The 57671-nt window shown below is 68.9% G+C and carries 50 protein-coding genes (2 of these 50 cut by a window edge); 38 read left to right on the forward strand and 12 right to left on the reverse strand.

All coding sequences use genetic code 11. From position 1 onward, the window contains the following. The 20 genes from mltG to AC5RUK_RS02695 form a co-directional block, all read left to right on the forward strand. Window positions 1-1554 carry the 3' portion of an endolytic transglycosylase MltG gene (gene mltG / locus AC5RUK_RS02600; RefSeq protein ID WP_494151303.1) on the forward strand. Its footprint begins 54 nt before the window's first position, so the window shows 1554 of its 1608 coding nt (coding positions 55-1608); the start codon falls outside the window, past its left edge; its stop codon occupies window positions 1552-1554. Further along, window positions 1551-2468, forward strand: coding sequence for a shikimate dehydrogenase family protein (locus tag AC5RUK_RS02605; protein WP_494151530.1), 918 nt, complete (start codon window positions 1551-1553; stop codon window positions 2466-2468). The genes mltG and AC5RUK_RS02605 overlap by 4 nt, the downstream gene beginning before the upstream one ends. A 32-nt stretch (window positions 2469-2500) precedes the next feature. Next, window positions 2501-3700 carry a chorismate synthase gene (gene aroC, locus AC5RUK_RS02610; RefSeq protein ID WP_493987126.1) on the forward strand — a complete coding sequence of 400 codons (1200 nt, stop codon included), beginning with the start codon at window positions 2501-2503 and terminating at the stop codon, window positions 3698-3700. Further along, window positions 3700-4242 carry a shikimate kinase gene (locus tag AC5RUK_RS02615; RefSeq protein ID WP_493987127.1) on the forward strand — a complete coding sequence of 181 codons (543 nt, stop codon included), beginning with the start codon at window positions 3700-3702 and terminating at the stop codon, window positions 4240-4242. The genes aroC and AC5RUK_RS02615 overlap by 1 nt, the downstream gene beginning before the upstream one ends. Then, window positions 4239-5336: a 3-dehydroquinate synthase gene (gene aroB / locus AC5RUK_RS02620; protein WP_494151304.1), complete on the forward strand. Its 1098-nt coding sequence runs from the start codon at window positions 4239-4241 to the stop codon at window positions 5334-5336. Before AC5RUK_RS02615 ends, aroB begins: the two co-directional genes overlap by 4 nt. Before the next feature lie 122 nt (window positions 5337-5458). Further along, complete coding sequence (gene efp / locus AC5RUK_RS02625) at window positions 5459-6022, forward strand: elongation factor P (RefSeq protein WP_493987129.1); 564 nt, start codon at window positions 5459-5461, stop codon at window positions 6020-6022. Continuing rightward, window positions 6022-6441, forward strand: coding sequence for a transcription antitermination factor NusB (nusB, locus tag AC5RUK_RS02630; protein WP_493987130.1), 420 nt, complete (start codon window positions 6022-6024; stop codon window positions 6439-6441). Before efp ends, nusB begins: the two co-directional genes overlap by 1 nt. Window positions 6442-6802: 361 nt before the next feature. Beyond that, window positions 6803-7399 carry a bifunctional pyr operon transcriptional regulator/uracil phosphoribosyltransferase PyrR gene (pyrR, locus tag AC5RUK_RS02635; protein WP_493987131.1) on the forward strand — a complete coding sequence of 199 codons (597 nt, stop codon included), beginning with the start codon at window positions 6803-6805 and terminating at the stop codon, window positions 7397-7399. Beyond that, window positions 7396-8400 carry an aspartate carbamoyltransferase catalytic subunit gene (locus AC5RUK_RS02640; RefSeq protein WP_494151305.1) on the forward strand — a complete coding sequence of 335 codons (1005 nt, stop codon included), beginning with the start codon at window positions 7396-7398 and terminating at the stop codon, window positions 8398-8400. Before pyrR ends, AC5RUK_RS02640 begins: the two co-directional genes overlap by 4 nt. Continuing rightward, a complete protein-coding gene (locus AC5RUK_RS02645) occupies window positions 8397-9725 on the forward strand; it encodes a dihydroorotase (RefSeq protein WP_494151306.1) in 1329 nt (442 codons plus the stop codon). The genes AC5RUK_RS02640 and AC5RUK_RS02645 overlap by 4 nt, the downstream gene beginning before the upstream one ends. 1 nt (window position 9726) lies before the next feature. Next, entirely contained in the window at window positions 9727-10227 is a 501-nt protein-coding gene (locus AC5RUK_RS02650) for a PH-like domain-containing protein (RefSeq protein WP_494151307.1), read from the forward strand. An 8-nt stretch (window positions 10228-10235) separates the two neighbouring features. Then, window positions 10236-11441, forward strand: coding sequence for a glutamine-hydrolyzing carbamoyl-phosphate synthase small subunit (gene carA, locus AC5RUK_RS02655; RefSeq protein WP_493987135.1), 1206 nt, complete (start codon window positions 10236-10238; stop codon window positions 11439-11441). After that, window positions 11441-14740, forward strand: coding sequence for a carbamoyl-phosphate synthase large subunit (gene carB, locus AC5RUK_RS02660; RefSeq protein WP_493987136.1), 3300 nt, complete (start codon window positions 11441-11443; stop codon window positions 14738-14740). Before carA ends, carB begins: the two co-directional genes overlap by 1 nt. Further along, entirely contained in the window at window positions 14733-15608 is an 876-nt protein-coding gene (gene pyrF, locus AC5RUK_RS02665) for an orotidine-5'-phosphate decarboxylase (protein ID WP_494151308.1), read from the forward strand. The genes carB and pyrF overlap by 8 nt, the downstream gene beginning before the upstream one ends. Window positions 15609-15762: 154 nt before the next feature. Further along, on the forward strand, window positions 15763-16080 hold the full coding sequence (gene mihF, locus AC5RUK_RS02670) for an integration host factor, actinobacterial type (RefSeq protein ID WP_493987138.1): 318 nt from the start codon (window positions 15763-15765) through the stop codon (window positions 16078-16080). Between the two features lie 12 nt (window positions 16081-16092). Next, the gene (gene gmk, locus AC5RUK_RS02675) at window positions 16093-16665 is read left to right on the forward strand and encodes a guanylate kinase (RefSeq protein ID WP_494108912.1); all 573 of its coding nucleotides are present in this window, start codon (window positions 16093-16095) and stop codon (window positions 16663-16665) included. Window positions 16666-16707: 42 nt separating this feature from the next. After that, the gene (rpoZ, locus tag AC5RUK_RS02680) at window positions 16708-16971 is read left to right on the forward strand and encodes a DNA-directed RNA polymerase subunit omega (protein WP_493977538.1); all 264 of its coding nucleotides are present in this window, start codon (window positions 16708-16710) and stop codon (window positions 16969-16971) included. Between the two features lie 24 nt (window positions 16972-16995). Continuing rightward, window positions 16996-18279, forward strand: a complete 1284-nt coding sequence (locus AC5RUK_RS02685; protein ID WP_494151309.1) for a bifunctional phosphopantothenoylcysteine decarboxylase/phosphopantothenate synthase — start codon at window positions 16996-16998, stop codon at window positions 18277-18279. A 233-nt stretch (window positions 18280-18512) separates the two neighbouring features. Then, window positions 18513-19718 (forward strand): methionine adenosyltransferase, encoded by a 1206-nt coding sequence (gene metK, locus AC5RUK_RS02690; RefSeq protein ID WP_493987141.1) that lies wholly within the window; start codon window positions 18513-18515, stop codon window positions 19716-19718. 5 nt (window positions 19719-19723) lie between these two features. Beyond that, window positions 19724-22030, forward strand: a complete 2307-nt coding sequence (locus AC5RUK_RS02695; protein ID WP_494151310.1) for a primosomal protein N' — start codon at window positions 19724-19726, stop codon at window positions 22028-22030. On the opposite strand, the gene AC5RUK_RS02700 is transcribed toward AC5RUK_RS02695, so the two are convergent. From AC5RUK_RS02700 to AC5RUK_RS02710, 3 genes are all read right to left on the reverse strand, one after another. Continuing rightward, a complete protein-coding gene (locus AC5RUK_RS02700) occupies window positions 21952-23676 on the reverse strand; it encodes an HNH endonuclease (RefSeq protein WP_494151311.1) in 1725 nt (574 codons plus the stop codon). The two genes, AC5RUK_RS02695 and AC5RUK_RS02700, sit on opposite strands and share 79 nt — an antisense overlap. A gap of 522 nt (window positions 23677-24198) precedes the next feature. Next, a complete protein-coding gene (locus AC5RUK_RS02705) occupies window positions 24199-25284 on the reverse strand; it encodes a glycosyltransferase family 4 protein (protein ID WP_494108916.1) in 1086 nt (361 codons plus the stop codon). Next, entirely contained in the window at window positions 25281-26159 is an 879-nt protein-coding gene (locus tag AC5RUK_RS02710) for an alpha/beta fold hydrolase (protein ID WP_494151312.1), read from the reverse strand. The genes AC5RUK_RS02705 and AC5RUK_RS02710 overlap by 4 nt, the downstream gene beginning before the upstream one ends. 280 nt (window positions 26160-26439) lie before the next feature. Here AC5RUK_RS02710 and glpK point away from each other — a divergent pair, with 280 nt between their 5' ends. From glpK to AC5RUK_RS02730, 4 genes are all read left to right on the forward strand, one after another. Continuing rightward, window positions 26440-27954, forward strand: coding sequence for a glycerol kinase GlpK (gene glpK, locus AC5RUK_RS02715; RefSeq protein ID WP_494151313.1), 1515 nt, complete (start codon window positions 26440-26442; stop codon window positions 27952-27954). A 164-nt stretch (window positions 27955-28118) separates the two neighbouring features. Further along, window positions 28119-30608, forward strand: coding sequence for a leucine--tRNA ligase (gene leuS, locus AC5RUK_RS02720; protein WP_494151314.1), 2490 nt, complete (start codon window positions 28119-28121; stop codon window positions 30606-30608). A gap of 17 nt (window positions 30609-30625) precedes the next feature. After that, window positions 30626-31573, forward strand: a complete 948-nt coding sequence (locus AC5RUK_RS02725) for a DegV family protein (RefSeq protein ID WP_494151315.1) — start codon at window positions 30626-30628, stop codon at window positions 31571-31573. 337 nt (window positions 31574-31910) lie between these two features. Then, a complete protein-coding gene (locus tag AC5RUK_RS02730) occupies window positions 31911-32201 on the forward strand; it encodes a hypothetical protein (RefSeq protein ID WP_494151316.1) in 291 nt (96 codons plus the stop codon). Window positions 32202-32559: 358 nt separating this feature from the next. On the opposite strand, the gene AC5RUK_RS02735 is transcribed toward AC5RUK_RS02730, so the two are convergent. Further along, on the reverse strand, window positions 32560-33486 hold the full coding sequence (locus AC5RUK_RS02735; protein ID WP_494151317.1) for an endonuclease NucS domain-containing protein: 927 nt from the start codon (window positions 33484-33486) through the stop codon (window positions 32560-32562). Between the two features lie 265 nt (window positions 33487-33751). On the opposite strand from AC5RUK_RS02735, the gene AC5RUK_RS02740 reads away from it, so the two are divergent. The 3 genes from AC5RUK_RS02740 (at window position 33752) to holA (ending at window position 38436) form a co-directional block, all read left to right on the forward strand. Next, window positions 33752-34567: a ComEA family DNA-binding protein gene (locus AC5RUK_RS02740; RefSeq protein ID WP_494151318.1), complete on the forward strand. Its 816-nt coding sequence runs from the start codon at window positions 33752-33754 to the stop codon at window positions 34565-34567. Window positions 34568-35103: 536 nt separating this feature from the next. Further along, complete coding sequence (locus AC5RUK_RS02745) at window positions 35104-37329, forward strand: ComEC/Rec2 family competence protein (protein ID WP_494151319.1); 2226 nt, start codon at window positions 35104-35106, stop codon at window positions 37327-37329. A 99-nt stretch (window positions 37330-37428) separates the two neighbouring features. Beyond that, window positions 37429-38436: a DNA polymerase III subunit delta gene (holA, locus tag AC5RUK_RS02750; RefSeq protein ID WP_493987152.1), complete on the forward strand. Its 1008-nt coding sequence runs from the start codon at window positions 37429-37431 to the stop codon at window positions 38434-38436. Window positions 38437-38503: 67 nt separating this feature from the next. Here the strand turns inward: holA and AC5RUK_RS02755 are convergent, their stop codons facing one another. The 3 genes from AC5RUK_RS02755 to AC5RUK_RS02765 all read right to left on the reverse strand — a co-directional run bounded on the left by AC5RUK_RS02755 (window position 38504) and on the right by AC5RUK_RS02765 (window position 40148). After that, window positions 38504-38782: a hypothetical protein gene (locus AC5RUK_RS02755; protein WP_493987153.1), complete on the reverse strand. Its 279-nt coding sequence runs from the start codon at window positions 38780-38782 to the stop codon at window positions 38504-38506. Between the two features lie 188 nt (window positions 38783-38970). Next, on the reverse strand, window positions 38971-39231 hold the full coding sequence (gene rpsT, locus AC5RUK_RS02760) for a 30S ribosomal protein S20 (RefSeq protein ID WP_493978395.1): 261 nt from the start codon (window positions 39229-39231) through the stop codon (window positions 38971-38973). A gap of 338 nt (window positions 39232-39569) precedes the next feature. After that, window positions 39570-40148, reverse strand: a complete 579-nt coding sequence (locus tag AC5RUK_RS02765; protein WP_493987154.1) for a type II toxin-antitoxin system PemK/MazF family toxin — start codon at window positions 40146-40148, stop codon at window positions 39570-39572. A 238-nt stretch (window positions 40149-40386) separates the two neighbouring features. On the opposite strand from AC5RUK_RS02765, the gene lepA reads away from it, so the two are divergent. Further along, on the forward strand, window positions 40387-42240 hold the full coding sequence (lepA, locus tag AC5RUK_RS02770) for a translation elongation factor 4 (RefSeq protein ID WP_493987155.1): 1854 nt from the start codon (window positions 40387-40389) through the stop codon (window positions 42238-42240). A gap of 44 nt (window positions 42241-42284) precedes the next feature. Next, a complete protein-coding gene (gene hemW / locus AC5RUK_RS02775) occupies window positions 42285-43514 on the forward strand; it encodes a radical SAM family heme chaperone HemW (RefSeq protein WP_494151320.1) in 1230 nt (409 codons plus the stop codon). Here hemW and AC5RUK_RS02780 read toward each other — a convergent pair. Next, window positions 43462-44088 (reverse strand): TetR-like C-terminal domain-containing protein, encoded by a 627-nt coding sequence (locus AC5RUK_RS02780; protein ID WP_494151321.1) that lies wholly within the window; start codon window positions 44086-44088, stop codon window positions 43462-43464. The genes hemW and AC5RUK_RS02780 overlap by 53 nt on opposite strands. A 55-nt stretch (window positions 44089-44143) precedes the next feature. Between AC5RUK_RS02780 and AC5RUK_RS02785 the strand changes: the two genes are divergently transcribed. After that, window positions 44144-44629, forward strand: a complete 486-nt coding sequence (locus AC5RUK_RS02785) for a DUF4188 domain-containing protein (protein ID WP_494151322.1) — start codon at window positions 44144-44146, stop codon at window positions 44627-44629. A 46-nt stretch (window positions 44630-44675) separates the two neighbouring features. On the opposite strand, the gene AC5RUK_RS02790 is transcribed toward AC5RUK_RS02785, so the two are convergent. Further along, window positions 44676-45098, reverse strand: a complete 423-nt coding sequence (locus AC5RUK_RS02790) for a DUF4870 domain-containing protein (protein ID WP_493987159.1) — start codon at window positions 45096-45098, stop codon at window positions 44676-44678. A gap of 109 nt (window positions 45099-45207) precedes the next feature. Continuing rightward, entirely contained in the window at window positions 45208-46050 is an 843-nt protein-coding gene (locus tag AC5RUK_RS02795; protein WP_494151323.1) for a DUF3097 family protein, read from the reverse strand. 146 nt (window positions 46051-46196) lie between these two features. Here AC5RUK_RS02795 and hrcA point away from each other — a divergent pair, with 146 nt between their 5' ends. The 3 genes from hrcA to AC5RUK_RS02810 all read left to right on the forward strand — a co-directional run bounded on the left by hrcA (window position 46197) and on the right by AC5RUK_RS02810 (window position 49248). Then, on the forward strand, window positions 46197-47210 hold the full coding sequence (gene hrcA / locus AC5RUK_RS02800; RefSeq protein WP_493987161.1) for a heat-inducible transcriptional repressor HrcA: 1014 nt from the start codon (window positions 46197-46199) through the stop codon (window positions 47208-47210). Window positions 47211-47284: 74 nt separating this feature from the next. Next, window positions 47285-48418 (forward strand): molecular chaperone DnaJ, encoded by a 1134-nt coding sequence (gene dnaJ, locus AC5RUK_RS02805; protein WP_493987162.1) that lies wholly within the window; start codon window positions 47285-47287, stop codon window positions 48416-48418. 2 nt (window positions 48419-48420) lie between these two features. Then, window positions 48421-49248: a 16S rRNA (uracil(1498)-N(3))-methyltransferase gene (locus tag AC5RUK_RS02810; RefSeq protein ID WP_494151324.1), complete on the forward strand. Its 828-nt coding sequence runs from the start codon at window positions 48421-48423 to the stop codon at window positions 49246-49248. Window positions 49249-49266: 18 nt separating this feature from the next. Here the strand turns inward: AC5RUK_RS02810 and AC5RUK_RS02815 are convergent, their stop codons facing one another. Beyond that, window positions 49267-50178, reverse strand: coding sequence for a GerMN domain-containing protein (locus tag AC5RUK_RS02815; protein WP_493987164.1), 912 nt, complete (start codon window positions 50176-50178; stop codon window positions 49267-49269). Between the two features lie 369 nt (window positions 50179-50547). Between AC5RUK_RS02815 and AC5RUK_RS02820 the strand changes: the two genes are divergently transcribed. The 5 genes from AC5RUK_RS02820 (at window position 50548) to AC5RUK_RS02840 (ending at window position 56261) form a co-directional block, all read left to right on the forward strand. Next, window positions 50548-51654 (forward strand): PhoH family protein, encoded by a 1107-nt coding sequence (locus tag AC5RUK_RS02820; RefSeq protein WP_494151531.1) that lies wholly within the window; start codon window positions 50548-50550, stop codon window positions 51652-51654. Beyond that, window positions 51651-52124, forward strand: a complete 474-nt coding sequence (gene ybeY / locus AC5RUK_RS02825) for an rRNA maturation RNase YbeY (RefSeq protein ID WP_494151325.1) — start codon at window positions 51651-51653, stop codon at window positions 52122-52124. The genes AC5RUK_RS02820 and ybeY overlap by 4 nt, the downstream gene beginning before the upstream one ends. A 9-nt stretch (window positions 52125-52133) precedes the next feature. After that, the gene (locus tag AC5RUK_RS02830) at window positions 52134-53471 is read left to right on the forward strand and encodes a hemolysin family protein (protein WP_494108940.1); all 1338 of its coding nucleotides are present in this window, start codon (window positions 52134-52136) and stop codon (window positions 53469-53471) included. 44 nt (window positions 53472-53515) lie between these two features. Then, a complete protein-coding gene (era, locus tag AC5RUK_RS02835) occupies window positions 53516-54463 on the forward strand; it encodes a GTPase Era (RefSeq protein WP_493987531.1) in 948 nt (315 codons plus the stop codon). A 244-nt stretch (window positions 54464-54707) separates the two neighbouring features. Then, window positions 54708-56261, forward strand: a complete 1554-nt coding sequence (locus tag AC5RUK_RS02840; protein ID WP_494151326.1) for an LCP family protein — start codon at window positions 54708-54710, stop codon at window positions 56259-56261. Between the two features lie 6 nt (window positions 56262-56267). Here the strand turns inward: AC5RUK_RS02840 and AC5RUK_RS02845 are convergent, their stop codons facing one another. Beyond that, window positions 56268-57671, reverse strand: partial view of a M13 family metallopeptidase gene (locus AC5RUK_RS02845; protein ID WP_494151327.1) — the 3' portion only. Its footprint extends 537 nt past the window's final position; the window shows 1404 of its 1941 coding nt (coding positions 538-1941); its start codon lies beyond the right edge, outside the window — the gene reads right to left on this strand; it ends in the stop codon at window positions 56268-56270.

Genomic DNA, 57671 nt, shown 5'->3' on the forward strand with positions numbered 1-57671 from the left:
GGCCGCCAGGCCGCTGACCCGCGCTTCGATGACACCGTCCCGCCGTACTGGGACGACGACGCTGTGCCCGAATGGGAGGAAGCGCCCGCGGACGAGGCCTGGCCCGAGCCGCCCGCCCGCCCCGCCGCAGCCGCGTCGCCGGTTCCTCCCGGGCGGAACGAGCCTGCCCCCGGCCTCCGGGACGAGCAGGCCGCCGCCGGCTGGGACGAGCCTGCCCCCGGCCTCCGGGACGAACCGGCCGCCGCCGGCTGGGACGAGCCGGCCCCCGGCCTCCGGGACGAACCGGCCGCCGCCTGGCACGACCCGGAGCCGGCCACCGTCGTCCACCAGCAGATCCCTGCCGCGGACGGCGAAGCGGAGCAGGACTGGGACGTGGCCGACGACACCGGCGTGAATCAGGACGACGGACAGATCTACCACGACGGCCGGCTGGACTTTTTCGAGGATGAGCCGGCGCCCGGCCGCAAGGGCAAGCCCCGCAGCAAGCAGAAGGCGCGCCGTCGGCGCAACACGATCATGCTAGTGGTGTTCGCGGTCTTCGCCGCCGGCCTGGTCGGCGTGGTGCTGTTCCTGCAGAACCTGCTCGGCATGGGCGGCGGTCCCGAAGACTATGCCGGCCCCGGGGAGGGGCAGGTGACCTTCACCGTGGAACAAGGGGCCGGTCCGCTGGCCATCGCCGGTTCACTGGTGGAGAAGGACATCGTTTCCAACAGCGAAATCTTCCTGGGCGAGCTGGCCAGCCAGGCGAACGGACGCGAGGTCCAGCCCGGCGACTACCAGATGCAGTACAAGCTGCCGGCCGCGGACGCGGCCGCCATCCTGCTCGCGGACGTGGGGGAGAAGGTTTCCTACGTTGCCATTAACCGCACCTGGCGTCAGGACGAGGTCTTCGACGCCCTGAGCAAGGGCACGAAGATCCCGGCCTCCGAGTTCGCGGAGCTGGCCAAGAATCCGCAGCAGTTCGGGTTGCCGGAGGACGCACGGAACCTGGAGGGGTACCTGTTCCCCGGAGAGTACCGCTGGCCGCTGGACGCCACCGCGGAGGACATCATCGCGGAACTGGTCGCCAACACCAAGGAGCGGCTGACCAGTGACGGCATCACCGACCCGCAGGATCAGTTCCGGGTGCTGACCATCGCCAGCATCATCGAAGCCGAGGCCGGCGAGGCCGACTACGCCAAGGTCGCCGGGGCCATCCAGAACCGGCTGAAGCCTGACAACACCGAAACGAACGGCCTGATCCAGTCCGACGCCACGGTCACGTACGGGCTGGGCCGGAAGGGCTACGACATCACGCCCGAGGAAAAGGCCGACAAGTCGAACCCGTACAACACCTACGCGCACACCGGGCTGCCGGCCGGGCCGATCAACTCGCCCGGCGGACCTGCCATCGACGCGGCCGCCAACCCGGCCGACGTGCCCTACTACTACTGGGTGACGGTCAACCTGGACACCGGCGAGACCAAGTTCGCTGAGACGCTGGCAGAGCACAACGCGTACACCAAGGAATACCAGCAGTGGTGCAGCGAGCAGGAAGAGGGCCGGTGCAGTTGACCGCCCGTCCCGCGGACGGCGGGCCTGCCGGGAGGCAACCCGCTGCCCGGCAGCTCCAGGCGGCGGTGCTTGGCCATCCGATCGGCCACTCGCGGTCGCCTGCCCTGCACCGCGCCGCCTATGAGCTCATCGGCTTCGACTGCAGCTACCGGGCCATCGACGTCACGGCGGACCGCGTGCCGCAGTTCGTGCAGGGGCTGCGCGCGGAACGGGACTGGGCCGGGTTGTCGGTGACCATGCCGCTGAAGGCCGCCATGGTCGGCCAGATGGACCGGGTCAGCGAACTCGTGGACCTGCTGGGAGTGCTCAACACCGTGGTTCCCGAGTACGACGGCGAGGGACGGGTGACGCTCTCCGGTCACAACACCGACGTGGCAGGCATCGTCGGTGCCCTGCGCCACGGCGGTGTCGCAGAGGGCGGCGTGCCGGCAGTGATCCTCGGGGGCGGCGGCACCGCCGCAGCGGCCGCCGCCGCGCTGGCGGACCTGAAACCGTCCGAGGTGATCCTGTGCCTGCGGAACCCGGCCAGCGCCGGGAGCGTGCAAGGCATCGCCCGCCACTTCGGCCTGCCGCTGCGGGTGGCCGGGTGGGACCAGGCCACCACCGTGCTGCGGCGGGCCGGGACAGTGGTCTGCACGCTGCCGCCGCGGGCCGCCGATTCCCTGGCCGCGGAGCTGGCGGCGGAGGCCGGAACGGACCGGAGCGGCCGCGTGTTGCTCGACGTCGCCTACGATCCCTGGCCCAGCGAACTGGCGGCCGTCTGGCATCGCCACGGCGGGTCGGTGGTCCATGGGTTGGAAATGCTGATCTACCAGGCCGTGGAGCAGGTGCGCTTGTTCGCCGGCGATCGCTTCACCAACGCCGCCGAAGTCACAAATGTGATGTGTGACGCGGTAGGTGCACCGCGGCGCTAAACAGCCCGCCGATGCATGGCAGTATTGAATCCATGTTGCGTTGGTTAACCGCCGGTGAATCCCATGGTCCGGCCCTGGTAGGAATTATCGAAGGCGTCCCTGCCGGCGTCGAACTGACCGCAGCCGAGGTCCAGGATGCCCTGGCCCGGCGGCGCCTTGGCTACGGCCGCGGTGCCCGGATGAAGTTCGAAAAGGACGAGGTCACCCTGGTGGGCGGCGTCCGCCACGGCCTGACCCAGGGCGGCCCGGTGGCCATCGAGGTCGCCAACACCGAATGGCCGAAGTGGGAAACCGTCATGTCCGCCGATCCGGTCGATCCGGCCGCACTGGAGGACCTTGCCCGCAACGCCCCCCTTACCCGGCCCCGGCCGGGCCACGCCGACTTCACCGGCATGCAGAAGTACGGCTTCGACGAAGCCCGCCCCGTGCTGGAACGTGCCAGCGCCCGGGAGACGGCGGCGCGGGTGGCCTTGGGAACCGTCGCCGCGAAATTCCTCGCCGCGCTGGGCATCCGACTGGTCAGCCACACCACCGCGGTCGGCCGGGTCTCCGTTCCGGAAGGCCGCCCGGTTCCCGGGCCGGGCGATGTCCTGGCGCTGGACGAAGATCCGCTGCGCTGCTTCGACGCGGAGACATCCGGGGCCATGGTGCTGGAAGTGGACCAGGCGCACAAGGACGGCGAAACCCTGGGCGGCGTGGTGGAGGTACTGGCCTACGGCCTGCCGCCGGGACTGGGCAGCTACGTGCACTGGGACCGCCGGCTGGACTCCCGCCTGGCTGCAGCCTTGATGGGGATCCAGGCGATCAAGGGCGTCGAGGTCGGCGACGGCTTCCTCACCGCCGCCCGCCGCGGATCGGAAGCCCATGACGAAATCGTCCGCGACGAAAAAGGCACTATCGTCCGGGCCAGCAACCGGGCCGGCGGCATCGAGGGCGGCATGAGCATCGGCGAAACGCTGCGCGTCCGCGCGGCCATGAAGCCGATCGCCACGGTGCCCCGCGCGCTGGCCACCATCGATGTCACCACCGGAGAGCCGGCCAAGGCCCATCACCAGCGTTCGGATGTCTGCGCGGTGCCGGCGTCCGGCGTCGTCGCCGAAGCCATGGTGGCCCTGGTGCTGGCCGAGGCCGTGACCGAGAAGTTCGGCGGCGACTCCGTGCGCGAGACGGCACGCAACCTCCAGTCCTACCTGGCAGCGATCCCGGAGTCGCTGGATTCGATCGGCCGCTAGTGGCAGCCGGGCAGCCGATCAAGCTGCGGCGCCACCTGGTCCTGATCGGCCCGATGGCGTCCGGCAAGTCGACGCTGGGCAGCCAGTTCGCCAGCCGGCACGGCCTCGCTTTCGCCGACAGCGACAAGCGGCTCGTCGAACGGCACGGGCCGATTACCGCCATCTTCACCTCGATGGGCGAGCACGCCTTCCGCGAGCTCGAGGCCCGCGAAGTGGCGGCGCTGCTCGCCGCGGGCAAGCCGCCGGCCGTGGTGTCGCTGGGCGGCGGCGCCATCCTGGACACCGGCACGCAGCAGTTGCTGGCCGACTGCACCGTGGTTTTCCTGGACATCGACGTGGACACCGTGCGGCCGCGCATCATCAAGGACACCGGCCGGCCGCTGCTGGCCGGCGACCCCGTGGGCCGCTGGATCGAAACCTTCGGGCAACGCCGGCCGGTCTACGAGCGCCTGGCCGACGTGGTGCTGGACACCCGCGGCAAGACACAGCAGCAATTGCTGGCCGAACTGAGACAACTGCTTGATGAAAGGCACGAACAGTGAGCAACACCGCCGAGGCAACCACCATCCCGGTCACCGGGAACACGCCCCAGGAAGCGTACGACGTCGTCGTCGGCCACGGGCTGCTGGGCCGCCTGCCGCAGGTACTGGGGGAGCGGGTCCGGAAGGTCCTGGTGATCCACCCTCGGGCGCTGCGTGCCACCGGCGACGCGGTGCGCGAGGACCTGGCCTCCAACGGTCTGGAGGCGCTGACCGCCGAAATTCCGGACGCCGAGGAGGGCAAGCACATCCAGGTGGCCTCGTTCTGCTGGCAGGTGCTGGGCCAGAACGACTTCACCCGCTCGGACGCCATCGTGGCCGTGGGCGGCGGTGCGGTCACCGACGTGGCCGGCTTCGTGGCCGCCACCTGGCTGCGCGGCGTCAAGGTGGTGCACATCCCCACCAGCCTGTTGGGCATGGTGGACGCCGCGGTGGGCGGCAAGACCGGCATCAACACCGCCGAGGGCAAGAACCTGGTGGGCGCGTTCCACCCGCCGGCCGCCGTGCTGGCCGACCTGGACGCGCTGCAGACACTGCCGCCCAACGAACTGGTCACCGGCCTGGCCGAAGCCGTCAAGTGCGGGTTCATCGCCGACCCGGCCATCCTGGAGGTGATCGAAGCCGATCCCAAGGCCGCGAGCACCGCCGGCACGCCGCAGCTGCGGGAGATCATCGAACGGTCCATCCGGGTCAAGGCCGCAATAGTCTCCACCGACCTGCGCGAGTCGGGACGCCGCGAATTCCTGAACTACGGGCACACCCTCGGCCACGCCATCGAGCTGGCCGAGCGCTACCAGATGCGCCACGGCGCGGCCGTCTCGATCGGGCTGGCCTTCGCCGCCGAGCTGTCCCGGATGGTGGGCCGGCTGGACGACGCCACCGCCGACCGGCACCAGGCGATCCTGACGTCGCTCGGACTGCCCGTTTCCTACCGCCGCGACCGCTGGGCCGCGCTGCTGGACGGGATGAAGCGGGACAAGAAGGCCCGCGGCGACCTGCTGCGGTTCGTGGTGCTGGACGGCCTGGCCAAGCCCGGGATCCTGGAAGTGCCGGACACCTCGCTGCTGTTCGCCGCCTACCAGGAGATCGCCGAGTAGCCCCGGCCGCCGCCGCCGCCTTCGGGCGGCAACCCGCCAGCAGGTAGAATGTCTGCTGGACTTCGCTCCGGGCCGGGCGGACTTTCCGCCCGCGGCCCGCCATCATCGACGAAAGTGAAACTGTGGCCACAACCAACGACATCAAGAACGGCACCGTGCTGAAGCTGGACGGCCAGCTGTGGAACGTCATTGAGTTCCAGCACGTGAAGCCGGGCAAGGGCGGTGCGTTCGTGCGCACCAAGATCAAGAATGTCGTCAGCGGCAAGATCCAGGACAAGACGTTCAACGCCGGCCTGAAGATCGAAACCGCCACGGTTGACCGCCGCGATTACACCTACCTGTACAAGGACGGCGACGACTTCGTCTTCATGGACGTGCAGGACTACGACCAGGTCACCGTCCCCGGTCCCGTGGTCGGCGACGACGAGAGCTTCCTGCTGGAAAACATCAAGGTCAACATCGCCATGCACGACGGCATCCCGCTTTACATCGAGCTGCCCGCCTCCGTGGTCATGGAGATCACCTACACCGAGCCCGGCCTGCAGGGCGACCGTTCCACCGGCGGCACCAAGCCCGCCACGGTGGAGACCGGCTACCAGATCCAGGTTCCGCTGTTCCTGGAGACCGGCACCAAGGTCAAGGTCGACACCCGCACCGGCGACTACCTGGGACGAGTCAACGACTAGTGAGTGCTCCCACTTCTGCCCGCGGCAAGGCCCGCCGCAGGGCCGTCGACGTCCTCTTTGAAGCCGAGCAGCGCGGCGTGTCCGCCGCCGAGGCGCTGGCCGGGCGGGGCAAGACCGACCAGGTGATCAACCCCTACACCGCGCAGATCGTGGAGGGTGTCGCCGCGCTCCAGCCGACCATCGACGAGTTCCTGGCCACCTACGCCCAGGGCTGGACACTGGAACGGATGCCCGCGGTGGACCGCATTATCCTGCGGGTCGGCTCCTGGGAACTGCTCTACAACGACGACGTCCCCGACGGCGTAGCGGTCAGCGAGGCCGTGGAACTGGCCAAGACGCTGTCGACCGACGAGTCGCCGTCCTTCGTCAACGGACTCCTGGGCCGGCTGCAGCAGCTCAAGCCCACGCTCCTGGCCTGACTCCGGCCTCACAGCCACCATCCCCACGCGCGACGGCGGGTGCCCCCTGCGGCGTCCGCCGTCGCCGCGCGTTGGCCACCACCCCCTGCCTGCGCGGGTGAGTTTGGCGCTGCGCGAGTGGGCTTCGGCCCTGCGCGGGTGAGCTTGGGCCCTGCGCGGGTGAGCTTGGGCCCTGCGCGGGTGAGCTTGGGCCCTGCGCGGGTGAGCTTGGGCCCTGCGCGGGTGAGCTTGCGCACATCGTCCGCGGATCGCCGTCGCATAGCCGTCACGAACGCTCCGTGCCGACCCGGCCGTGGTAATTTTGAGGGCGCAAGCAACCTTTAAATTCCGTCCAGTGAGGCGGGGAAGGAGGCGGCAACAGATGAACACGGACTCCCCGGCGCAGCAGCCGGCATCGTCGCGCGTTGTACTTGCCGAAGCGGACATCAACCGCGCATTGACCCGTATCGCCCACGAGATCCTCGAGGCGAACAAGGGCCCCAAGGACCTTGTCCTGCTGGGCATCCCGCGCCGCGGCTACCCGCTGGCCCGGCGGCTGGCCGCAAAGATTGCCGCCGCCGACCCTTCCGTCGCCGCCGAAGAAATCATCGGCCAGCTCGACGTGACCATGTTCCGCGACGACCTGCGCCGCCATCCCACGCGTTCCCCGCTGCCCACCCAGCTGCCGGCCGACGGCATCGACGACAAGGTCGTGGTGCTGGTCGACGACGTGCTCTATTCCGGGCGCACCATCCGCGCCGCCCTGGACGCCCTGGTGGATCTGGGCCGGCCGAGGATCGTGCGGCTGGCCGTCCTGGTGGACCGCGGGCACCGCGAGCTGCCGATCCGCGCCGACCACGTCGGCAAGAACCTCCCCACCTCCTCCAAGGAGAAGGTCCGGGTCCGGCTGGCGGAGACCGACACCAACAACGGCGCGCCGGCGACCGACGAAGTAGTGATCGAGGACGTCAGCGCATGAAACACCTGCTCTCCACCGCCGACCTGGCCAAGCAGGACGCGGTGCGGATCCTGGACACTGCCGAGGAGATGTCAGCCGTCTCCCAGCGCGAGGTCAAGAAACTGCCCGTGCTGCGCGGCCGCACCGTGGTCAACCTCTTCTTCGAGGACTCCACCCGCACCCGCATTTCCTTCGAGGCGGCCGCCAAGCGGCTCTCGGCCGACGTGATCAACTTCGCCGCCAAGGGGTCGTCCGTCTCCAAGGGCGAATCGCTCAAGGACACCGCCCAGACCCTGGAAGCGATGGGCGCCGACGCCGTCGTCATCCGGCACTGGGCCTCCGGGGCCCCGGCGCGGCTGGCAGGTTCGGGCTGGATCGACGCCGCCGTGGTGAACGCCGGCGACGGCACCCACGAACACCCCACCCAGGCGCTGCTGGACGCGTTCACGCTGCGGCGCACCTGGGCCAGGCTCACGGGCATCCCGTCGACGCGGAGCGACCTGGCCGGCATGAAGGTGGCCATCGTCGGGGACATCCTGCACTCCCGGGTGGCCCGCTCCAACCTGTGGCTGCTGCGCACCCTCGGCGCCGAGGTCACCATGGTCGCCCCGCCGACGCTGCTGCCGGTGGGCAGCCGCCAGTGGCCGTGCACGATCAGCTACGACCTGGACGCCACGCTGGCCGAGGGCACGGACGCCGTCATGATGCTGCGCGTGCAGGGGGAGCGGATGAACGCCGCCTACTTCCCGTCCACGCAGGAGTATTCGCGGCGCTGGGGGTTCGACGACCGCCGCCTGGCGGCGCTGGACGCCTCCGGCCGCGCCGGCACCATCATCATGCACCCCGGCCCGATGAACCGCGGGCTGGAAATCTCATCGGCGGCAGCCGACTCGCCGCGGTCCACCGTGCTGGACCAGGTACGCAACGGTGTCGCCGTGCGGATGGCCGCGCTCTACCTGTTGCTCTCCGGCGGCACCGAATCCGCCGCCCCCGCACCCACCGCCACCCAGGAGGCCAAGTGACCGAGTCCAGCGAAACCACCTACCTGATCCGCGGGGCTTCGCTGACCGGCGGGGAGCGCGCCGACATGCTGCTCCGCGGCGGGAGAATCGTGGAGGCGGGCACCGCCCTGAGCGCGGCCGGCGCCGTCGAAATCGATGCCGACGGGCTGATCGCGTTGCCGGGCATGGTTGACCTGCACACCCATCTGCGCGAACCGGGCCGCGAGGACGCGGAGACGGTGGAGACCGGCACCCGGGCGGCGGCCCTGGGCGGCTTCACCGCGGTGCACGCCATGGCCAACTCGACGCCGGTCGCCGACACCGCCGGCGTGGTCGAACAGGTGTACACCCTGGGCCGGACCGCCGGCTGGGCGGACGTCCGCCCGGTGGGCGCCGTGACCGTGGGCCTGGCCGGCGAACGGCTCGCCGAGCTCGGCGCGATGGCCGACTCCCGCGCCCGGGTCCGGGTCTTCTCCGACGACGGCATCTGCGTTTCGGACCCGGTGCTGATGCGCCGCGCGCTGGAATACGTCAAGGCGTTCGACGGCGTGATCGCCCAGCACGCCCAGGAGCCGCGGCTGACCGACGGTGCACAGATGAACGAGGGAACCGTGTCGGCGGTGCTGGGCATGACCGGATGGCCCGCCGTCGCGGAGGAGAGCATCATAGCCCGCGACGTGCTCCTGGCGCAGCACGTGGACTCCCGCCTGCACGTGTGCCACGTCTCCACGGCCGGATCGGTGGAGCTCATCCGCTGGGCCAAGGCCCGCGGGATCAAGGTCACCGCCGAGGTCACGCCGCACCACCTGTGGCTGACCGACGAACTGGTCCGCAGCTACGACCCGGTCTACAAGGTCAACCCGCCGCTGCGCACGGACGAGGACGTGCAGGCCCTGCGCGCCGGCCTGGCCGACGGGACCATCGACGTCATCGGCACCGACCACGCGCCGCACCCCTCCGAGGCGAAGGAGTGCGAATGGGCCCAGGCGGCCATGGGCATGACCGGGCTGGAGACGGCGCTGTCCGTCGTGCAGCACACCATGATCGAAACCGGCCTGATCGGCTGGGCCGACTTCGCCCGGATCACCTCCGCCATGCCGGCCCGCATCGGCCGGCTGGCCGGCCAGGGCCGACCGCTGGCCGCCGGATCGGCCGCCAACATCACCCTGGTGGACCCCGCGGCCCGCTGGACGGTGGACCCTTCCGCGATGGCCACCAAGGGCAGGAACTCGCCGTTCGCCGGCCGGGAGCTGCCCGGCCGCGTGGTCGCCACGTTCCTCAACGGGCACCCCACCGTGCTGGACGGCGCCCTGAACACCCCGGCACGCCCGGCAGGGGAGGCCTGACATGGACCAGATCCAGGCCGGCCTGGTGATGCTCGCCGTCGCCCTCGGGCTCATGGCGCTGGTGGCCGTCGGCTGGCGCAACCGGCTCAAGCGGCAGCGGGACATCGCGCCGCTGCCGCAGGTCCCGGCGGACACCGCCAACCCGACCGGCTACTACGAAGGCATGTACGTGGTCACGACGACGGCGGGGGACTGGCTGGACCGCGTCGCCGTCCACGGCCTCGGCATCCGGACCAAGGCGGCGCTGCGGACCTATCCGCACGGCGTGCTGATCGAGCGACCCGGCTCCACGGACCTCTACATTCCGGCCGAAAGCATCTCCGATGTCCGGACCGAGAGCGGCATGGTGGGCAAGTTCGTGGAGTCCGAGGGCCTGGCCGTGATCACGTGGAAGCTGGGGGAGCGCGAGGTCGACACGGCCTTCCGCACCCGGCAGGCCGCCGAGAAACAACCGCTGCTGGCGCAGCTGCAGACATACCTACCCGCCGTACAGGAAGACTAGGACACATCGTGAGCGCAGAAACAACTTTCCTCTCCGCACCGGCGCTGCTGGTGCTCGAAGACGGCCGGACTTTCCGCGGCCGCAGCTACGGCGCCCAGGGCACCGCGCTGGGCGAGGCGGTCTTTTCCACCGGCATGACCGGCTACCAGGAGACCATCACCGACCCGTCCTACGCCCGCCAGCTGGTGGTGCAGACCGCGCCCCACATCGGCAACACCGGGGTGAACGACGACGACGCGGAATCCCGCAAGATCTGGGTGGCCGGCTACGTGGTCCGCGACCCGGCCCGCCGGCCCTCCAACTGGCGCTCCGAGCGCAGCCTGGACGACGAACTGGTCAACCAGGGCATCGTGGGCATCCAGGGCGTGGACACCCGCGCGCTGACCCGCCACCTGCGCGAGCGCGGCGCGATGAAGGCCGGCATTTTCTCCGGCGACGCGGCCGCCCGCCCCGCGGCGGAGCTGCTGGCCGAGGTCGCCGCGCAGCCGGCGATGGAAGGCGCCCGGCTCGCCGAAGAGGTCAGCGTCACGGAAGCCTACGTCGTCGAACCGGCCGACCACGGCTGGGAAGGTGAGCCGCGGTTCACCGTCGCCGCCCTCGACCTGGGCATCAAGGCCATGACCCCCGTCCGGTTCGCCGAGCGCGGGATCCGGGTGCACGTGCTGCCCGCCACCGCCAGCTTCGAAGACATCCAGGCCGTCTCGCCCGACGGCATGTTCATGTCCAACGGGCCCGGCGACCCGGCCACGGCCGACCGCCAGGTGCTGCTGCTGCGCAAGGTGCTCGACGCCGGCCTGCCGTTCTTCGGCATCTGCTTCGGCAACCAGATCCTGGGCCGCGCCCTGGGCTTCGGCACCTACAAACTGCGCTACGGCCATCGCGGCATCAACGTGCCGGTGATGGACCGGCGCACCGGAAAGGTCGAGATCACCTCGCAGAACCACGGCTTCGCCGTCGACGCCCCGCTGGACGGGCCCACGCTGGCCCCGGAGGAGCGCTTCGGCCGGGTCGAAGTCAGCCACGTCTGCCTGAACGACGACGTCGTCGAGGGCCTGAACTGCCTGGACATCCCCGCCTTCTCCGTCCAGTACCACCCGGAGGCCGCCGCCGGGCCACACGATGCGGCGCCCCTGTTCGACCGTTTTACCGACCTGATGAACTCCCGCCGAACCCAGACCGGAACCGCTTCCGAGACGACGAAGGAAAGCAAGTAATGCCCAAGAGAGAAGATCTGAAGTCCGTCCTGGTCATCGGTTCCGGTCCCATCGTGATCGGACAGGCGGCCGAGTTCGACTATTCCGGCACGCAGGCGCTGCGGGTGCTGAAGGAGGAGGGCCTGCGGGTCATCCTGGTCAACTCGAATCCGGCCACCATCATGACGGACCCCGAGTTCGCCGATGCCACCTACGTGGAGCCGATCACCCCGGAGGTGGTCGAAAAGATCATCGCCAAGGAGCGCCCGGACGCCCTGCTGCCCACCCTGGGCGGCCAGACGGCCCTGAACACCGCGATAGCGCTGGACAAGAACGGCGTGCTGGACAAGTACAACGTGGAGCTGATCGGCGCCAACATCGCCGCCATCGAACTCGGCGAAGACCGGGAGAAGTTCAAGGGCGTGGTGGAGCGCTGCGGCGCCGAATCCGCCAAGTCCGTGATCGTGCACTCGATGGACGAAGCCTTTGCCGCGGCCGAGGAGCTGGGCTACCCGATGGTGGTGCGCCCGTCCTTCACCATGGGCGGGCTCGGCTCCGGCATGGCCTACAACGCGGAGGACCTGCGCCGGATCGCCGGCGCCGGCATCCAGTACAGCCCCACCAGCGAGGTGCTGCTCGAAGAGAGCATCCTGGGCTGGAAGGAATACGAGCTCGAGATGATGCGCGACAAGAACGACAACGTCGTGGTCGTGTGCTCGATCGAGAACTTCGATCCGGTGGGCGTGCACACCGGCGACTCCATCACCGTGGCCCCGGCCATGACGCTGACCGACCGCGAGTTCCAGAAGCTGCGCGACATCTCCATCGCGGTGATCCGGGAAGTCGGCGTCGACACCGGCGGCTGCAACATCCAGTTCGCCATCGAACCGGACACCGGCCGCGTCGTGGTGATCGAAATGAACCCGCGCGTGTCCCGGTCCTCGGCGCTGGCTTCCAAGGCCACCGGATTCGCGATCGCCAAGATCGCCACCAAGCTGTCGCTCGGGTACACGCTGGACGAGATCCCGAACGACATCACCCAGCAGACCCCGGCCGCCTTCGAACCGGCGCTGGACTACGTCGTCGTCAAGGTTCCGCGTTTCGCGTTCGAGAAGTTCCCGGCCGCCGACCCGACGCTGACCACCACCATGAAGTCGGTCGGCGAGGCGATGGCCATCGGGCGCAACTTCACCGAGGCGCTGCAGAAGGCGCTGCGGTCGCTGGAGCAGAAGGGGTCGCAGCTCGAGTTCGACCCGGTCAACGACTATGACGTGCCCGAACTGCTGGCCAAGTCCAGGGTCGGGTCCACCGAGCGGCTCTCGATGGTGCAGCGGGCGCTGCTCGGCGGTGCCACGGTCGAGCAGGTCTTCGAAGCCACGGCGATCGACCCGTGGTTCCTGGACCAGCTGCAGCTGATCAACGAAGTGGCCACCGAAATCCGCCGCGCACCGGCGCTGACCGAGGACATCCTGCGGCTGGCCAAGCGGCACGGCTTCTCCGATGAACAGATCGGCAAGCTCAGCCACACCAGCGAGGCAGTGGTCCGCGGGGTCCGCCACGCGCTGGGCATCCGCCCGGTGTTCAAGACGGTGGACACCTGCGCCGCCGAATTCGCCGCCTACACCCCGTACCACTACTCGTCCTACGACGAGGAGGACGAGGTCGAGCTGCACGCGAAGCCGTCCGTGATCATCCTCGGCTCCGGCCCGAACCGGATCGGCCAGGGCATCGAGTTCGACTACTCCTGCGTCCACGCCACCATGGCGCTGCGCAAGGCCGGGCACGAGACGGTCATGATCAACTGCAACCCGGAGACCGTCTCCACCGACTACGACATCTCCAACCGCCTGTACTTCGAGCCCCTCACGCTCGAGGACGTGCTGGAGGTCATCGCGGCGGAGGAGCGCACCGGCGGCGTGCTCGGCGTGTTCGTGCAGCTGGGCGGCCAGACGCCGCTGAAGCTGGCGCAGGCGCTGGCCGACGCAGGCATCCCCATCCTCGGCACCTCGCCGGAAGCCATCGACCTGGCCGAGCACCGCGGCGCCTTCCAGCGGGTGCTGGATTCGGCCGGCCTGATAGCCCCGAAGAACGGCACCGCCGTGTCCTTCGAGGAAGCGAAGAAGATCGCCGACGAGATCGGCTACCCCGTGCTGGTCCGCCCGTCGTACGTGCTGGGCGGGCGCGGCATGGAGATCGTCTACGACGAGGCCAACCTGTCGCGCTACATCGCCAACGCCACCGAGATCACGCCGGACCACCCGGTGCTGGTGGACCGCTTCCTGGAAGACGCGATCGAGATCGACGTCGATGCCCTCTACGACGGCAAGGACCTCTACGTCGGCGGCATCATGGAGCACATCGAGGAGGCCGGAATCCACTCCGGCGACTCCGCCTGTGTGCTGCCGCCGATCACCCTGGGCGCCGACGTCCTGGACCGGGTGCGCAAGGCCACCGCCGCCATCGCCGAGGGCGTGGGGGTGCGCGGCCTGATCAACATCCAGTTCGCGCTGGCCGCGGACGTGCTCTATGTGATCGAGGCCAACCCGCGCGCTTCCCGCACCGTCCCGTTCGTGTCCAAGGCCACCGGCGTGCAGCTGGCCAAGGCCGCGGCACTGATCGGTACCGGCGTTGACATCGCCATGCTGCGCAGCGTCTACAAGGTGCTGCCGGAGACCGGCGACGGTTCCCGGCTGCCGCTGGAGGCGCCGGTGGCGGTGAAGGAGGCGGTGCTTCCGTTCAGCCGCTTCCGCACGCCGGAGGGCACCGTCGTCGACTCGCTGCTCGGCCCGGAGATGCGCTCCACCGGCGAGGTCATGGGCATCGACAAGTACTTCGACACGGCCTTCGCCAAGAGCCAGGCCGCGGCCGGCAGCGCCCTGCCGACGTCCGGCAAGGTGTTCGTCTCGGTGGCCAACCGCGACAAGCGCTCCATCATCATGCCGGTGAAGCTGCTGGTGGACCTGGGCTTCGAAATCCTCTCCACCGGCGGCACGGCCGAAGTGCTGCGCCGCAACGGCATCCAGTCCACCACCGTGCGCAAGATCGCCGAAGGGCGCTCCGACGAGGGCGAGGGCACCATCGTGGACCTCATCACCGAAGGCCGCATCGGGCTGATCCTCAACACCCCGTCCGGCGGCCAGGCCCGCGGCGACGGCTACGAGATCCGCGCTGCGGCGACGTCGGTGGGAACGCCGATCATCACCACGGTGTCCGAGTTCGGTGCCGCCATCCAGGCCATCGAAGCGATGCGCCAGTACGAGTGGGACGTCACCAGCCTGCAGGAGCACGCGGAGAACCTGAAGGCCGCCTTCCATGCCTGAGCCGCACGACCGGCCGCAGCCCGCCACCTTCGGGCGGCGGCTGCGGGCTGCAATGGAGGCCCGCGGGCCTTTGTGCGTGGGCATCGACCCGCACCCGTCGCTGCTCTCCGCCTGGGGACTGAACGACGACGCCGGAGGGCTGGAACGCTTCTCCCTCACCGTGCTGGACGCGGTGGGGGAGCAGGCTGCCGCCCTCAAGCCGCAGGTGGCACTGTACGAACGGCACGGTTCGGCCGGCCTGGCGGTGCTGGAGAAGCTGCTGGCGGCCGCGGCCCAGGCCGGTGCCCTGACGATCGCCGACGCCAAGCGCGGCGACATCGGCTCCACCATGGCGGCCTACGCCGACGCGTGGCTGCGGGACGGCTCGGCGCTGGCGGCCGACGCCGTGACGCTCAGCCCCTACCTCGGGTACGGATCGCTGCGGCCCGCGCTGGATATGGCGGCGGCAACCGGCCGGGGAGTGTTCGTGCTGGCGCTGACCTCCAACCCGGAGGGCGCCAGCGTGCAGCACGTTGGCGGCGCCGAGTCCGTGGCCGCCCGGATCGCGGAAGCGGCGGCCGCCGACAACGCGGAGGCCGGCCGCGCATGCGAGCTGGGCTCCGTCGGCCTGGTGGTCGGCGCCACGGTCCGGGCCGAGGTGATGGAACGGCTCGGGTTGGACCTGGCGGCGGTCAACGGGCCGCTGCTGGCCCCCGGGCTGGGCGCACAGGGTGCCACCGGGGCTGACATCGCGGCGGCCTTCGGCTCCGCCGTCGGGAATGTCCTGGCCACCTCCAGCCGGGACATCCTCCAGGCCGGCCCGGACACCGCCGCCTTGCGCGGGGCCGCCGGCCGCACCCTGGCCGGTTTGTCGGGCCTCGCGGGCTGAGCAGCGCCCGGGCTGGCCCGTCTAACCTCCTGTGCCGAACAGCCGGGCGTTGCGGCGGCCCTGAGCCGCGGTGTTGCGGTTCTGGTAAGTTCAATTCATGCCCAATGTGCCCGCCCGGCATCTTGTCCGACGGGCCGGATTGTCTGGAGGAGCTGTGGGTCTTCGACCGCTGACGGAGAGCGAACGCACCACCGCCCGGCTGAAAGCGACGGCCGCCCGGGTCGAACGTGCGGAAGTCAAGGCCAAAGTGAAATCCGGCGCCATGACCGTGGCCGAGGTGATTGAGGCGGCCGCGTCGATGGAATCGGTCGGCCGCCTGCGCGTGGCCGAGCTGCTCGAATCGTTGCCGGGCATCGGACCGGTCCGCGCCGCCGCCATCATGGAGACGGTCCGCATTGCGCCCAGCCGCCGGCTGCGCGGGCTCGGCATCCACCAGCGGCGAGCCCTGATAGACCACTTGAAATCCCAGTAACAGATGGAAGATATGTCCGACAAACCCCGCCTGACCGTTCTCGCCGGCCCCACGGCCGTCGGCAAGGGCACCGTTTCCACCTATATCCGCGACAACTACCCCGACGTCTGGCTGTCGGTATCCGCCACCACCCGCGAACCGCGGCCCGGTGAGCAGGATGGAGTCCACTACTTTTTCGTCGGCCCCGAAGAGTTCGACCGGCTGGTGGCCGCCGGCGACATGCTCGAGTGGGCCCTGGTGCACGGCCGGAACCGCTACGGGACGCTGCGGCGCACCGTGGAGGAAGCCATGGCGGACGGCAAATCCGTGCTTTTGGAGATCGATCTGCAGGGCGCCCGGCAGGTCAAGGAGTCCATGCCGGATGCCACGTTCGTGTTTTTGGCCCCGCCGAGCTGGGAGGAAATGGTCCGCCGACTGGTGGGCCGCGGCACGGAAACACCCGAAGAACAGCAGCGCCGGCTGGAAACCGCTAAACTAGAACTTGCTGCCGAGCCCGAGTTCGATTTCACCGTCGTTAACGACGATGTCCAGCGGGCGGCAGACGAGCTCGTTTCATTGATGGGACTTGTCCCGCACCCGCGCTGAGCGGGTCCAAAAGAACACGTCCCGGAACCCATTGGAGATTTAGTGTCGACCAACCTCGAAGGCATCATCAACCCGCCGATCGACTCCCTGCTGGAAGCAACGGATTCGAAGTACGCGCTGGTGATTTACGGTGCCAAGCGTGCCCGCCAGATCAACGCCTACTACTCGCAGCTGCACGAAGGCCTGTTCGAGTACGTCGGCCCGCTGGTGGACACCAAGCTGAACGAGAAGCCGCTGTCCATCGCACTGCGCGAAATCAACGAGGGCCTGCTGGTCAGCAAGCCCGTCGAAAAGGCCGCAGAGTAACCAGCGTCTAACACCGGGGCAGGCATGCGGATCATTTTGGGCGTGGGCGGCGGCATCGCCGCCTACAAGTCGGCATCCCTGCTTCGGTTGTTTAAGGAAGCCGGCCACGAGGTGACGGTCATCCCGACCGACGCCGCCGAAAAGTTCGTGGGCCGCGCCACCTGGGAGGCCCTCTCCGGCAACCCGGTGAGCAACAGCGTGTTCGATGCCGTCGAGTCGGTCAACCACGTCCGCCTCGGCCAGGAAGCGGACCTCGTCGTCGTGTGTCCGGCCACCGCGGATCTGTTGGCACGCGCAGCCGCCGGCCTGGCCGGCGATCTGCTCACCAACACGCTGCTGGTGGCCACCGCGCCGGTGGTCTTTGTGCCGGCCATGCACACCGAAATGTGGCAGCACCCGGCCACCGCGGCGAACGTGGCCACGCTGCGCAGCCGGGGCCCCACGGTGATGGACCCGGCCGTAGGCCGCCTGACCGGCAAGGACACCGGCCCCGGCCGGCTGCCCGAACCGGCGGAAATCTACGATTTCATCGCCGCAGGCCTCGCCGACGGAACGTTAAAACCCCGGACGACGGCGGAGGCTGGCTGGGCGCCGGAGGACTCGGCCGTGCCCGGGCTCGCGGCTCCGGAACCCGGTCCGCTGGCCGGGAAGAGGGTCCTGGTCACTGCCGGCGGCACCCGCGAACCGCTGGACCCCGTGCGCTTCCTGGGCAACCGGTCCTCCGGCAAGCAGGGCGTGGCACTGGCCCGCGCCGCTGCGGCTGCGGGAGCGGAGGTCGAACTGATCGCCGCCCACCTTGAGGTGGAAATTCCGGACGGGATCAAGTCCAGCTCGGTGGAAACCGCCCTGGACCTGCGCGAGGCGACGCTCGAAGCGGCGGCGCGCTCCGACGTCGTGATCATGGCAGCCGCCGTGGCGGATTTCCGGCCGGCGGAAGTGACCGATACCAAGATCAAGAAGCGCGACGACGCCGACGACCCGGTGATTACGCTGGTGCGGAATCCGGACATCCTGGTGGAGGTCGTGCAGCAGCGCGGCTCCGGCGAGGCGCCGCTGATCGTCGGTTTCGCGGCGGAAACCGGCGACGACCGCGGGGACGTGCTCGACTACGCGCGCAGCAAGCTCGAACGGAAGGGCTGCGACCTGCTGGTGCTCAACCGCGTGGGCCGCGACCTGGTGTTCGGCCAGGATGACACCGAGATCACGGTGCTGGCACGCAGCGAAGTCGAACCGCAGACCCACCGCGGCAGCAAAGACAGTGCGGCGGCCGTGATCATTGAGCGCATTACCGCCGAACTCTCCGGCTGAGGCTGACTCCGGGCTGACGCTGGCACCGGGCTGCCACTGCTTCCGGGCTGACGCTGGCACCGGGCGGCCACTGCTTCTGCCCTGTGGGGGAGCGCGGGGGCGCCGTCTCCCTCGTGCCGCGGGAACCGGGCCGCCCGTGACCCCCTGTGTACTACTGTTTCGCTCCATGACCGGGCCTTTGGGGCCGCGTCTACAGTTCCGTGGCGGTCCCCGCCAGCAAGTAAGGTATGTCTGTGACTTCTTCTGACAGCAATCTGCGGCTCTTCACGTCCGAGTCCGTGACCGAAGGCCATCCGGACAAGATCTGTGACCAGATTTCCGACGCCATCCTCGACGCCCTGCTGCGCGAGGATCCCGAGTCGCGGGTAGCCGTAGAGACGCTGACGACGACCGGACTGGTACATGTGGCCGGTGAGGTCACCACGCAGGGCTACGTGGAGATTCCGCAGATCGTCCGGGATACCATCCTGGAGATCGGCTACAACTCCTCGGACAAGGGGTTTGACGGCGCGCGGTGCGGGGTCTCGGTTTCCATCGGCCAGCAGTCGCCGGAGATCGCCTCCGGGGTCTTCAACTCCTTTGAAACCCGCGAGGGGACAAGCATCGACGCGCGTGACGCACAGGGCGCCGGCGACCAGGGCATCATGTTCGGCTATGCCAGCGACGAGACCGACGTTTTGATGCCCGCCCCGATCTGGCTCGCGCACCGGCTGTCCGAGCGTTTGACCGAGGTGCGGAAGGACGGGACGCTCCCGTATCTGCGGCCGGACGGCAAGACGCAGGTGACCGTCGGCTACGACGGCGACAAGCCGGTGTCCGTCAACTCGGTCGTGATTTCCAGCCAGCATGAAGGCGGCGTGGACCTGGCACATCTGCGGGCCGACCTCGCCTCGCGCGTGATCGAGCCGGTGCTGGCGGCCAGCTCCCTGGACGCCACCAACGTGCGCTACATCCTCAATCCGGGCGGTGACTTTGTGATCGGCGGGCCGGTGGGCGACGCCGGGCTGACCGGACGCAAGATCATCGTGGATACCTACGGCGGCATGGCCCGTCACGGCGGCGGCGCATTTTCCGGCAAGGATCCGTCCAAGGTGGACCGTTCCGCCGCCTACGCCATGCGCTGGGTGGCCAAGAACGTGGTGGCCGCCGGACTGGCCCGGCGCGCGGAGATCCAGATCGCGTACGCCATCGGGATGGCGCATCCGGTCGGCATCTACGTGGAAACTTTCGGAACCGAGACCGTTGATCCGGCGCGCATTGCCCAGGCGATCGAGGAAGTCTTCGACCTGCGTCCGCTGGGCATCATCGACGACCTGGAGCTCAAGCGGCCCATTTACAAGCAGACCGCGGCACACGGCCATTTCGGCCGTGAACATGCCGACTTCACCTGGGAGCGGACCGACCGGGCGGACGCACTGCGCAGCTACTTCAACGCCTGAGCCTGATGGGCTCTGATCCGCACCAGCTGAGCCTGCTGCAGGGCTTCGGTGCCCCCAAGCAGGCGCCGGGCACCTCGCCGGCGGCGGCGACCGATCCGGTGGCCCGGGTGCTGATCGAAACGGCGTTGCCGCATCTGGACCGGATCTTCGATTACCTGGTGCCGGAGCATTTGGACGCCGACGCTGTTCCCGGCGCGCGGGTCAAGGCCCGGTTCGGCGGCCAGGAAATGAGCGGGTACATCACCCGCCGCACGTCCGAGGTGCCGGAAGGGGTCAAGCTGGCCCCGTTGGCCAAGGTGGTTTCCGCGCAGCCGGTGCTGACCGAGGAGCTGCTCCGGCTGGCCACGTCGGTGGCCGCGCGCTACGCCGGAAACGTCAGCGACGTACTGCGCGCCGCCATCCCGCCGCGCGTCGCCAAAGTGGATAAGGAATTCGCTGCCCGGGAGACGGGCGAGGCGGCAGTGGAGGCCAGGCCGGCCGCGGGTACCCACGCGGCTATCACCGCCGCCACGGATGCTACGGATGCCGCCGCCCCTTCGGTTACCGCCGCTGCTACGGATGCTGCCGCCTCTCCGGCTACCACCGCTGCTAAGGATGCCGCCGCCCCTCCGGCTACCACCGCCGCTACGGATGCCGCCGCCCCTTCGGTTACCACCGCTGCCACGGCTACCACCGCCCCTCCGGCTACCGCCACCGCTACGGCTACCACCGCTGCTACTGCTGGCCCGGCAACTACGGCTGAGGCGGAGCAAGCCTTCGCCGGTTATGAAGACGCCGGCGTCTTTCTGGCCCAGCTGGCGTCGGGCGCCGCTCCGCGGGCCGTTTTGGCCAGCCACAAGTCCTACGGCCCCGCTTCGTGGGCAGCCCAAGTTGCGCACGCCGTGGCGAGCGTACGGCAGAGCGGCCGCGGCGCCGTCGTCGTTGTTCCGGACGCCAAGGACCTGGCCCGGCTGGAAGCCGAATTGGAGCGAGTCCTTGGCACGGACCAGTTTGTCCGCCTGACTGCCGAGGACGGGCCGACGCCGCGCTACCGGAACTACCTGCGGTTGTTGCATGGCGAGGTATCCGTGGCCGTCGGGACGCGCTCGGCCGCCTTCGCCCCGGTGCAGGATCTGGGCCTGGTGGCCATGTGGGACGACGGCGATGACCTGCTGCTGGAGCAGCGTTCCCCCTACCAGCATGCCCGCGAGGTGTTGTTGCTGCGCACGGCGCAGGCCGGCTGCGCGGCCCTGTTCGCCGGGGTCTCGCGCAGCGGCGAAGCACAGCGGTTGGTCGAGACCGGCTGGGCGTCGGCGCTCACGCCCGCCCGGCCCTTCCTGCGCCAGGCGACTCCGCGCATCCTCAACACCGCGGATTCGTTCCAACAGGAACGCGATCCCATGCTGCGCCATGCCCGTTTGCCGCAGGCCGCTTGGCGGGCCGCCAAGGAAGGCCTGGAACGCGGACCGGTGCTGGTGCAGGTGGCGCGGACCGGCTTCTCACCTGCCCTTGCCTGCCAGGACTGCCGCACGCCCGCCAGATGCACCGACTGTAACGGGCCGCTGGCGCAGCCGGGCCGCGCGGCGGCTCCGGCTTGCCGGTGGTGCGGTCGGTTGGCCGCGAACTATTCCTGTCCCGAATGCGGATCGCACAGGCTCCGTGCCTCTGCGGTCGGGGCCCTGCGTACCGCAGAGGAACTGGGACGTGCGTTCCCGGGGGCGACGGTCGTGTCTTCTTCGGGGGAACACATCAAGTCTGTGGTCGAGTCAAGGAAAGCCCTGGTGGTCGCAACACCGGGAGCCGAGCCTGTGGCGCCCGGTGGCTACGCGGCCGCGTTGCTGCTGGATGGCAATGCCATGCTCAGCCGAGAGTCCCTTCGCGCACCCGAAGACGTGCTGCGCCGATGGTTCCGCGCGGCGTCGCTGGTGCAGCCGGCGTCGGAAGGGGGGCTGGTGGTAGTCACCGCCGACCAGGATGCCGTTGTGGCGCCCTTGGTTCGGTGGGACCCCGCTGGCGCCGCAGCCAGGGAGATGCAGTTGCGACGTGAGCTTCAGCTTCCCCCGGCCGTGAGGATCGCCGCCCTGACCGGGAAGCCCTCAGGCATTGAAGCTTTCATGGCGGACTTTGAGCTTAGCGGCAGCCTTCGCAGCGTCGGCCCCGTTGAGCTGCCGGCCCGATCGGGGGAGAGCAGCGAGCACCGCCTGCTGCTGTTCTTCAGCTATCAGGATGGAGCCCGCGTGACCGCTGCGCTCCGTCACCGCAAGGCGGCGCTGTCCGCCAAACGCGTCCCCGACCCGGTACAGGTGCGCTGCGACGGGACCGACCTGCTATAACCTTCCGGGTGCGCCGTCCGGTGCCATGCGAGGGGCGCTCGGGCTCCATCTGTACCGGGCGGCGGCGTGCCGGGTAGTGGTGGCGGGGTGGAGGTGTAGGTGTGTCCGGTGGGGGTGGTGGTTTCGATCGTGTGGTGTGGTCCTTCGAGGGGGCGGCTGGACCAGCCTTCGGCTTCTTTTGACTGGTTGCATTGCTCGCACAGTCCCTGGCCGTTGGCCATGGTGGTTTTGCCGCCTTGTGACCAGGGCACGATGTGGTCGATGTGCCGGATCGGGGCGTCGCACCAGGGCCTGCCGCAGACGGCCTCGCGGGCGAGGATCATCCGGCGCATCCCGTCGGGGAACTTCCGCGCGGCCGAGTCCATCCCCAGCAGCTGTCCGGTCCCGGGGGCGGTGTAGAGGCGTCGGACCCAGATGTCTTCCACACTGCCCTGTGTCAGCACTTTGGTGCGGTGGGCCTGCTCGCGGGCGGTCTTCCAGCCCGGCTCGGTCCCGGCCGGCGGCGCCTTCTGCCCCATCCCGCAGGGCGGGCTGCCACCGTGTGGTGCTGCCGCCGGTAACCCGTTGTCCTGGCGGCCGCCGCCGGCAGCGGTGCGGCCGGGCGGGCTGGCTTCGGTGTTGGCTTCGGGTGTGTGTGCCGTTGCCGGCGGTCGGTGCGGCGTCCCGGTGAGGTGGCGGGCGTAGTGGGCCGGGACGATGCCGTAGCCGGTCAGCCAGGCCGGTTCGTTCTGGCCGTGGAGCAGGGTGCGGTCGGTCATCACCAGTTGGATTTCCAGCCGGGCCGGGTCGGCGGTGCTGCGGCCGGTGACGCGTTCGAACACGGTGTCGGCCATCATCTGGCCGCGGGACCGGGGGTCGCCGTTGTTGCGCAGCCGGTCCGCTTCCCGGTGCAGGGCGGCCATCACCGCCACGCCCTGGATTACCGGCAGCAGGGTCCGGACCGAGACCATGGTGTCCGGCTCCGGGCGGGAGGAAACGTGCCGGTCAGCTTCGGCCTTCGCCGCCCGGTCCACCACCGAGCGGGGTTCCAGCCGGTAGGCGAGGCGTTTGGCTTCGGCCCGCAGCGCCCGGTTCCCGAGTCCGTGCAGCCGGTCCCGGTTGCCGGCCAGTTCCCGGTCCACGCGGGCGCGGTGCTCCGGGGTCAGGCAAACGGTTTCCTGGGCCAGGATCTCGGCCCGGTATTCGTTCAGGTGCCCCGCGGCCAGTGCGGCCAGGGTGTGCGGCATCTGCCCGACCAGGGTCCGGGACAGGTTCAGCAGGACCGCTGCCCGGTGCGGGGACTCGCGCCGGGCCAACCCGATCTGGGCCGCGACCCCGGCGCCCTGCCGGTCTTTGGGCATCCCGGCGGCGGCACGGCGGGCACGCACGGACTTCTCCAGCGCGACCTGGACCCTGGCCTGCGCCGCCGCGGCGGCAGCCTTCAGCCCCTCCAGCGCCGTAAGCTCTTCCACCAACTCCCGGTCCGGCACGTCCAGATCGATGCCCTGAAGGGCTTCGGCCGCCGCGTGAACGGCGGCAGACCCGACCGGACCCGCGGCCGGTCCGGCGTCCCGCCTTGAAGCGCTGCCGGCAGCCGGTGCTGCGGCAGGCCGGGCCGGGGCAGACGGTCCTGCGGCGGGAGGTTCGGATACTGCCGGATCAAACATCTCAGCGTCTCAATCTTCAGCATGCGAGCTGCTGCATGGCCTCGAATACGAGCGGTCACGAACCCTGAAGGGATCCGCGGACGCCACCGGCAAACCCACGACCCGGCGGCCAACCTTGGTGCTGAACTGCTACTAAAAACAGACTATGCGCCGCCACTGACAGTTTCAGAGGATGCAGCAACCGCCACTTCGGAGGAGGCAGCAAAAACCGCCACTTCCGGGGGACGCAGCATCCGTGCCGGTGCCAGCTGCACGGCAACCGTGGCGCGCCCCTGACCGAATGCGGCACGGGCGGACGATCGCCGTGGAGTGGCCCGACCGGATGGGCCACGTCAAGGTGGACGTCCACCGTGGAGTGGCCCGACCGGATGCGGCCACGTCAGGAGGACATCCACCCCAGCAGCTCCACCGGCTTGCAAGGCCGCCGCGTCAGCACCCCGGATCTAGCCGGCCTGTCCGGCCCCTAGGCGAGGTCCCGGCCCTACTGCAAGGCACATTCCTGGACTTGACGACAGGCTACAACTACCGGGACCGGCTCCGCCGTCGTTCCAACACTTCCTCGGCGGCGGCGACCAGCTGCTTGGCCGACTCGTTCCAGTCGTACGCCGCGGCTCGGCGGATGCTGGCCTCCGACGCCGCGCGGAAGGCACCGGGCTGGTCCAGCGCTGCCACGGCCGCCGCGAAGTCGGCGGGCTCATCCGGGTCCACCAGCGTGACGGCGCCGCCACCAACCTCACGGAAGATCGGAATGTCGCTGGCGATCACCGGCGTGCCGGCGGCCATGGCCTCGATCAGCGGCAGGCCGAAGCCCTCGTCGCGGGAGAGGGTGACCAGCGCTGTGGTCCGTTGCAGCAGTTGCTGATATCCGGCGTCGGAAATCCCGTTGTGGAAGACCAGCCGGCGAGGGTCAACGGCGCGGGCCTCCAGTTCGGCCTGCCTGTCCGGACGCACCGGGCTGAGCAGATGGAGCTCGTAGTCCGGCAGCAGCGCCATGGCGTCAATGATCGTTTCCACGTTCTTGTACGGCATGAACGAGCCCATGTAGAGCAGGGTCTTGTCGCGGCCGACGGCCGGATCGCGCGGCGCTCCCTGCGGCTGGGCGGCGTTGGAAACAATCCGGATCGGCCGGCGGGTGAGCCGGTGCCGTTCCATCAGCGCCTGCGTGGTGTGGCTGATGGTGGCCACCGTGTCCGCACGGTTCAACAGGAGACGCTGCGGCCAGTAGGCCTTATGGTAGAGCCGCCAGAGCCACTGCACCGGCTTGGGCAGGAAGCCCGGCGGCTTGGGGTGCGAGTAGTAGATCAGGTCGTGCAGGGTCAGGATGAGCCCGTACTTGCGGCCGAAGCTGCCCATGGTCTGCATCGGGCAGACGACGACGTCGGCGCCCAGCTTGTTCACGCGGCGCGCCACGAAGAGTTCGGCGGGGGAGAGCGGACTGTTGATCTTGACCCAGGGCACGTCGGGCAGGAGCTGCAGCTGCCGCTCGTCGCTGATCAGCATGCTCACGTCCGCCAGCCGGGACGCGGCTTCGATAAGGCTGGCGCCGTAGCGGCTGATTCCGTCCAGCTGGTCGGTGCGGGTGAACCGGGCGTCAATCAGGAGTTTCATGCACTCATTCCGTCGATGAAGTCCCGGATGAAGGCGGCGGCCGGGGCCGGGGTTTCGTAATGGATCAAATGCCCGACGGCGGGGATCACTTCCAGCCGGGATTCCGGGATCATCGCCGCGAGCCTGCGCTGGCTCGCCACGGAACCGATGTCGTCCCGTTCGCCGGCGATCAGGAGGACCGGCTGGTCCAGCTGGCCGGCGACCTGCGCGACGTCGGCGGAGATGGACGCGCGGAAGGCCTCCAGCACCACCCGCCGGTTCGCGAAGGCGCTGAAGTAGGCGTCATGCTGCCCGTGGATGTAGGAACGCAGCTGCGGGTCGCGGGTCTTCGCCATCATGATGCTCATGCCCCGCACGATCAACCGATGGCGCAGCAGCCAGAGGCCCAACCGCTCGGGCAGCTTGGCCCCTGCGAAGTAGTAGAACCCGGCGAGCCGGGAGGGGATCGCTTTCGGTCCCTGCAGCGCGGGTTCGCTGATCGGGTTGACCAGGATGGCAGCCCGGAAGCTGCCCGGATGCGCCGCCAGGTGGTGGCTGACCACGATGGAGCCGAAGGAGTGTCCCAAGACGTAGGTATCCGGGCCAAGCTTGAGTTCGCCGGCCAGGGCGTGCAGGAACCGGGTGTACCCCTCGATTCCGTGCGTGCCGGCGGCCAGGGGATCCGACTCGCCGAAGCCGGGCAGGTCGGGGGCGATCACGCGGTACCCGGGCAGCTGTCCCACCACCAGTTCCAACCCGTGGTGATCCCCGCGGAACCCGTGGATGACCAGCAGGGTGGGCGCGCCGTCGTCGTCCGCGGGATATTCCCAGTAGCGCACCCGGGCGCCGTCGAGCAGAATTTCGCGGCGCACCGCACGGTCGGCAACGGCGGTCACGCCAGGGTCCCTCCTGATTTCATGCCTTCGACTCTACCGACCCGCGGGCGCGTTGCCGCGCAGCGCGGCCCATGATGCCTCAGCAGGGCCGGCACCGGGGACGGCACCGGAGGCGCGGCACCGGGGGACGGCACCGGAGGCGCGGCACCGGGGACCCGCACCGGGGCGGGCAGCACGGGGGGCCGCCGGCAGCGCCCGCTCGATTGACGCTGCGTGCGCCGCCGGTTAGGTTCAACAGCAGCCGGGCACTGAAGCCCGGACCGGAGCGTGGAGGGCTGAGATGGCGGAGTTCGTGCTGGCGATCGACCAGGGGACCACCTCCACGCGCGCGATCATCTTCGACCACGCCGGGACACCGGTCTCCACCGGCCAGCGCGAGCACCGGCAGATCTTCCCGCAGCCGGGCTGGGTGGAACACGACCCGCTGGAAATCTGGGACAACACCCGCGAGGTGGTGGGCACGGCGCTGTCCCGGGCCAGCCTGACCCGGCACGACATAGCCGCCGTCGGCATCACCAACCAGCGCGAAACCACGGTGGTGTGGGAGAAGAACACGGGCCGGCCGGTGTACAACGCGATCGTCTGGCAGGACGTGCGCACGCAGCAGATCTGCGACGAACTGGCGGCCGACGGTGGCGTAGACCGCTTCCGCGAGCAGACCGGCCTGCCGCTTGCGCCCTACTTCGCCGGGACCAAGCTGGCCTGGATCCTGCGCAACGTGGACGGGGCGCGGGAACGGGCCGAGGCCGGCGAGCTGCTGTTCGGCACCACCGACAGCTGGGTCCTGTGGAACCTGACCGGCGGGCCCGACGGCGGTACGCACGCCACCGACGTTACCAACGCCTCCCGCACCCTGTTCATGGACCTGCGCACGCTGCAGTGGGACCGGGAAATTTTGGACGCCTTCGGCGTGCCGGCCGCGATGTTGCCGGAGATCCGCTCATCGTCCGAGCCCTACGCAACGGTGCACGGCTCACAACTGCTGCGCCACGTCCCGGTGGCGGGCATCCTCGGCGACCAGCAGGCGGCCACGTTCGGGCAGGCGGCCTTCAACCCCGGCGAGGCCAAGAACACGTACGGCACGGGCTGCTTCGTGCTGGTCAACACGGGCGAGGCGATCGTCAGGTCATCGCACGGACTGCTGACCTCCGTGGGCTACCAGCTGGGCAAAGCGGCGCCGCACTACGTGCTGGAGGGGTCGATCGCCGTCGCGGGGTCGCTGATCCAGTGGCTGCGCGACAACCTGGGCCTGGTCTCATCGGCGCAGGAGGCCGAGCAACTGGCGGGCACGGTCGAGGACACCGGCGGCTGCTACTTCGTGCCCGCGTTCTCGGGCCTGTTCGCGCCGTACTGGCGGCAGGATGCCCGCGGCGCCCTGGTGGGCCTGACCCGGTTTGTGACCAAGGCGCACATTGCCCGCGCCGCGCTGGAGGCCACGGCCTTCCAGACCCGGGAAGTCCTGGACGCGGTCAACGCGGACGCCGCCGTGCCGCTGACCGGTTTAAAGGTCGACGGCGGAATGGTCGCCAATGATGCGCTGATGCAGTTCCAGGCGGACATCCTGGGCGTGCCCGTGATGCGCCCGCGGGTCACCGAGACCACGGCCCTGGGAGCGGCGTATGCGGCGGGCCTCGCCGTCGGATTTTGGGAGGGCACGGACCAGCTGGCCCGGAACTGGGTGCAGGAGGCGTGCTGGGAGCCGCAGATGCCGGCGGAAGAGCGGGAACGCAGGCTGCGTTTGTGGAAGAAAGCGGTCACCCGGACCTTCGACTGGGTCGACGACGATGTCCTGTGAACGTGCGGTAAAGTGGTCCCATGTTCGCACTGCTCCTTAGCTAGCCGCTGCCGCGGGGCCCAGGCCCTGCTTCAGCGGCCCGCCCCTCCGATGCCGAGGGGCTTTTGTGTGTCTAGGGGAGTCAGGCCAGTGCGCAGTACAGACAAGAGGACGAGGCAAGCACAGTGAGTACGCAGCCGGGTACGGAACAGCACGAGTACAGTTTCTCCGCCATGGAGGCCAAATGGCCGGCCGTGTGGGAGGAACTCGATGTCTTCGCTCCCGCCGACGACGGTTCCCGCGAACGCCGCTATGTGCTGGACATGTTCCCCTACCCCTCCGGCGACCTGCACATGGGCCACGCCGAAGCCTTCGCCATGGGCGACGTGGTGGCCCGCTACTGGCGGCTGAAGGGCTACGACGTCCTGCACCCGATCGGCTGGGACTCCTTCGGCCTGCCGGCCGAGAACGCCGCGATCAAGCGCAACGCCCACCCCAGCGAGTGGACCTACGCCAACATCGACACCCAGGCCGCGTCCTTCAAGCGCTACGCGATCAGCGCCGACTGGTCGCGCCGGCTGCACACCTCCGACCCGGAGTACTACCGCTGGACCCAGTGGCTGTTCCTGCGGTTCTACGAACGCGGCCTGGCCTACCGGAAGAACTCCCCGGTCAACTGGTGCCCGAAGGACCTCACCGTGCTGGCCAACGAACAGGTGGTCAACGGGGCGTGTGAACGCTGCGGCACCCCCGTGACCAAGAAGAGCCTAAACCAGTGGTACTTCAAGATCACCGAATACGCCGACCGCCTGCTGGACGACATGGACGAGCTCAAGGGCCACTGGCCGGAGCGGGTGCTGGCGATGCAGCGCAACTGGATCGGCCGCTCCGAAGGCGCGCACGTCCGCTTCACGGTGGAGGAAGCCGGCGGACGCCCGGCGCAGGACGTCACGGTCTTCACCACCCGGCCGGACACCCTGAACGGCGCCACCTTCTTCGTGGTCGCCGCCGATACGCACCTGGCGCTGGACCTGGTGGCCCCGGAGCACCACGACGCGCTGATGGCCTACCGCGAGCAGATTAAGGCCCTCTCCGACATCGAACGCCAGTCCACCGAACGCGAAAAGACCGGCGTGTTCCTGGGCCGCTACGCGATCAACCCGCTCAACGGCGAAAAACTGCCGGTCTGGGCCGCCGACTATGTGCTGGCCGACTACGGCACCGGCGCCATCATGGCCGTGCCGGCGCACGACCAGCGCGACCTGGACTTCGCGAAAGCCTTCGACCTGCCCGTGCGCGCCGTCGTCGACACCGGGGAAGAGGACCCGGCCGACACCGGGATCGCCACCAGCGGCGAAGGTACCCTGATCAATTCCGGCGAGCTCGACGGCCTGTCCAAGACCGAAGCCATCGCCCGTGCCATCGAATTGGTGGAGGCGGCCGGCACCGGCGAGAAGACCGTAAACTTCCGGCTGCGCGACTGGCTGCTGTCCCGCCAGCGGTTCTGGGGCGCGCCGATCCCGATCGTCCACTGCGAGGAGTGCGGCGAGGTCCCGGTTCCCGATGACCAGCTGCCCGTGCGGCTGCCCGACGACCTGCGCGGCGAAGCCTTGTCGCCCAAGGGCACCTCGCCGCTGGCCTCCGCCGCGGACTGGGTCAACACCGACTGCCCGAATTGCGGCAAGGCCGCCCGCCGCGACACCGACACCATGGACACCTTCGTGGATTCGTCCTGGTACTACCTGCGCTTCGCCTCCCCGGACTACACAGAGGGCCCGTTTGAGAAGGACGCCGCGGCCCGCTGGCTGCCGGTGGACCAGTACGTGGGCGGCGTCGAGCACGCCATCCTGCACCTGCTCTACAGCCGGTTCTTCACCAAGGTGCTCAAGGACATGGGCCTGATCGATTTCGACGAGCCGTTCCGTGCGCTCCTGAACCAGGGCCAGGTGCTCAACGGCGGCAAAGCGATGAGCAAGTCGCTGGGCAACGGCGTGGACCTGGGCGAGCAGCTGGACAAGTTCGGCGTGGACGCCGTCCGCCTGACCATGATCTTTGCCTCGCCGCCCGAAGACGACGTGGACTGGGCCGACGTTTCACCCTCCGGCTCGGCCAAGTTCCTGGCCCGCGCCTGGCGGCTGGGACAGGACGTCGCCTCTGCTCCGGGCGCAAATTACGACGACGGCGACCGCGCCCTGCGCTCGGTCACCCACCGGACCGTTGCCGACGCGGCGGAACTGCTCGATGCCGGCAAGTTCAACGTGGTCATCGCCCGGCTGATGGAGCTGGTCAACGCCACCCGCAAGGCCATCGACGCCGGCCCCGGTGCCGCCGACCCGGCCGTCCGCGAGGCCACCGAAGCAGTGGCCGTCATCCTGAGCCTGTTTGCCCCCTACACCGCGGAGGACCTCTGGGCCCAGCTGGGCCACGAACCCTCCGTGGTCAAGGCGTCCTGGCCGGCCGTGGACCAGTCCCTGCTGGTGCAGGACACCGTGACCGCGGTGGTGCAGGTAGCCGGCAAGGTGCGCGACCGGCTGGAGGTGGCGGCCGATGTCGACGAGGACGAGCTGGAGAAGCTCGCACTGGCCTCGCCGCAGGTCATCCGGACGCTTGACGGCCGCGGAGTGCGCAAGGTAATTGTGCGCGCGCCGAAGCTGGTCAACATCGTGCCGGCCTGACCGGCGGCCTGGCCCCGATGAATTGGCTCGAGCAACTGGTACAGCGGTCCAAGCAACTGCTGCAGCAGCCGCCTGCCCGGCCGGGCCAGCCGCAGCGGCACCGGGTTGCCGTCGTCACGGATTCGGCCGCTTCGCTGCCCGCGGACTGGGTCAACCAGCCGGACACCGCGGACTGGCTGCGGGTGGTGCCGATGCCGGTGATGATCTCCGGGCAGATTTACGGGGAAGGCGTCGACGACGTCGCTTCCGCCTTGGCGGTCGGGCTCGCCGTGGGGCGCGACATCAAGACCTCGCGCCCGTCGCCGGGGCTTCTGGAGCGGACCTACCGGGAGCTCGAGGATTTGGGCTTCGACGCGATCGTCTCCATCCACCTCTCGGCCGAGCTCTCCGGCACGATCGAAGCGGCAGGCTTGGCGGCCGACGGCGTGGGCATCCCGGTGGAAGTGGTGGATACGCGCAGCGCCGCGCTGGGTGAAGGATTCGCCGTCATCGACGCCGTCATCGCGGCGCAGAGCGGTCTCGACCGGCAGGCCGTGACGGAGCGCGCCAAGGCGGCCGCCGTGTGTTCGGACGTCTTCTTCTACGTGCCCAGCCTGGACCAGCTGCGCCGCGGCGGCCGGATTTCCGCCGCCTCCGGACTGCTCGGCTCCCTCCTGGCGATCAAGCCGTTGCTGGCCATCCGCGACGGTGCCATCCTGCCGCTGGAGAAGGTGCGGACCGCCGCCCGAGCCCAGGCCCGGCTGCAGCAGCTGGTGGTGCGCCGGATCGAGGAACTCGACTACGAACCCCGGGTGGCGGTGCACTACTTCGGCAACGAAACCGAGAGCCGGGCCATCGCGGAAACCCTGCAGCAGTACCTGAGCGACGACGTGCTGTTGACCCCGGTGCCCTCGGTCCTGGCCGCCCATACCGGCCTGGGCGTCGTCGCGGTGGTCGTCGGACCGCCGACGCCGCCCCTGAACTGAGCACTCCTTTTCAGCACAGGCGGCGCGCCGGGAGCGGTTCTTGTTCACGAGTGCATGCCGGCCGGTCGGGGCATTGCGTTGCGGCCGAGGCGGACTCCGCGCTTCCGTATAGCCCTCGGGGCGGCGTTCGGTCTGCCGGGCTGTGCCTAGGCTACCGACTTGTTTCGCTGGGCACCGCGGATGTGAGCCGCTCGGTCAACGGCCAGCCACGGTCATAGGCTTCAAGTTCAAAGCGAAAAGCTACTGAAATCCATGCGACACTTCCTCCTGCCGGCAGCACGAACCGTCCGCGCTGCCATGTAATCTAAAACGATCAGTTTCATTTAAGGGGGAGAACATGAAGTACAAAAACGCGGCAGGGCTTTTCGTAGGCGGTATCAGCTTGGTTTTGACAAGTCCGCTGGTTATTTTCATTGCAACGACATTCGGCGCACGGGCGGTTTTCGCCGATCCCTCCACTGAACGCAGTGGCCTGTTCCTGGGTATAACGGTTTTCGGAGGCCTACTGGGCATAGTCGGCTTGATCTTGCTCGTTGGGTCGGTATACCGGGCCCTGGTGAAGATCGATGCCCTGCCGGTCATGCTCCCCTCGGCGGACAGGGAGAGTCGGCCTGTCGATTGTTGGTAAGCAAGCCTCGTCTATTTGCCAGTGCGCGGTTGAGCGCCTGCCTCTGCAAACCATAAGAGTGGCTTAATCACCCGAGCGATTAGGGCTGAAAAAATCCATAGCAGCTTGCGGAGAATGACTGCGGCTGACTCCGAGTTACATCACTTTTAGCCCGAATCAGGCAAGAAGCGTATAACACCGGGATTACCCATACGGTCCACATGGAGGGGATTTCGGGGCTGGCTACTTTAACACCTCTCAGCGATACGCCTGACGGCCAAGCGAATGCACCACGCGGAAGTCTAGGTGTTGGCATCAACCCAACGACGTTCCGGCTCGAAGTAAAAGAAGAAACTTGCCCGTCGCGCGGGAAACGCGGTCATGACTCCAGATGAAATTCAACTCGGTATCTCATGAACCGTATGTTTTTGGCAACGCACAGTGCCCGGCGGATCTTCAAATCGTCCTCTTGGGCGATGATGACACCCTCAACACTCTGTCCGGGTTCGAGCAGGGCTTCCTGAACGAACCCCATATATCGCTGGATTTGGCCGACGACCGCGTCGCTGGCCCGTCCCCGCTTCAGCTCAACGACGAGCAGCTTGGTTCGGTCCTTGCTGATCGCGAGAATGTCCATGGGCCCGGTGTCGGTGAGGTACTGCTGGCCCTTGAGCTGGCCGTCTTCCTCGTAGATGTCGTATTCCCGGCCCAATGTAGTGCTGCGCCAGTTGTGGACCAGGAAGTCTTCGAGCTGCTTCTCCATCTGAAACGCAAGCTGGTCTTCGACCTGCGAGGAGATTACTTGGGCGATGGGCTGGGCCGGGTTCGCCAACTCTGTGAGGGCGGCAAGCTCTGCCGCGTGCGCGGTCAACTGAAAGACCGTCATCATCGAACCAGTCGAGGACGCAAGGGTCGGGCTCATATCATCCTTGTTCAGCGTTCCCTTCCAGTCGACCCGACGCCGGTGTGGAAGTTCAGTGCCGGGATGATACTCATAGGGCCCGGTGACAATGCCGTACTGGTAGGTCCGCCCCGGTTTCGGCGCAAGCACCATGTCGCCTTCGCCGATGCCCTCACACGCGGCCCACAGGTTGCCCATGGCAAGGCCGGCGGCGATACGCGACTTGTCCGGGTACATGTTAAGGAACACACTGTTCATCGCACTTCGGAAGGCCTCCGCCCCCCGGCCGAGGTGGGGCTTGATGTCATAGTCACCGATGAAGTCGACGCCCATGTAGCCAGCTTCGATCATCTCGTCTGCGTTCCTGCCGCCCGTGCCTTGGCGGACTACCCATGCTGTTGTCAATACTCGCTCCCAGTGTTCATGACCCAAGAGGGCCACACGTTCTTCTTGCCTTGAACCTATCCCACTGGGGCCGTCACACATGTCGACTCCCGCATCGCTTCAGCCCTGCAGGCACATTTCGCGGCGTCGCGGTGGTCGTCGGGACCGCCGAATCCATCCCGGGGCTGAGCGTTCCTTTCCTCCACAGACGGCGCCGCCGGAGCAGCTGTCCACCAGTGCTTGTGGGCCGGCCGGGCAGAAGCACGGGCCGACCTAGTGTTGCCGCATGGGCCGACACCGCTGGCTTCCGGCAACCGCCCGCGGCGGTATTGCGTCGCGGCCGAGGCGAACTCCGCGCTTCCGCATAGCCCTCGGGGCAGCGTTCGTGGTGGCCGGGCTGTGCCTGGGCTACGGGCTTGTTTCGTTGGCCACCGCTGATGTGAGCCGCTCGGCTGCTCCCATCCTGGAGAGCATTCCGCTGGCGTCCGACCGGGCTGCCGGTCCGGCTCTCGACGAGGGAACGGAAGGGAAGCCCCCAGCGGCGCCGCCTACTGCCGGCGAGGACGGTGCGGAGACCGGGGATGATTCGGCAGGCGCCGGCCCCGGCATCATCGTCCATGTTGCCGGAGCCGTTGCTTCGCCGGGGATTGTCCGGCTGCTCGAGGGCTCCAGGGTGTTCGAAGCCATTGACGCGGCCGGGGGTGCCACGAAGAAGGCGCAGCTCGAGGCGCTGAACCTGGCGGCGCCGTTGACCGACGGACAGCAGGTCTATGTGCCCACGCCGGATGCGCCGGGTCCGCAACCGGCGGCTGGTTCGGGAGGCGGCGGCGGAGCCGGTGGAGGCTCTAGCGACGGCTCTCGCAGCGGCGACGCGGAAGCCGGCGGGGGCGTCGCCACGGGCGATCCCGCCGCCAAGATCAACATCAATACGGCCACGGCCGAGGAGCTCCTCGAGCTGCCCCGTGTTGGACCGGTGCTTGCCGCCCGGATTGTTGAGTTCCGCGAGCAGCATGGCCCGTACGGGCAGCCGTCGGATCTCGACGCGGTGCCCGGCATCGGGCCGGTCATGCTGGAGGCGCTGGTGGAGCTGGTGTCGGTATGAGCCGGCCGCCGCGCTGGCAGCGGTATGCGGAAGCGGCCCGACGTCCAATTGCCGCGACGCAGGACCTGAATGAGGGGCGCCAGCCGCCCAGACGGCGCGGCGACCTGGGCCGGCGGTTGCTGCGCCACGTCAAGCCAGATCCCGCAGCCGCTGAGGCCGCCGCGGCGGAGGCCGACGGCCGGCGCCTGGATCTTCGCTTGGGGCTCGCGGCGGCGGCATGCTGGGGAGCTGCCTTGGCGCTGCCCCACGCGCCGCCGGGGGTTGCCCTGCTGTCCGCGGGCGTGCTCTTGGGAACCGCCTGTACAGCGACCGCCGGTTTGCTGTTGCCGCTGCGGCCGGTTTGGCCACTGCCTCGCCCGGCCAGCTTGTCGGCATGGCACCACCGGTCCCGGCCCCGGGAAGACCCGCCTCAGCCAAGGTCCCCACGGCAGGGAAGCCGGCGCCACACACGGGCCCGGCAGCAGGGGAACCCGCCTCAATCTCGCGCCCGGCCTCGGCGCGGCGCCCGCGGTGCGGGAGGCATCGCCGTCGTCGTTGTGCTGTGCAGTTGCACCGGGCTGCTGGCACTGACGGTAGGCCTGCAACAGGCGGAGCGGCTGGCGGGCCCGATCGGGACGGCCATCACGGGCGAGCAGACCATCACGGCCCGCCTGGTGGCCACCGGTGACGCAGCGCAAGTCAAGGCGCCGCGGCAGTTTGGTAGCGGCCCGCGTTTCCACCTGACCGCAACCATCGTGGAGGCCACGGCCGACCGCGTGCGGTTCGAGGCCGACACCCCGGTGCTGGTCCTCGGCGGGCCGGAGTGGTCCCACGTGCGGTTCGGCGAGCGGCTGCGCACCTCCGGCAAGCTCGTCCGGGCGGACCCGGGCCAGGCCGTCGACGCCCTGCTGATAGCATCCACCGCCCCGTTGGAACGCTCGGCGCCACCCCTGGATGCATGGGTCTCGGGCCTGCGCGGCCAGTTCGTGGCGGCGCTGGCCGGATTGCCACCCGACGCCCGCGGGCTCCTCCCCGGGATGGTGCTGGGGGACAAGGAACACCAGGGTGCGGACCTCGAGGAGGCCATGCGGCGTACCGGGCTGACGCACCTTCTCACGGTCAGCGGCGCCAATGTTTCGTACGTGCTGGCCTTCATCTACCTGCTCGGATCGGCGGTCCGGCTGCCCCGTTGGGCGAAAGCTGTTGCGGGCCTGACCGGTCTCGTCGGATTCGTGCTCCTGGTCCGGCCGGAGCCCAGCGTGCTGCGCGCCGCGGTGATGGGCTCGCTGGGGGTGGTCGCGGTGCTGAGCGGACGGCGCAGGGCCTCGCTGGCCTTCCTGGCCTTGGCGGTACTGGTGCTGCTGATCGTGGATCCGTGGCTGGCGGCCAGCTACAGCTTCGTGCTGTCGGTGCTTGCGACCCTCTCCCTCGTACTGCTGGGAACCGTGTTTTCCCGCCGGCTGCAGCGTTTCCTGCCGGTCCCGCTGGCCCACGCGGTGGCCATGCCGCTGGCCGCGCAGGTTTTCTGCGCCCCGGTCATTGTCCAGCTCCAGCCCGAACTGGCCCTGTACGCAGTCCCCGCCAATGTGGCTGCGGGACCGCTGGTCCCCTTCATTACGGTCGCCGGCATGATCGGGACGGCACTGCTGCCGCTGTTCCCCGGACCGGCCGCCGTGGTGCTGCATGCCGCGGGCTGGATGACCTTGTGGATCGCGGGGGTCGCCCGCTGGTTTTCCGCACTGCCCATGGCCGCGCTGCCGTGGGCAGGTGGCCCGCTCGGCGCCGCGGGAGCGGCCAGCGCCGGCTTGGCGCTCCTCTGGGGGCTGCGGGCCGCGGACAGGCGGCGGGCTTCGAAGGAGCAGCGCCTCGGGCCCGACGACGACGGCGCGGCGGCGCTGCGGGGCGGCGGCTTCGGTTCCGGCACGCGCGCGGCGTTGCTCAAGCTGGCCTGCTGGACGGCCCTGCCCGGGCTCGCGGGAGGAGCACTGGCCGGGGTGCTGCTGCCGCCGGCACCGGCGGCGGAGTGGGACGTGGCGGCCTGCGATGTGGGACAGGGTGACGGCGTGGTGGTGCGGACAGGCGAGGGCAGTGCGATCGTGGTGGATACCGGACCCGACCCGGAGGCGATGGACAGGTGCCTTGACGGACTCGGCGTGGAACGCATCGACCTGCTGGTGCTGACGCACATGCACCTGGACCACTATGGCGGACTCGACGGAGCCGTGGCGGGACGGGAGACGGCGCGGGTGCTGTACTCGAGCGCCGGTGCAGCGCCGCCTGCTTCCGTGCGGGCCTCGCTTGAGGACCGGGGGCTGCAGGCAGAGCGCGCCTTTGCGGGCCTGTCCGGCTCATCGGGAGCAGTTGGCTGGACGGTGCACTGGCCGGTGGAGGGCAGCGGCGGCCTGTCCGAAAACGACGCGAGCCTCGTCGTCGACCTCACCCTGCCCTCCCCGGCCGGGGGATCGACGCGGATGCTGCTCACCGGCGACCTGGAGGAGGAGCAGCTGCCGGCCCTGATACGCCGGTTGGGCCCGGACTTCGCCGTCGACGTGCTCAAGGTCAGTCATCACGGCGCACGGAACGGGGGAACCGCACTCATCACCGCGCTGCGGCCGGCGGCGGCGCTGATCTCCGTGGGCGCCAGCAACGATTACGGCCATCCAGCGGTTGAAATCCTGGCGGCGCTCCAAGCGGCCGGCGTGCACGTCCTCAGGACCGACGAGCTGGGAACGGTCCTCGTGGACGTCCGCGACCGGGAATTGTCCGTCCGCGCCAACAGCTAGGCGGGTAGCGGAGACCATGGCCCGGCGGGAGGCGGGGAACTGCTTTGGGCAAAAGGGCTGGATCGTGAAACTCTAGACCTGAACAAGGAGGAACCTGCCGTGAACCCGCCACCCGGATCCCGCTCTTCGGCCGCCAAGAAGAGCGCCGTCACCGTCTCCTGGCGTGACGTCGAGCCGGCCGCCGTCGTGCTCGTCAGCGGTCCGGAAGAGTACTTGGCCCACCGCGCCAAGGAACGCATCCGGGGCCTCCTGCGGGGCCGGCACCCGGACCTCGAGCTGGTCCAGCTCGATGCCTCCGCCTACACCGCCGGCGAGCTCACGATGCTGGCCAGCCCCAGCCTCTTCGGCGAAGCCAAACTCATTGAGGCGTCGTCCCTGGCGCAGATGACCGACGAGTTCCTCACGGACCTGCTGGCCTATGTGGCGACCCCGGCCGACGACATCTGGCTCGTTCTGCACCACGGGGGCGGAACCCGCGGCAAGAAACTGCTGGACGCGGTCAAGGCTTCCGGGGCACCCGTGGTCGACTGCCAGGCCATGAAAAAGGACTCCGACAAACTGGACTTCGTCAGGCAGGAGTTCAAGTCGGCGCGCCGGGCCATCGACCCTGCCGCTGCCCAGGCCCTCGTGGGCGCCGTCGGCTCGTCGCTGCCGGACCTGGCCGCCGCCTGCTCCCAGTTGATTTCCGACGCCGACAGCGCAGTCACCGAAGAGACGGTCGAGAAATACTACGGCGGACGGGTCGAGGCCACCGGATTCAAAGTCGCGGATGCGGCCGTTTCCGGCCGCGGCGCAGTGGCGCTGTCGTCCCTCCGTCACGCCCTGGCCACCGGCGTGGATCCCGTGCCGATTGTTGCCGTGCTGGCCATGAAGCTGCGCCAGATTGCCAAAGTCAAGAGCGCGTCGGCCAATGCACGCGACCTGGGCATGGCGCCGTGGCAGTTCGACCAGGCCCGCAGGGACGCGCGGCTGTGGGAATCAGAGGCCCTGGCCCGCTGCATCCAGGTCTTGGCCGAGACCGACGCCCAGGTCAAAGGCGAGGGCCGGGACCCGGAATATGCCGTGGAGCGTGCCGTCACCTTGATCGCCACCAGCGCGCGCCGCTGAACGCAAGCGCCAACGGTTCCGGAACTCTCCGCCCTGCCCTTAGGCCGAAACAGCAGGGTTCCCGGCCTCAAGTGCCGCTGGCTCTTCCGCCGCGACCCCGGACGCGGCTGCCCATGTAGCCGCCGAGGAAACCCCCGGTGATGGCAACCGCTGAGCCGGCCCGGGCCAGGCCGATCCCCAGCCCCTGGCATCCCCTCCGGCGGGCCAGCCACGAGCCCGCGAACACCAGGGTGGCTGCCGTGGTCGCGGAGGAATGCAAGACGCCGATGCGCCGCGTGGCCCGGTCCGCCGTGGTCCACTCGGCCAGGCCGGCCACTGCGGTGGGCAGGGCGGCCAGAACGCCCAAGCCCACCAAGCGGCGGGCAGCCCGGCAGCGCACCGCGGAACACAACCAGCCCAGCGGGACACAACCAAAGGTACCCTCCGGGCAGGCCGTCGTCTGCAGCCGGACGCACAAAAGCCGGAGGCCGCCTCCCCGAACGGGTGGCGGCCTCCGGCCTTGGCTTGGTTCGGCCTGTTGGCCGGACGCACTGTTTAGAGCGCGTTGACCTTCTTGGCCAGCGAAGACTTGTGGTTTGCGGCGTTGTTCTTGTGGATAACACCCTTGCTGACGGCCTTGTCGAGCTTCCGGCTCGCGGCAACCAAAGCGGTGGCGGCGGCGTCCTGGTCAGCGGACTGGACGGCACCGGTCACGGCGCGGATGGCGGTCTTCAGCTCGGACCGAACCGAGATGTTGCGCTGGCGTGCCTTCTCGTTGGTGAGGATGCGCTTCTTCTGGGACTTGATATTGGCCACGAAATAACTCTCTTTGTTGAGGAACTTGGTCTTTTGAGGGCAGTCGGTCCGGTCATTGACTGAGCGGCGTGGGGTACCGTAATGGCAACCGGCCCGAGGTGCCCGTCGACCTGCGCGGACACACAGCTATAAATGTTAGCAGATCCGTGCTCAGGGCGGCGGACCTGCGCACGACCGACACGCCGCGCCCCGGCGGTGGACCTGCGTGGAGCCGACACGCCGCGCCCCGGCGGTGGACCTGCGTGGAGCCGACACGCCGCGCCCCGGCGGTGGACCTGCGTGGGGCCGACACGCCGCGACCCGGCCGCGGCTCAGGTCGCAGCGGCCCCGCCCCTGGATCAGCTCCAACCGCGGCGGCGCATGGCTTGGGCAACCTTGTCGAACGAGGCCCGCGGCAGCACCGCTCCTTCGCGCCGGACCTGATCCGGCTCCAGTTGCAGCACACGGTCGAGCTTGACTTCACTCGGGCGGCCCCGGACGTCCCAGGCACCCGAGCCCAGGTCCAGGTAGTCGCTGTCGCGCCTGCCGTCGTTGTTCCGGTCCCGCGTGGTCAGCATGAGCGCCAGCAAACGGCCGCGGTGGTAGCCGATGACCAGGACAGGCCGGTCCTTGCCCCGCGTGTAGTCCTCTTCGTAGGGCACCCACGTCCAGACGATCTCGCCCGGATCCGGCGCGCCGTCGGCTTCGGGGGAGTAGCTGATGGTCCCCGTGCCTCGGTAGTCGCCCGGATACGGCAAGCCCGGACCGGCTTCCGCGCGCGGGCGGCCGGCGGCACGTCCGGGAGGTTGCCCCTGCCTGCCGGGCACCGGACCGCGCCGCCGCGTGGAACCTTCGGGGCGTCCGGAACCGGACAGGCCACGGAACGCCCGGACGGCGGAGCCAAGGAGACGGTTGAGACCACGCTGGGAAAATGCCATGGCCCTAGGCTACTGAACGGCGGCGCGTGCGCGATCTCGGCAAGTCTGTGGATTCGGCACGTGCCCGATATCGGCAGGTCTGCGATTTCGGCGCGTGCCCGATCGCGGCAGGTATGGGTGCGGCGCGGGTGCGCGGATCCCGGGTCGGCGTGGGACACTTATAGTTGAGCAAAATGAGCGTGCTGGTCGTACCGGCCGCATTGCCGTAGCCCGCTTGTCTGAGAGTAAGGAACCATCTGTGTCACCGATGGCCCGCACCGCGCCGGTGCCTGCCGCCACCGATCCGGCGATCATCAGGAACTTTTGCATCATCGCCCACATCGACCACGGCAAGTCCACTCTTGCCGACCGGATGCTCCAGCTCACCGGCGTGGTCCAGCCGCGCGACATGAAGGCCCAGTACCTGGACCGGATGGACATCGAGCGGGAACGCGGCATCACCATCAAGTCCCAGGCCGTGCGCATGCCGTGGGAGCTGGACGACGTCAGCTACGCCCTTAACATGATCGACACCCCCGGCCACGTGGACTTCACCTATGAGGTTTCGCGGTCGCTGGCAGCCTGCGAAGGCGCAATCCTGCTGGTGGACGCGGCCCAGGGCATCGAGGCCCAGACTTTGGCCAACCTCTACCTGGCGATGGAAAACGACCTCACCATCATCCCGGTGCTGAACAAGATCGATCTGCCGGCCGCACAGCCCGAAAAGTATGCGGCCGAGCTGGCGAACCTGATCGGCGGCGATCCCGAAGACGTCCTGAAGGTCTCCGGCAAGACCGGCGTGGGCGTAGAAGCGCTGCTGGACAAGATCGTGCGCGACCTGCCGGCCCCGACGGGGAACGCTGACGCGCCCGCCCGCGCGATGATTTTCGACTCGGTCTACGACACCTACCGCGGCGTGGTCACCTATGTCCGGGTGGTCGACGGAAAGCTTTCGCCGCGCGAACGCATCCAGATGATGTCCACCCGGGCCAGCCACGAACTGCTCGAAATCGGAGTCAGCTCGCCCGAACCCACCCCGTCCAACGGCCTGGGCGTCGGCGAGGTCGGCTACCTGATCACCGGGGTGAAGGACGTGCGCCAGTCCAAGGTGGGCGACACCGTTACCAACCTGGCCAAGCCGGCGGCCGAGTCCCTGGGCGGCTACGCAGACCCCAAGCCCATGGTCTTCTCCGGGCTCTACCCGATCGACGGCACGGACTATCCGGTGCTGCGCGACGCACTGGACAAACTCAAGCTCAACGACGCGGCACTGATCTACGAGCCGGAGACGTCCGCGGCCCTCGGCTTCGGCTTCCGCGTCGGCTTCCTGGGCCTGCTGCACCTGGAAATCACCCGCGAGCGGCTCGAGGCCGAGTTCGGGCTGGACCTGATCTCCACGGCGCCGAACGTGGTCTACGAAGTCACGCTGGAGGACAAGAGCGTCGCGACGGTAACCAACCCGAGCGAATACCCGGACGGCAAGGTTTCCGAGGTCCGCGAGCCGATGGTTTCCGCCACCATCCTCGCGCCCAACGAGTTCGTCGGCACCATCATGGAGCTCTGCCAGTCCCGCCGCGGGGAGATGAAGGGGATGGACTACCTCTCCGAGGACCGGGTGGAACTGCGCTACCGGCTGCCGCTGGCCGAGATCGTCTTCGACTTCTTCGACAACCTCAAGTCACGCACCCGCGGCTACGCCTCGCTGGACTGGAAGGCCGACGGCGAGCAGGCGGCCGACCTGGTCAAGGTGGACATCCTCCTGCAGGGCGAACAGGTCGACGCGTTCAGCGCCATCACGCACCGCGAGAAGGCCTACAGCTACGGCGTGATGATGACCTCCAAGCTGCGCGAACTCATCCCGCGCCAGCAGTTCGAAGTGCCCATCCAGGCCGCCATCGGATCCCGCATCATCGCGCGCGAAAACATCCGCGCCATCCGCAAGGACGTGCTCGCCAAGTGCTACGGCGGCGACATCTCCCGCAAGCGCAAGCTGCTGGAGAAGCAGAAGGAAGGCAAGAAGCGGATGAAGATGGTCGGCCGCGTGGAAGTCCCACAGGAGGCCTTCATCGCCGCGCTGTCGTCGGATGACTCCAAGGACAAGGCAAAGAAGTAGTTCGGCTGTGCATGTAACAACAACGACGGCGGAGGCCCGCCTCAGTGCCTAGCGTCCTGCCCGTGGGGGACCCGGCGCCGGCCGACGGCCTGCTGCCCGCCCAGGCGGCGGAAGGTGCGGAAGACCGCGCGTTCTGCCTGTATGTGCACATTCCGTTCTGCCGGGTGCGCTGCGGCTACTGCGATTTCAACACCTATACCGCCAAGGAACTGGGTTCGGGGGCGTCGCAGGATGAGTACTCGGGCACGGTGAACGCGGAGCTGGAGCTGGCCGCGCGGGTACTGCGCGGTTCCGGCGTGCCGGAACGGCCGCTGTCCACTGTGTTCTTTGGGGGCGGCACGCCCACCCTGTTGCCGGCGGCGGACCTGGCGTCGATGCTGGGCCAGGCGACGGGCCTGTGGGGTCTGGAGCCGGGCGCCGAAGTCACCACCGAAGCCAACCCGGACTCGGTCACGCCGCAGTCGCTGCAGATCCTGGCCGACGCCGGTTTCACCCGGGTGTCCTTCGGCATGCAGTCGGCCGTGCCGCATGTGCTGAAGGTGCTCGACCGCACGCACGACCCGGAACGGGTGCCGCAGGCGGTGCAGTGGGCACGCGACGCCGGGCTGAACGTCAGCCTTGACCTGATCTACGGCACGCCCGGCGAATCCATCGCGGACTGGGAAGCCAGCCTCGACTCCGCGATCAGCTGCACGCCGGACCATATCTCCGCGTACGCCCTGATCGTCGAGGAAGGCACCAAACTTGCCGCCCAGATCCGCCGCGGCGAAGTACCCGGCATCGACGACGACGACCACGCCGCGAAGTATGAGATCGCCGACGCGCGCCTCGGCGCCGCAGGCTTCGGATGGTACGAGGTCAGCAACTGGGCCCGCACTCCCGGGGACCGCTGCCGGCACAACCTGGCCTACTGGCGCGGGGACGACTGGTGGGGAGCCGGCCCCGGCGCTCATTCGCACATGGGTGGCGTCCGCTGGTGGAACGCGAAGCACCCCGCGGCGTACGCCCAGCGCCTGGCCACGGGGGTCTCGCCGGCAGCCGGCCGCGAAACGCTGGACACCGGCACCCGTCAGCTGGAACACGTGATGCTGCAGACCCGCATCATCGACGGGCTGCACACCGGGGATTTGGGGCCGAACGGCCGGAAGGCCGTGGCCGGACTGATCGCCGATGCCCTGGTGGACCCTGGCGCGGCGTTCGCCGGCACCATCCGGCTCACCCTCAAGGGCCGGCTGCTGGCCGACGCCGTGGTGCGGCGGTTGCTCGAGGACTGACCGCGCCGGCCTCCAGCGACCGGCCCACCCGGTGGAGGGCCGCCTCGTAGGCTGAGTCCCAGCTCCACCCCGCCGCCGGCGCGCCCGCCAGCTCCAGCGAGACGAGCCCGTGGACCTGGCCCCACACCACGCCCACCATGGACGCGACGTCGTCGTCCAATGCCCCGGGAAGGGCGGCGGCAACGGCGGCGAACAGCGGCGCGATCGCTGGTTCCGCCGCGCCGGGCGTTGGCCGGCACGGCACCTGGCTGGCCAATGAACCGCCGAACATGAGGCCGTACAGGACCGGATGCTCCAGGGCCCACGTCCGATAGGCCCTGCCCAGCGCTTCCAGTCCATCGGGAGCGGCCCGCTGCTGGGCGGCCGCAAAGGAGGCAAAGCCGTCGTCGAGAATGGCGGTCAGCAATTCTGCCTTCCCGCCGAAGAGCGAGTACACCGCCGTCGTCGACGTCCCGGCCGCCGCCGCGATCGCCCGGAGCGACACCGCGGCCGCGCCGTCGTGGGCTATCAGGGTCGCGGCGGTGTCGAGGAGCCTGCGGCGCAGCGAATCATCGTGGACTATGGGTCTTGCCATAACCCCAGTATTGCATAACACTGTTCTGTAACACTGTTACGAAAGGAATCGGCTCATGTCGGAACACGTACACACAGGACGGTTCACAGCCGATCCGGGCAGCGAGCGGGTCACGGTCTTCCTCATCGGGATGCGCGCCAACCGCTGGTGGAAGATCGGCAAGGTGGCACGCACCGCGTCGGCGATGCCGGTGATGCTGGCGCACCTGGCGGCATCACCGGAAGCCGGGCTGCTTGGCTTCCACCAATGGTTCGGGCGCACCACGATCCTGGTCAGCTACTGGAAGAGCCCGGAACACTTGCAGCGGTTCGCGTCCGACCGCTCGGCGCCGCACCTGGAACCCTGGCGGCGATTCATGCGCGAATCGGCCGGCAGCGGGGACGTCGGCGTCTGGCACGAAACCTACGAGACGGTGCCGGGGGGCCGGGAGACTATCTACAGCGACATGCCGCGCTTCGGTCTGGCGGCGGCGACCGCCCACGTGCCGATCGCGGCGGGGATGAACACCGCCCGCCAGCGGTTCTCCCGGCAGGCAGGCTAGGAGGCGGCTGCGCTACCGGAACAGCTGCGCTACCGGAACAGCAGCGCTACCGGAACAGGCGCAGGTTGTAGGCGTACCGGTACGGAACGCCGCGGTTGCACTTGACGCCGGCAATGACGGAATTGACCGTCAGGAAGACCCAGATGGCGGCCGCGATGACGGCAAAGAGTCCGCTGACCGCCGGGATGACGATCAGCAGGTTCGCAATGATGGCCACCACCGTGGGCGGAACGGTGAAGTTCAGGGCCTCCTTGGACTCCTGGGCGGTAAACGGTCCCCGGTCCTTGAAGATCAGGTAGATCGCCAGCGACGGGAAGCAGCCCAGGATGCCGCCGAAGTGCGCCATGGTGGCCCATTGCCGGTCCTCCGAAGGGGTCAGGGGCAAAGCGGACGCCGACGCGCTCTGGTACTGCTGGCGCGGAGCGGACTTGCGCTCCGGCTGCTGCTTACGAGCAGAGTTATCGGACACTGGACCTACCTTCGGAAAATCTGCTGATGGCTCACTTCTGTTCCTAGCCTAGCCGTTCCACCCCGCCATCCGGTGCATTCCGCGGGCGCCGGCGCCGGTCGGAACAGGCTCAAACCGTCAGGAAATCGATGACTTCTTCCACCCGGCCCAGGAGGCTGGGCTCCAGGTCGGCATAGGTGTTGACACTGCCCAGCAGCCTCTTCCAGCCGTCGGCGATGTCGATCTGGGTCCGGTGCGGCCAGCCGAGACCGGCGAGGATGCCGGTCTTCCAATCGGTGCCGCGCGGCACCACCGGCCACTGGATCCGTCCGATGACGGAGGGTTTGATCGCCTGCCAGACATCGACATAGGGGTGGCCCACAATCAGTACGTTGCCCGAGGCCGCGGGCACGGCCATGGCGGCCTCGGCAATCCGCCACTCCTTGGAATGGGGAACCAAGTGGTCCACCAGGATGCCGAGCCTGCGCTGCGGCCCGGGGGAGAAGTCCGCCACTGCCGCCGCCAGATCGTCGACGCCGTGCAGGGGCTCGACCACGATGCCCTCCACCCGGAGGTCGTCTCCCCAGACCTTCTCCACGAGCTCCGCGTCATGCTTGCCTTCGACCCAGATCCGGCTGGCCCGCGCCACCCTGGCCCGCTGTCCCTCGACCTTGACCGAACCGGATGCCGTCCGTTGCCGGACGGGAGCCTTCGCGGCGGGCGCCGCCGGCACCACCTTCACCGGCTCGCCCTCGAACAGGAAGCCGAAGCCCAGCGGGAAGGAGCGGACTTTGCCCCGGCGGTCTTCCAGCGAAACCAGATGCACGCCGCCGGACTTTTCCACCCGGACGACGGCGCCGACCCAGCCGCTCTGTGCGTCCTCCAGCACCAGGCCCGGTTCGGCGCCGATTTCGCGCAGTGCCCGGGCCTTGGGGGCGGTGAGATCCTGGGGGCCCCAGCCGTAGCTGCTCATAAGCTTTAAGTCCTCTGCTGGTTGGCGTCCTCACGGCACGGCCGCCCGACAATGCTAACAACGGCGGCGACGTATTAGACTTAGCACTTGGACGTGTTGAGTGCTAACAGTCTGTCCGCAGACGAGTTGGAGACAGGAGGAGTGCAGTGAGCGAGGTCCGGAGGCTGGAAGTGCTCCGCGCCATTGTCGAAGACTATGTGCACTCGCGCGAGCCGGTGGGCTCCAAGGCACTGGTCGACCGGCACAGCCTGGGCGTGTCGTCAGCCACCATCCGCAACGACATGGCGGCGCTGGAAGAAGACGGGTTGATCGTTGCCCCGCACACCAGTGCCGGCCGGATTCCCACGGACAAGGGCTACCGCCTGTTCGTGGACCGGATTTCGGACGTCAAGCCGCTCTCTGCCCCCGAGCGCCGCGCCATCCAGAAACTGCTGGACGGCGCCGACGACCTCGACGATGTCATGGAACGCACCGTGCGTTTGCTGTCCCAGCTGACCAATCAGGTGGCCGTGATCCAGTATCCGCAGCTGGGTGCCGCCAGGGTGCGGCACATCGAGTTCATCTTGCTGGGTCCGCGCAGGGTCCTGGCGGTGCTGATCGCGGACAACGGCAAAGTGGAACAGCATGTCGCGGCGCTTCCCGCGGACGTCACCGAGGATGCGCTGGCCACGCTGCGCGCCGCGTTCCTGTCCGCGCTGTCCGGGAAACCGCTGGCGGCAGTGCCGGGTTTGCTGAAGACCTTCCCGGTGCCGGCGGAGACCGCGCCCGCGGGCACGGCCGAGGCCTTGGCATCGCAGCTTGCACAGCTTGCCGCGGCCACGAACGAGGAGCGGATCCTGATGGCCGGCACGGCCAACCTGGCCCGTTCCACCGTCGACTTCCAGCTGAGCATCGGCCCCATCCTCGAGGCCCTCGAAGAACAGGTGGTGCTGCTGCAGTTGCTCTCCGAGCTGCACCAGGACGCCCGAGGCATGTCGGTGAGCATCGGCAGTGAAAACCCCTACGGTTCGCTGGCCGAAACCTCCGTGGTGGCCACCGGGTACGGCCCGGGCGCGACGGCGAAGGTCGGCATCCTCGGCCCCACCCGGATGGACTATCCCACCACCATGGCCGCAGTGCGCGCCGTCGCACGTTATTTGTCACGGATCCTCGCCGGCTAGCCACACGCCGCGCAGTGTCCGCACCGGCCGTCGTCGCCGGTGAACCGATCCCCAGGAAGTGAAGTACTACTAAGGTGAGTAACCACTACGACGCCCTCGGTGTCAGCCAAGACGCCTCGACCGAGGAAATCAAGAAGGCCTACCGCAAACTGGCCCGCAAACTGCACCCGGACGTGAACCCCGGCCCGGAGGCAGCCGAACAGTTCAAGCAGGTCAGCCACGCCTACGAGGTGCTGTCGGACCCGCAGAAGCGGCGCATCTACGACACCACCGGCAACGAGAACGGCACCGACAACGGCTTCGGCGGCGGCTTCTCCGGGTCCGGCTTCGCCTTCCAGGACATCTTCGAAAGCTTCTTCGGCGGCGCCGGAGCAGGCGGCGCCGGCCCGGCCTCCCGGACCCGCCGGGGCCAGGACGCCCTGATCAACGTGCGGATCGACCTCAAGGACGCGGTCTTCGGGGTCAACAAGAAGATCGAGGTGGACACCGCCGTCGTCTGCCCCACCTGCGACGGCAGCTGCTGCCGCCCCGGTACCAGCCCGCGCACGTGCGACATCTGCGGCGGCTCCGGCCAGGTCCAGCGTGCGGTGCGGTCCATCCTGGGCCAGGTCATGACCACTGCCGCGTGCGGCAGCTGCCAGGGCTTCGGCACGATCATTCCCGATCCCTGCAACGAGTGCAACGGCGAGGGCCGCGTCCGCAGCCGCCGTTCGCTGACCATCAAGCTCCCGGCGGGTGTCGGGACCGGAACGCGGATCCAGCTGGCCGGCCAGGGCGAAGCCGGCCCGGCGGGCGGCCCGCAGGGTGACCTGTATGTGGAAATCCGGGTGAATCCGGACAAGAATTTCCTCCGCGAGGGCGACGACCTGCACGTCACTCTCTCGGTGCCGATGACCGCTGCCGCGCTGGGCACCGACCTCACCCTGGACACCTTCGACGGTGAACAGGAAATCAGCATCAAGCCCGGCACGCAGGCGGGCGAGACCCTCACCCTGCGCGGCCTGGGCGTGACGCACCTGCGCGGCTACGGTCGCGGCGACCTACAGGTGCACGTGCATGTGGAGACCCCCAGCAAGCTGGATGCGGAGCAGGAGGACCTGCTGCGCCGGCTGGCCCGGGCCCGCGGCGAGGAATACACCGAGGGCAAGCTGGCGTCCTCCGGCACGGGCGTCTTCGCCCGCCTGCGGGACCGGCTCGGTAACCTTTAGGCGTGACCAGCCACCTGTTCTTCACCGCTCCCGGCGAGCTCGACGCCGTCGCCCCGGGCGACAGCTTCACCCTGGGCGGCGACGAGGCGCGGCACGCCGTCACGGTCAAGCGGATCGAGCCCGGCGAAGCCGTCGATCTGGCCGACGGGCGGGGCCGCCGGCTGGTCGGCGAGGCCGTTGCCGGCACCTCCGGCCAGCTCACCGTCCGGGCACTGCAGGTCCTGCACGAGCCCAGGCCCGACCCGGAGTTGGTGCTGGTGCAGGCCCTGGCCAAGGGGAACCGCGACGAACTTGCCATCGAGGCAGCCACCGAACTGGGCGTCGATGCCGTGGTGCCGTGGCAGGCCGAACGCAGCATCGTGCGCTGGAAGGCGGACAAGGCGGCCAAGGGCGCGGCGAAATGGCAGCTGGCGGTCCGGGCGGCCGCCAAGCAGTCGCGGCGGGCGCGTGTTCCGGAGGTGGAGCAGCTGGTGGAACGGGCCGGGCTGTGTGCCCTGATCCGGGACAGCCGGCTGTCGCTGCTGCTGCATGAGGACGCCGAGCGCAGCGTGGCCGACGCCCTGGAGGGCGCCGGGTTGCGTGCGGGCCCATCCCCCGGGGAGCGCGGCGGAAACGACGACGGCGGTGCCTCACCCGAAGGGCGTACCGGCGGCGCGGCGCGCGTGCTGATGATTGTGGGTCCGGAAGGCGGGATGAGCCGGGCCGAAGTGGACGCGATGCTAGACGCCGGGGCGGTGGCCGTTCGGCTGGGTCCGCACGTCCTGCGTTCCTCCACGGCCGGACCCGCGGCCCTGACCTTGCTCAGCGAGTTGCTGGGCCGCTGGCGCTGACCGGGCGGGCAGAACTGCCTAGGTGACGGTGAAGACCTTGCTGTCCACATTCTGCCGTTCTTCGGTCCGCCCACCCTGGTCCTTCTGGAACACGTACAGCCGGTAGGTGCCCGGATCCAGCTTTTGGCTGAACCTGAACTCGCCGATCTGGCCGGCGTCTGCATCAACGCGCGCCGTGCCGTCCTTGACCAGTTCGCCTTCGGACGTGTCCGCGGAGTCGGCAATGCGGTAGATCTGCCAGCTCAGCTCCGATTCGAACGCGACGCCGCGGCCGAACACCTCCACGCGTCCGGCGGAGGTGGCACCTTCGGCCGGATCGATGATCCACACCGGGGCCGCCAGGCTGCTGTTCCGGGCCATGGGCTCGCCCAGCGGCACATGGCCAAAGGCTTTATACCCGTGGTGCCCGTCCACGAGGATGACCACTTCCAGCGGATTGTCCGACGTGCTCAGCCCGGCGTTGGCCGCCGCGGCCGTGGCGGTGTAGACCAGTTGCTGCACGGCCCGTTCGGCGATGCCGGCATCCACGCGGCGGCTGAAGGCGTCCGAGGAGATGTCCAGCGTGATGACCGAACCGTTGGTGATGGAAGCGCCCACCTTGCCCGCCGGGCTGAGCGGATTGAAGTAGTCCGGATCGAGGGGCTGCAGCCGCGTCAGCGCGGCCACCGCCGTCGTAATGGGGTCACCCAGGTTTTCCGCCTGGCGGTACTCGCGGTACAGGAACACGTTCTCGGCGTTGGTGCCCAGCCAATAGATGGGGGAGAGCTCCGAGGAGCGCAGGGTCTCGACCGGCACGCTGGAAACCAGGGGGCTGCTGGCCGAAGCGGGGTCGGTGGGATTGGGCATGGAGGTCTGTCCGCCGCCGCCACCGCCGGCGGCCTGCGGCGAGCATCCGAGCAGCACCAGCGACGAGGCAGTGACCAGGGCCAACCACGCACCGAAGCGGCGGGTTGGGACCGGGCCTGCAGGCTGCCGGAGCTGGTTGCTGGAGATGCTTTCGATCCCTTCTGGCGTGCGGAATGACTGGGCGGAGGTGGGGCGGGAACGGGCGGCTGCCGCCCTTCCTGCCCCACTAGCTTGGCACACGGTGGGGGGGCTGATGGCTGCTTTAACCAGCGCTCAACCGGACTGATGCACGATTGATGCAGGATCGATACCAAGGCGTTTTTCGTCCCCGCAGAGGACTGCGCGGCGGCTCGTGCCGTAGCATGGACTTGTACCGTCAGCACCGGATCCGTTCCGGCTTACCGCTAGCAAGCGCCCACCGAAGGAGCGATGAAAGGCCACATCGGCCGGACTATGTCCCAATCACGCCTGGATGTCGATCCGCTGGGATCAAGCAGCCGTTCCGTCCATTTCGATTCGTCGGAACACATGGTCAGGGCGCTCGGTGCCCACGACGAGGTGCTGCGGGTCATCGAGTCGGAGTTCAGCGATGTGGACCTGCATGTACGCGGCAACGAACTTTCCATCTCCGGCCCCGCCGACGCGGTGCAGCTCACGCTCAATGTGGTGGAAGAGATCCGCGCCCTGGCTGCGAAGGACACGAGGATCACCGCGCAGGTGGTCGCCCAGTTGCTGCGCATGCTCGGCGAACAGTCGGCGCAGCGGCCGGCCGAGGTCCTGACGCTGAACATCCTCTCCTCGCGCGGCCGCAACATCAGGCCGAAAACCCTGAACCAGAAGAACTACGTCGAAGCCATCGACAACCACACCGTGGTGTTCGGCATCGGCCCGGCGGGCACCGGCAAGACCTACCTGGCGATGGCCAAGGCGGTCCAGGCCCTGCAGCACAAAGAGGTCAACCGCATCATCCTGACCCGTCCCGCCGTCGAGGCGGGGGAGCGGCTGGGCTTCCTGCCGGGCACGCTCAGCGACAAGATCGACCCGTACCTGCGCCCGCTCTACGACGCCCTGCACGACATGATGGACCCGGAGTCGATTCCGCGCCTGATGGCCGCGGGCACCATTGAGGTGGCGCCACTGGCCTACATGCGCGGGCGCACGCTCAACGATGCGTTCATCATCTTGGACGAGGCGCAGAACACCACTCCCGAACAGATGAAGATGTTCCTCACCCGGCTGGGCTTCGGTTCCAAGATGGTGGTGACCGGCGACGTGACGCAGATTGACCTGCCCGGCGGCACCAGCTCGGGCCTGAAGATCGTCAGCGAAATACTCGACGGGGTGGAGGATGTCCGCTTCTCCCAGCTGGACGCCACGGACGTGGTCCGCCACCGGCTGGTCAGCGACATTGTGACGGCATACAGCCGCTGGGACGAGTCCCGCCGCGGCGGTACCGGACATGGCGGTGGCGGCCGCGGCGATGGCGCCCGCGGGCCGCGCCGCTCGCCCGCGGCCAGGCGGACGACGGAAGCGGAAGCCGGCCCGGAGGGTGGAGCATGAGCATCGAGGTCAACAACGAATCAGCCGTCCCCGCCAACGAGGAAGAGTTGGTGCGGCTGGCACGGTTCGTGCTGGATTCGCTCTACGTCCATCCCGAAGCGGAGCTGTCCATCATCATGGTGGACACCGAAGCGATGGAGCGGCTGCACATCGAGTGGATGGACGAGCCGGGCGCTACCGACGTGCTGTCCTTCCCGATGGACGAGCTGCGTCCCGGTACCGCGATGAAGCCGGGCGCGCCCGGCGTGCTGGGCGACATCGTGATCTGCCCGCAGGTAGCGCAGGAGCAGGCGAAGAAGGCCGGGCACGGCCTGTTGGACGAAATGTTGCTGCTGACCACGCACGGCATCCTGCATCTGCTCGGCTTCGACCACGCCGAGCCGGCCGAGAAGGAAGAAATGTTCGGCCTGCAGCGCCAGCTGCTGTCGTCCTTCACGGGCAAGGCAGCCCCCACCGAAACCACCCTGTAGAGACCGGCGATGCTCTGGATACTGGCCGGCATGACGCTGGCTTTCACGCTCTTCGCCGGGGTGCTGACCGCCGCCGAGGCCGCCTTCACCTACCTGCCGCGGCACGACGCCGAAAACCTGCTGCGTTCCGGGCGCAGCCGCAGCCTGCGCCTCATCCTGGCCTCGCCGGCGGCACACATGCACGGGCTGCGGTTTTGGCGCGTCTGGTTCGAGATGGCCGCCGCCGTCGCCATCGCGCTGCTGTTCCACGATCTGCTGGACAACATCTGGCTGGCCGGCCTGCTCGCCACCGTCACCATGGCCGCCGTCGGGTTCGTGCTGGTCGGGGTTTCTCCGCGGCAACTGGGCCGGATGCACGCCAGCGCCGTCGTGCTGTCCACCGCATTGCCGGTCCGGCTGCTGTGCTCGGTGCTCGGTCCGGTGCCCCAATGGCTGGTCCGTGTGGGCAGCGCGGTGGCCCCGAACGCGCCGCGCGCCGACGCCGCCTTCTTCACCGAGGAGGAGTTCCGCGAGCTGGTGGACCGGGCCAACGAATCAGACATGATCGAGGACACCGAGGCGGAACTGATCCACTCGGTCTTCGAGCTGGGCGACACCAAGGTCCGGTCGGTGATGGTGCCGCGCACGGACATGCTCAGCATCGACTCCGGCTCCACGCTGCAGGAGGCCATGACGCTGTTCCTGCAGTCCGGCTATTCGCGGATCCCGGTGATCATGGACACCGCGGACCAGATCCGCGGCATCGTCTACCTGAAGGACGTGGCCGCCCGGCTCCACGGCCGGGCCGACCACGGCGCCGGCATGCTGGTGGACCAGATCTGCCGCGAGGTCCGCTACGTTCCCGAGTCCAAGTCGGTCGGCGAGCTGCTGCAGGAGATGCAGCGCGAGTCCACGCACGTGGCCATCGTGATCGACGAATACGGCGGCACCGCCGGCTTGGTCACGCTGGAGGACCTCATCGAGGAGATTGTCGGCGAGATCGTCGACGAATACGACACCGAGCGCCCGGAAATCGAGGCGCTGCCGGACGGCCTGTACCGGGTCAGCGCCCGCACCGGCATCGACGACGTCGGCGAGCTGTTCAACTTGGAGCTGGACGACGAAGAGGTGGACACCGTCGGCGGACTGCTGGCGAAGAGCCTCGGCCGGGTGCCGATCGTCGGCAGCGAAGTAGTGCTGGACGGCCTGCATCTGCGTGCCGAACGGCTGGAGGGGCGGCGCAACCGCGTCAGCCACGTCCTGGCCTGGTATGAAACGCCCGCCCGGGACCAATACGCTAACGACGACGACGGCGCTGCCGCCGCCGATGACCCCGCCCGCATGCCCGGGACGGAGAGGGAACGATGACCAACCCCGAAAACGCCACCGGCGAAAACAGCACCGACAAGGCCATGGCCATGCCCTCCAGCGGCTGGCCGGAGGACTACCGCGCCGGTTTCGTGTCGCTGGTCGGCCGCCCGAACGCGGGCAAGTCGACCCTGACCAACGCGCTGGTCGGGCAGAAGGTGGCCATCACCTCCGCCAAACCGCAGACCACCCGGCATACCATCCGCGGCATCGTGCACCGGCCGGACGCCCAGCTGGTGCTGGTGGACACGCCCGGCCTGCACCGGCCCCGGACCCTGCTGGGGCAACGGCTGAACGACCTGGTGGCGGACACGCTTTCGGAAGTGGACGCGATCGGCTTCTGCCTGCCGGCCAACGAGAAGATCGGCCCCGGCGACCGCTTCATTGCCAACCAGCTGGCCGCCCTGTCCGGCAAGCCCGTGGTGGCACTGGTGACCAAGACCGACCTGATGGACAAGCAGGCGCTGGCCGAGCAGCTGCTGGCGGTGGCGGCGCTGGGCGAGGAGATTTTCGGCCCGGACGGTTTCGCCGACATCGTGCCGGTCTCCGCCGCCAAGGGGGACCAGGTACAGACCGTCGCCGATGTGCTGGTCCAGCAGATGCCGCTGTCGCCGCCGCTCTATCCCGACGGCGAGCTCACGGACGAGCCGGAAGCCGTCATGGTGGCCGAACTGGTCCGGGAGGCGGCGCTGGAGGGCGTGCGCGACGAACTGCCCCACTCGTTGGCCGTGGTGGTCGAGGAGATCGTGCCGCGCGAAGGCCGCAGCGCCGACAACCCGCTGCTGGATGTCCGGGTGAACCTCTTCGTGGAACGTCCGTCGCAGAAGGCCATCATCATCGGCAAGGGCGGGGAGAGGCTCCGTGACGTCGGCACCCGTGCACGCAAGGGGATCGAGGGCCTGCTGGGCACCCGCGTCTACCTGGATCTGCACGTGAAAATCGCCAAGGACTGGCAACGCGACCCCAAGCAACTGGTGCGGCTCGGTTTCTGAGCCGCGGGGGCAGCAGGGAACTTTCCCCGGCTGCAACCCGTAGAATACTTAGCGGCCAGTGATTGGGCTGGCCGCGTCTTTTCATCTGACTTACAACCGTGCAGAGGGGTATCCCGTGGCTCATCGCGGCAGTTTCGGTGATGACCCGCAGACCCCGACGGAACAGCCGCCGGCCGGGCAGGCTCGCGCGGGGCAATCCCCGGCCGGTCCGGGCACGCCGCGGCGGCAACCCAACCCCAGGCACATGGGCCGGGGACCCAGGCTGCTGTGGCTCAAGGTCGTGGCCGGCGCCCTGGCGCTGGCCCTGGCGGCGGGTGTCGGCGTCGTCGTGTACAAAATCGTGGGCCTGCGCGACAGCATCGCCACCTCGCCGCTGAACCTGGGCACCGGCGCCCCGGGGCTTCCGGTGGACCTGAGCCGCGATCCGGTGCAGATCCTCATCCTGGGAACCGACACACGGGTGGGCAGCGACGGCCGCTACGGCTCGGACGGCCCCTCCGCCGGCTTCGGCAAATCGGACGTGATGATGCTGATGAACATGTCCGCGGACCGCGAGCGGGTCACCGTGGTCAGCCTGCCGCGCGACCTGCTCACCACCATCCCCACCTGCACCGATCCGGAGACCGGCGAGGTCTATCCGGAGCAGCAGGATGCCCAGCTCAATGCCGCCCTGACCTATGGCGGCCCCGGCTGCACCGTGGCAGCCGTCAACGAGATGACCGGCCTGGAGATCGACCACTTCATGATGGCCGACTTCAACGCGGTCAAGGAGCTCTCCACGGTGATCGGCGGAGTGGAAGTCTGCGTCAACGAGCCCATCAACGACAGCTACTCGAAGCTGCGGCTGCCGGCCGGTGTGAGCACCGTGCAGGGCGAGCAGGCGCTGGCGTTCCTGCGCACCCGGCACTCCTTCGGCGACGGCGGAGACCGCGGCCGGATCCGTGCGCAACAGAGCTTCCTGGCCTCCATGGCCCGCAAGGTCCAGTCCGAAGGCACGCTGACCAACGTGCCCCGCCTCTACTCCATTGCCGAGGCCGTGGTCAACAACCTCACGGTGGACGAAGGCCTGGCGGAGGTTCCCCGGCTGCTGGCCCTGGCGGACCGGGTCAAGGGCGTGGACCTGGGGAAGGTCGCGTTCGTCGCGCTGCCCACGCAGAGCGCCCCGATGGACGAGAACCGCCTGGTCCTGGACGAGGAGCCGGGCCAGGCCCTGTTCCAGATCCTGCGCGAGGACGGCGACGTCACCGCACCGGAGGTCAACACCGCGGGGACGCCGCCCGACCCGACGGCCACCGGCGAAGCCGGCGGGGAGCCCACGGCCGGTGCCGGAGAGGGCGGGACCCCGTCCCCGAAGGAAACCGACGACGGCGGGGCGACGGCCGGCGCGACGACGGCGCCCGGCGAGGACCCGACGGCCGGCGTGCCGTCCTTCGACCCGGCCGAGCAGCCCGTCAAGGTGATCAACGCCTCCGGTGCGGCCGGCCGCGACGAGGAGCTCTCCGAACAGCTGCAGGCGCTGGGCTACCTGCTGGCGGCCCCGGGCGACGCCGGCTCCGAACGCACCACCACGCAGCTGTACTATTCGGCCGGATTCGAACACGTGGCCCTCGCCCTTGCGGAAGAGCTGAACGTCCCCCGGGCCAACGTCCTCGCCTCCGGCGACCACTACGGCGTCGCGCTTTCGGTCGGCCGGGACTTCACCAGCGGCGCGCAGCTGGCGGAGACCGGCGGTGTGGCCGGCGGCTTCAAGGGCCAGACCGCCGACCAGGTCACCTGCCAGCAGCCCGGCGCCTTCTAGCGGCCGCTACCAGATCCTGACGCGCTCGGCCCGGGAGAGCCACAGCCCGTCGCCGGGAGCGGTACCGAACGCCTCGTGGAACGCGTCCAGGTTGCGCACCACCTGGTTGCAGCGGAATTCGTTCGGGGCATGCGGGTCGATCGCCAGCCGGCGCGCCGCCTCCTCGGAACGGATTTTCTGGCGCCAGCACTCGGCCCAGGAGTAGAAGAACCGCTGGCTGCCGCTCAGCCCGTCGACCACCGGGGCTTCCCGGCCCGCCAGGCTCAGCTGGTACGCACGGTACGCGATGGCCAGCCCGCCCAAGTCGCCGATGTTCTCGCCCAGGGTGAGTTCGCCGTTGACCGTGTTGCCGGGAGCCTCCGCGGGGCTGAGCGCGGCGTACTGGGCCACCAGTTGGCCGGTGAGCTGCTCGAAGGCGGCCCGGTCTTCGTCGGACCACCAGTTCCGCAGCGCACCGGTGCCGTCGTACTGCGATCCCTTGTCGTCGAAGCCGTGGCCGATCTCGTGGCCGATGACCGCCCCGATGGCGCCGTAGTTGGCAGCGGCATCGGCGTCGGCGTCGAAGAAGGGCGGCTGCAGGATCGCTGCGGGGAAGACGATCTCGTTCATGGTCGGCATGTAGTAGGCGTTGACCGTCTGCGGCGTCATGTGCCATTCGGCCTCGTCGATGGGCCCGCCCAGCTTCGCGAGGTTCCGGCGGACCTCGAACTCGTTGGAGGCCAGGACGTTGGACCAGACATCGTCCCCGGGCACGAAGCTGGAGTAGTCGATCCACTTCTCCGGGTAGCCGATCTTGGTGCGGAACGCGGCCAGCTTCTCCAGGGCTTTCCCGATCGTGGCGCTGCTGAGCCAAGGCAGGGCCGAAATGCTCTCCCGGTAGGCGGCCAGCAGGTTGGCGACCAGTTCCTCCATCCGTTCCTTGTGCGCCGGCGGAAAGTGGCGCGCCACGTATTCCTGTCCGATGGCTTCCCCGAGGGCGCCCTCCACCAGGGCCACGCCGCGCTTCCACCGCTCCTTGAGTTCCGGGGTGCCGCTGAGGGTGCGGCCGTAGAAGCCGAAGTGGGTCTGGACCGCTTCGTCGTGAAGATAGGGCGCCGCCGTCGTCAGCACCTGGAGCCGCAGCCAGGCCTGCCAGGCCTCCAGCGGCTCGCTCTCCAGCAGGGCGTCCAGCGTGCTGAGGAACCCGGGCTGGCAGACCACCATCTCGGCCGCGCCGCCGGCTTCGGGGCCCAGCGCCGCGAGCCATTCCGGCATCCAGTCCGCGATGGTTGCCACCTGCCCGGCGGTGCGCAGGTTGTAGGTCTGCTGCGGGTCGCGGCAGGAGACCTTGTCCAGGTGCCCGGCCGCCAGCTTGTGCTCCAGGTCCAGTGCGGCGTCCGCCTGCACCGGATCGAAGCCGGCCAACCGCAG

This window comes from Arthrobacter sp. Y3223065, from assembly GCF_059090885.1.

What these genes read in the sequence shown, in the direction of transcription:
- aroC (WP_493987126.1), top strand. Translation starts at nt 2,501, where the DNA reads ATGTTGCGTTGGTTAACCGCCGGTGAATCCCATGGTCCGGCCCTGGTA.
- pyrR (WP_493987131.1), top strand. Translation starts at nt 6,803, where the DNA reads ATGAACACGGACTCCCCGGCGCAGCAGCCGGCATCGTCGCGCGTTGTA.
- AC5RUK_RS02640 (WP_494151305.1), top strand. Translation starts at nt 7,396, where the DNA reads ATGAAACACCTGCTCTCCACCGCCGACCTGGCCAAGCAGGACGCGGTG.
- AC5RUK_RS02650 (WP_494151307.1), top strand. Translation starts at nt 9,727, where the DNA reads ATGGACCAGATCCAGGCCGGCCTGGTGATGCTCGCCGTCGCCCTCGGG.
- carB (WP_493987136.1), top strand. Translation starts at nt 11,441, where the DNA reads ATGCCCAAGAGAGAAGATCTGAAGTCCGTCCTGGTCATCGGTTCCGGT.
- pyrF (WP_494151308.1), top strand. Translation starts at nt 14,733, where the DNA reads ATGCCTGAGCCGCACGACCGGCCGCAGCCCGCCACCTTCGGGCGGCGG.
- gmk (WP_494108912.1), top strand. Translation starts at nt 16,093, where the DNA reads ATGTCCGACAAACCCCGCCTGACCGTTCTCGCCGGCCCCACGGCCGTC.
- AC5RUK_RS02685 (WP_494151309.1), top strand. Translation starts at nt 16,996, where the DNA reads ATGCGGATCATTTTGGGCGTGGGCGGCGGCATCGCCGCCTACAAGTCG.
- AC5RUK_RS02695 (WP_494151310.1), top strand. Translation starts at nt 19,724, where the DNA reads ATGGGCTCTGATCCGCACCAGCTGAGCCTGCTGCAGGGCTTCGGTGCC.
- AC5RUK_RS02700 (WP_494151311.1), bottom strand. Translation starts at nt 23,676, where the DNA reads ATGTTTGATCCGGCAGTATCCGAACCTCCCGCCGCAGGACCGTCTGCC.
- AC5RUK_RS02705 (WP_494108916.1), bottom strand. Translation starts at nt 25,284, where the DNA reads ATGAAACTCCTGATTGACGCCCGGTTCACCCGCACCGACCAGCTGGAC.
- glpK (WP_494151313.1), top strand. Translation starts at nt 26,440, where the DNA reads ATGGCGGAGTTCGTGCTGGCGATCGACCAGGGGACCACCTCCACGCGC.
- AC5RUK_RS02725 (WP_494151315.1), top strand. Translation starts at nt 30,626, where the DNA reads ATGAATTGGCTCGAGCAACTGGTACAGCGGTCCAAGCAACTGCTGCAG.
- AC5RUK_RS02730 (WP_494151316.1), top strand. Translation starts at nt 31,911, where the DNA reads ATGAAGTACAAAAACGCGGCAGGGCTTTTCGTAGGCGGTATCAGCTTG.
- AC5RUK_RS02740 (WP_494151318.1), top strand. Translation starts at nt 33,752, where the DNA reads ATGGGCCGACACCGCTGGCTTCCGGCAACCGCCCGCGGCGGTATTGCG.
- AC5RUK_RS02765 (WP_493987154.1), bottom strand. Translation starts at nt 40,148, where the DNA reads ATGGCATTTTCCCAGCGTGGTCTCAACCGTCTCCTTGGCTCCGCCGTC.
- AC5RUK_RS02780 (WP_494151321.1), bottom strand. Translation starts at nt 44,088, where the DNA reads ATGGCAAGACCCATAGTCCACGATGATTCGCTGCGCCGCAGGCTCCTC.
- AC5RUK_RS02785 (WP_494151322.1), top strand. Translation starts at nt 44,144, where the DNA reads ATGTCGGAACACGTACACACAGGACGGTTCACAGCCGATCCGGGCAGC.
- AC5RUK_RS02795 (WP_494151323.1), bottom strand. Translation starts at nt 46,050, where the DNA reads ATGAGCAGCTACGGCTGGGGCCCCCAGGATCTCACCGCCCCCAAGGCC.
- AC5RUK_RS02820 (WP_494151531.1), top strand. Translation starts at nt 50,548, where the DNA reads ATGTCCCAATCACGCCTGGATGTCGATCCGCTGGGATCAAGCAGCCGT.
- ybeY (WP_494151325.1), top strand. Translation starts at nt 51,651, where the DNA reads ATGAGCATCGAGGTCAACAACGAATCAGCCGTCCCCGCCAACGAGGAA.
- AC5RUK_RS02830 (WP_494108940.1), top strand. Translation starts at nt 52,134, where the DNA reads ATGCTCTGGATACTGGCCGGCATGACGCTGGCTTTCACGCTCTTCGCC.
- era (WP_493987531.1), top strand. Translation starts at nt 53,516, where the DNA reads ATGGCCATGCCCTCCAGCGGCTGGCCGGAGGACTACCGCGCCGGTTTC.
- AC5RUK_RS02840 (WP_494151326.1), top strand. Translation starts at nt 54,708, where the DNA reads ATGGGCCGGGGACCCAGGCTGCTGTGGCTCAAGGTCGTGGCCGGCGCC.